The organism is Rothia uropygialis, assembly GCF_004137765.1.
In the GTDB taxonomy this organism is placed as follows: Bacteria; Actinomycetota; Actinomycetes; order Actinomycetales; family Micrococcaceae; genus Rothia.
In genome coordinates this window covers 1-57,671 of record NZ_NOIS01000002.1, presented here as the reverse complement: position 1 = coordinate 57,671, position 57,671 = coordinate 1, and the positions used below count along the sequence as shown (strand labels likewise).

The 57,671-nt window shown below is 63.8% G+C and carries 57 protein-coding genes (1 of these 57 running past the window's edge); 24 read left to right on the top strand and 33 right to left on the bottom strand.

Annotation, left to right across the window (positions count from 1 at the left end; genetic code table 11):
- The 5 genes from aceE to fabF form a co-directional block, all read left to right on the top strand.
- Positions 1-2,215: the 3' portion of a pyruvate dehydrogenase (acetyl-transferring), homodimeric type gene (aceE, locus tag EWV35_RS03855; protein WP_129658379.1), read on the top strand. It extends 527 nt beyond the left edge of the window; 2,215 of the gene's 2,742 nt are visible here — the last part of the coding sequence; its start codon lies off the left edge, out of view; the stop codon is at positions 2,213-2,215.
- A gap of 102 nt (positions 2,216-2,317) precedes the next feature.
- Positions 2,318-3,220 carry an ACP S-malonyltransferase gene (locus EWV35_RS03850; protein WP_129659482.1) on the top strand — a complete coding sequence of 301 codons (903 nt, stop codon included), beginning with the start codon at positions 2,318-2,320 and terminating at the stop codon, positions 3,218-3,220.
- 29 nt (positions 3,221-3,249) lie between these two features.
- Positions 3,250-4,278 carry a beta-ketoacyl-ACP synthase III gene (locus EWV35_RS03845; protein WP_129658377.1) on the top strand — a complete coding sequence of 343 codons (1,029 nt, stop codon included), beginning with the start codon at positions 3,250-3,252 and terminating at the stop codon, positions 4,276-4,278.
- 214 nt (positions 4,279-4,492) lie between these two features.
- Positions 4,493-4,735, top strand: coding sequence for an acyl carrier protein (locus EWV35_RS03840; RefSeq protein WP_129359792.1), 243 nt, complete (start codon positions 4,493-4,495; stop codon positions 4,733-4,735).
- A 134-nt stretch (positions 4,736-4,869) separates the two neighbouring features.
- On the top strand, positions 4,870-6,138 hold the full coding sequence (gene fabF, locus EWV35_RS03835; protein WP_129658375.1) for a beta-ketoacyl-ACP synthase II: 1,269 nt from the start codon (positions 4,870-4,872) through the stop codon (positions 6,136-6,138).
- A 158-nt stretch (positions 6,139-6,296) separates the two neighbouring features.
- Here fabF and EWV35_RS03830 read toward each other — a convergent pair whose 3' ends face one another.
- The 6 genes from EWV35_RS03830 to EWV35_RS03805 form a co-directional block, all read right to left on the bottom strand.
- Positions 6,297-6,803 (bottom strand): DUF3145 family protein, encoded by a 507-nt coding sequence (locus EWV35_RS03830; RefSeq protein ID WP_129658373.1) that lies wholly within the window; start codon positions 6,801-6,803, stop codon positions 6,297-6,299.
- A 178-nt stretch (positions 6,804-6,981) separates the two neighbouring features.
- Entirely contained in the window at positions 6,982-7,932 is a 951-nt protein-coding gene (locus EWV35_RS03825) for a tyrosine recombinase XerC (RefSeq protein ID WP_238654131.1), read from the bottom strand.
- On the bottom strand, positions 7,929-8,777 hold the full coding sequence (locus EWV35_RS03820; protein ID WP_165168321.1) for a uroporphyrinogen-III synthase: 849 nt from the start codon (positions 8,775-8,777) through the stop codon (positions 7,929-7,931). The genes EWV35_RS03825 and EWV35_RS03820 overlap by 4 nt, the downstream gene beginning before the upstream one ends.
- Before the next feature lie 104 nt (positions 8,778-8,881).
- Positions 8,882-10,051: a DNA-processing protein DprA gene (locus tag EWV35_RS03815; RefSeq protein ID WP_165168319.1), complete on the bottom strand. Its 1,170-nt coding sequence runs from the start codon at positions 10,049-10,051 to the stop codon at positions 8,882-8,884.
- A 162-nt stretch (positions 10,052-10,213) separates the two neighbouring features.
- The gene (locus tag EWV35_RS03810; RefSeq protein WP_129658367.1) at positions 10,214-11,749 is read right to left on the bottom strand and encodes a YifB family Mg chelatase-like AAA ATPase; all 1,536 of its coding nucleotides are present in this window, start codon (positions 11,747-11,749) and stop codon (positions 10,214-10,216) included.
- Positions 11,749-12,120 (bottom strand): YraN family protein, encoded by a 372-nt coding sequence (locus EWV35_RS03805; protein WP_129658365.1) that lies wholly within the window; start codon positions 12,118-12,120, stop codon positions 11,749-11,751. The genes EWV35_RS03810 and EWV35_RS03805 overlap by 1 nt, the downstream gene beginning before the upstream one ends.
- 975 nt (positions 12,121-13,095) lie before the next feature.
- Here EWV35_RS03805 and EWV35_RS03800 point away from each other — a divergent pair.
- Positions 13,096-13,842 carry an SDR family oxidoreductase gene (locus tag EWV35_RS03800; RefSeq protein ID WP_129658363.1) on the top strand — a complete coding sequence of 249 codons (747 nt, stop codon included), beginning with the start codon at positions 13,096-13,098 and terminating at the stop codon, positions 13,840-13,842.
- Between the two features lie 222 nt (positions 13,843-14,064).
- On the opposite strand, the gene EWV35_RS03795 is transcribed toward EWV35_RS03800, so the two are convergent.
- The 16 genes from EWV35_RS03795 to ftsY form a co-directional block, all read right to left on the bottom strand.
- On the bottom strand, positions 14,065-14,829 hold the full coding sequence (locus tag EWV35_RS03795; RefSeq protein ID WP_238654129.1) for a ribonuclease HII: 765 nt from the start codon (positions 14,827-14,829) through the stop codon (positions 14,065-14,067).
- Complete coding sequence (gene lepB, locus EWV35_RS03790) at positions 14,826-15,614, bottom strand: signal peptidase I (RefSeq protein WP_129658361.1); 789 nt, start codon at positions 15,612-15,614, stop codon at positions 14,826-14,828. The genes EWV35_RS03795 and lepB (EWV35_RS03790) overlap by 4 nt, the downstream gene beginning before the upstream one ends.
- Positions 15,615-15,673: 59 nt before the next feature.
- Positions 15,674-16,339, bottom strand: a complete 666-nt coding sequence (gene lepB / locus EWV35_RS03785) for a signal peptidase I (protein ID WP_394342430.1) — start codon at positions 16,337-16,339, stop codon at positions 15,674-15,676.
- 5 nt (positions 16,340-16,344) lie between these two features.
- Complete coding sequence (gene rplS, locus EWV35_RS03780) at positions 16,345-16,695, bottom strand: 50S ribosomal protein L19 (RefSeq protein WP_129359800.1); 351 nt, start codon at positions 16,693-16,695, stop codon at positions 16,345-16,347.
- Positions 16,696-16,934: 239 nt separating this feature from the next.
- Positions 16,935-17,759 carry a tRNA (guanosine(37)-N1)-methyltransferase TrmD gene (gene trmD / locus EWV35_RS03775; protein WP_129658359.1) on the bottom strand — a complete coding sequence of 275 codons (825 nt, stop codon included), beginning with the start codon at positions 17,757-17,759 and terminating at the stop codon, positions 16,935-16,937.
- Positions 17,756-18,334 carry a ribosome maturation factor RimM gene (gene rimM / locus EWV35_RS03770; protein WP_129658357.1) on the bottom strand — a complete coding sequence of 193 codons (579 nt, stop codon included), beginning with the start codon at positions 18,332-18,334 and terminating at the stop codon, positions 17,756-17,758. The genes trmD and rimM overlap by 4 nt, the downstream gene beginning before the upstream one ends.
- Positions 18,335-18,458: 124 nt before the next feature.
- Entirely contained in the window at positions 18,459-18,701 is a 243-nt protein-coding gene (locus tag EWV35_RS03765) for an RNA-binding protein (RefSeq protein WP_129359803.1), read from the bottom strand.
- A gap of 2 nt (positions 18,702-18,703) precedes the next feature.
- The gene (gene rpsP, locus EWV35_RS03760; RefSeq protein ID WP_129658355.1) at positions 18,704-19,141 is read right to left on the bottom strand and encodes a 30S ribosomal protein S16; all 438 of its coding nucleotides are present in this window, start codon (positions 19,139-19,141) and stop codon (positions 18,704-18,706) included.
- Positions 19,142-19,360: 219 nt separating this feature from the next.
- Positions 19,361-20,071: a response regulator transcription factor gene (locus tag EWV35_RS03755; RefSeq protein ID WP_129658353.1), complete on the bottom strand. Its 711-nt coding sequence runs from the start codon at positions 20,069-20,071 to the stop codon at positions 19,361-19,363.
- Positions 20,068-21,345 carry a sensor histidine kinase gene (locus EWV35_RS03750; RefSeq protein ID WP_165168317.1) on the bottom strand — a complete coding sequence of 426 codons (1,278 nt, stop codon included), beginning with the start codon at positions 21,343-21,345 and terminating at the stop codon, positions 20,068-20,070. The genes EWV35_RS03755 and EWV35_RS03750 overlap by 4 nt, the downstream gene beginning before the upstream one ends.
- Positions 21,346-21,512: 167 nt before the next feature.
- Positions 21,513-22,616 carry a hypothetical protein gene (locus EWV35_RS03745; protein ID WP_129658349.1) on the bottom strand — a complete coding sequence of 368 codons (1,104 nt, stop codon included), beginning with the start codon at positions 22,614-22,616 and terminating at the stop codon, positions 21,513-21,515.
- Between the two features lie 77 nt (positions 22,617-22,693).
- A complete protein-coding gene (locus EWV35_RS03740; RefSeq protein ID WP_129658347.1) occupies positions 22,694-23,185 on the bottom strand; it encodes an NUDIX domain-containing protein in 492 nt (163 codons plus the stop codon).
- Between the two features lie 10 nt (positions 23,186-23,195).
- Entirely contained in the window at positions 23,196-24,773 is a 1,578-nt protein-coding gene (ffh, locus tag EWV35_RS03735; RefSeq protein ID WP_129658345.1) for a signal recognition particle protein, read from the bottom strand.
- Positions 24,774-24,950: 177 nt separating this feature from the next.
- Entirely contained in the window at positions 24,951-25,289 is a 339-nt protein-coding gene (locus EWV35_RS03730) for a P-II family nitrogen regulator (RefSeq protein ID WP_129658343.1), read from the bottom strand.
- 59 nt (positions 25,290-25,348) lie between these two features.
- On the bottom strand, positions 25,349-26,548 hold the full coding sequence (locus tag EWV35_RS03725) for an ammonium transporter (protein WP_129659475.1): 1,200 nt from the start codon (positions 26,546-26,548) through the stop codon (positions 25,349-25,351).
- Between the two features lie 307 nt (positions 26,549-26,855).
- Complete coding sequence (ftsY, locus tag EWV35_RS03720; protein ID WP_129658341.1) at positions 26,856-27,959, bottom strand: signal recognition particle-docking protein FtsY; 1,104 nt, start codon at positions 27,957-27,959, stop codon at positions 26,856-26,858.
- Positions 27,960-28,053: 94 nt separating this feature from the next.
- Here ftsY and EWV35_RS03715 point away from each other — a divergent pair, with 94 nt between their 5' ends.
- Positions 28,054-29,349, top strand: a complete 1,296-nt coding sequence (locus EWV35_RS03715; protein ID WP_165168315.1) for an MFS transporter — start codon at positions 28,054-28,056, stop codon at positions 29,347-29,349.
- A gap of 24 nt (positions 29,350-29,373) precedes the next feature.
- On the opposite strand, the gene smc is transcribed toward EWV35_RS03715, so the two are convergent.
- Positions 29,374-32,985 carry a chromosome segregation protein SMC gene (smc, locus tag EWV35_RS03710; protein WP_129658337.1) on the bottom strand — a complete coding sequence of 1,204 codons (3,612 nt, stop codon included), beginning with the start codon at positions 32,983-32,985 and terminating at the stop codon, positions 29,374-29,376.
- A gap of 258 nt (positions 32,986-33,243) precedes the next feature.
- Here smc and EWV35_RS03705 point away from each other — a divergent pair, with 258 nt between their 5' ends.
- The 10 genes from EWV35_RS03705 (at position 33,244) to EWV35_RS03655 (ending at position 43,722) form a co-directional block, all read left to right on the top strand.
- Positions 33,244-34,275, top strand: coding sequence for a 3-oxoacyl-ACP synthase III (locus tag EWV35_RS03705; RefSeq protein WP_129658335.1), 1,032 nt, complete (start codon positions 33,244-33,246; stop codon positions 34,273-34,275).
- Positions 34,276-34,303: 28 nt separating this feature from the next.
- The gene (locus EWV35_RS03700; protein ID WP_129658333.1) at positions 34,304-37,111 is read left to right on the top strand and encodes an alpha/beta fold hydrolase; all 2,808 of its coding nucleotides are present in this window, start codon (positions 34,304-34,306) and stop codon (positions 37,109-37,111) included.
- A complete protein-coding gene (locus tag EWV35_RS03695; RefSeq protein WP_129658331.1) occupies positions 37,108-38,232 on the top strand; it encodes an NAD-dependent epimerase/dehydratase family protein in 1,125 nt (374 codons plus the stop codon). The genes EWV35_RS03700 and EWV35_RS03695 overlap by 4 nt, the downstream gene beginning before the upstream one ends.
- 832 nt (positions 38,233-39,064) lie before the next feature.
- Entirely contained in the window at positions 39,065-39,538 is a 474-nt protein-coding gene (locus tag EWV35_RS03685; protein WP_129658328.1) for a prevent-host-death protein, read from the top strand.
- A gap of 105 nt (positions 39,539-39,643) precedes the next feature.
- The gene (locus EWV35_RS13400) at positions 39,644-39,826 is read left to right on the top strand and encodes a hypothetical protein (RefSeq protein ID WP_238654127.1); all 183 of its coding nucleotides are present in this window, start codon (positions 39,644-39,646) and stop codon (positions 39,824-39,826) included.
- 48 nt (positions 39,827-39,874) lie between these two features.
- The gene (locus EWV35_RS03675; protein ID WP_165168313.1) at positions 39,875-40,711 is read left to right on the top strand and encodes an abortive infection family protein; all 837 of its coding nucleotides are present in this window, start codon (positions 39,875-39,877) and stop codon (positions 40,709-40,711) included.
- 52 nt (positions 40,712-40,763) lie between these two features.
- The gene (locus EWV35_RS03670; protein ID WP_193554075.1) at positions 40,764-41,372 is read left to right on the top strand and encodes a hypothetical protein; all 609 of its coding nucleotides are present in this window, start codon (positions 40,764-40,766) and stop codon (positions 41,370-41,372) included.
- A gap of 315 nt (positions 41,373-41,687) precedes the next feature.
- Positions 41,688-42,854, top strand: a complete 1,167-nt coding sequence (locus EWV35_RS03665; protein WP_202976027.1) for an MFS transporter — start codon at positions 41,688-41,690, stop codon at positions 42,852-42,854.
- Positions 42,855-42,980: 126 nt separating this feature from the next.
- Positions 42,981-43,301: a carboxymuconolactone decarboxylase family protein gene (locus EWV35_RS03660; protein WP_129658322.1), complete on the top strand. Its 321-nt coding sequence runs from the start codon at positions 42,981-42,983 to the stop codon at positions 43,299-43,301.
- A 13-nt stretch (positions 43,302-43,314) separates the two neighbouring features.
- Complete coding sequence (locus EWV35_RS03655; protein ID WP_129658320.1) at positions 43,315-43,722, top strand: cupin domain-containing protein; 408 nt, start codon at positions 43,315-43,317, stop codon at positions 43,720-43,722.
- 294 nt (positions 43,723-44,016) lie between these two features.
- Here the strand turns inward: EWV35_RS03655 and EWV35_RS13310 are convergent, their stop codons facing one another.
- Complete coding sequence (locus EWV35_RS13310; RefSeq protein ID WP_202976026.1) at positions 44,017-44,217, bottom strand: hypothetical protein; 201 nt, start codon at positions 44,215-44,217, stop codon at positions 44,017-44,019.
- A 3-nt stretch (positions 44,218-44,220) separates the two neighbouring features.
- Here EWV35_RS13310 and EWV35_RS13305 point away from each other — a divergent pair, with 3 nt between their 5' ends.
- The 4 genes from EWV35_RS13305 to EWV35_RS03635 all read left to right on the top strand — a co-directional run bounded on the left by EWV35_RS13305 (position 44,221) and on the right by EWV35_RS03635 (position 47,164).
- Complete coding sequence (locus tag EWV35_RS13305; RefSeq protein ID WP_202976025.1) at positions 44,221-44,871, top strand: alpha/beta hydrolase; 651 nt, start codon at positions 44,221-44,223, stop codon at positions 44,869-44,871.
- Positions 44,872-44,954: 83 nt separating this feature from the next.
- The gene (locus EWV35_RS03645; RefSeq protein WP_342210823.1) at positions 44,955-45,803 is read left to right on the top strand and encodes an oxidoreductase; all 849 of its coding nucleotides are present in this window, start codon (positions 44,955-44,957) and stop codon (positions 45,801-45,803) included.
- A gap of 184 nt (positions 45,804-45,987) precedes the next feature.
- Positions 45,988-46,416, top strand: a complete 429-nt coding sequence (locus tag EWV35_RS03640) for a hypothetical protein (RefSeq protein WP_129658318.1) — start codon at positions 45,988-45,990, stop codon at positions 46,414-46,416.
- A 181-nt stretch (positions 46,417-46,597) separates the two neighbouring features.
- Complete coding sequence (locus tag EWV35_RS03635) at positions 46,598-47,164, top strand: flavodoxin (protein ID WP_129658316.1); 567 nt, start codon at positions 46,598-46,600, stop codon at positions 47,162-47,164.
- Between the two features lie 31 nt (positions 47,165-47,195).
- On the opposite strand, the gene EWV35_RS03630 is transcribed toward EWV35_RS03635, so the two are convergent.
- The 9 genes from EWV35_RS03630 to EWV35_RS03595 all read right to left on the bottom strand — a co-directional run bounded on the left by EWV35_RS03630 (position 47,196) and on the right by EWV35_RS03595 (position 54,774).
- Positions 47,196-48,005 carry a ferredoxin reductase domain-containing protein gene (locus tag EWV35_RS03630; protein WP_202976024.1) on the bottom strand — a complete coding sequence of 270 codons (810 nt, stop codon included), beginning with the start codon at positions 48,003-48,005 and terminating at the stop codon, positions 47,196-47,198.
- On the bottom strand, positions 47,990-48,475 hold the full coding sequence (locus tag EWV35_RS13300) for a hypothetical protein (protein WP_202976023.1): 486 nt from the start codon (positions 48,473-48,475) through the stop codon (positions 47,990-47,992). Before EWV35_RS13300 ends, EWV35_RS03630 begins: the two co-directional genes overlap by 16 nt.
- A gap of 149 nt (positions 48,476-48,624) precedes the next feature.
- The gene (locus EWV35_RS03625; protein WP_129658314.1) at positions 48,625-49,413 is read right to left on the bottom strand and encodes an SDR family oxidoreductase; all 789 of its coding nucleotides are present in this window, start codon (positions 49,411-49,413) and stop codon (positions 48,625-48,627) included.
- 95 nt (positions 49,414-49,508) lie between these two features.
- Complete coding sequence (locus EWV35_RS03620) at positions 49,509-49,973, bottom strand: FMN-binding protein (protein ID WP_129658312.1); 465 nt, start codon at positions 49,971-49,973, stop codon at positions 49,509-49,511.
- Positions 49,974-50,007: 34 nt separating this feature from the next.
- Positions 50,008-50,919 carry an FAD:protein FMN transferase gene (locus EWV35_RS03615; protein ID WP_238654124.1) on the bottom strand — a complete coding sequence of 304 codons (912 nt, stop codon included), beginning with the start codon at positions 50,917-50,919 and terminating at the stop codon, positions 50,008-50,010.
- A 12-nt stretch (positions 50,920-50,931) separates the two neighbouring features.
- Positions 50,932-51,813: an aldo/keto reductase gene (locus tag EWV35_RS03610; RefSeq protein WP_129658311.1), complete on the bottom strand. Its 882-nt coding sequence runs from the start codon at positions 51,811-51,813 to the stop codon at positions 50,932-50,934.
- Positions 51,814-51,898: 85 nt separating this feature from the next.
- A complete protein-coding gene (locus EWV35_RS03605) occupies positions 51,899-52,756 on the bottom strand; it encodes a helix-turn-helix transcriptional regulator (RefSeq protein ID WP_129658308.1) in 858 nt (285 codons plus the stop codon).
- A gap of 77 nt (positions 52,757-52,833) precedes the next feature.
- Positions 52,834-53,712 carry a helix-turn-helix domain-containing protein gene (locus EWV35_RS03600; protein WP_129658306.1) on the bottom strand — a complete coding sequence of 293 codons (879 nt, stop codon included), beginning with the start codon at positions 53,710-53,712 and terminating at the stop codon, positions 52,834-52,836.
- A gap of 90 nt (positions 53,713-53,802) precedes the next feature.
- Positions 53,803-54,774, bottom strand: coding sequence for an aldo/keto reductase (locus EWV35_RS03595; RefSeq protein WP_129658304.1), 972 nt, complete (start codon positions 54,772-54,774; stop codon positions 53,803-53,805).
- A 130-nt stretch (positions 54,775-54,904) separates the two neighbouring features.
- On the opposite strand from EWV35_RS03595, the gene EWV35_RS03590 reads away from it, so the two are divergent.
- From EWV35_RS03590 to EWV35_RS03580, 3 genes are all read left to right on the top strand, one after another.
- Positions 54,905-56,320, top strand: a complete 1,416-nt coding sequence (locus EWV35_RS03590; RefSeq protein WP_129658302.1) for an MFS transporter — start codon at positions 54,905-54,907, stop codon at positions 56,318-56,320.
- Between the two features lie 133 nt (positions 56,321-56,453).
- Positions 56,454-57,002, top strand: a complete 549-nt coding sequence (locus EWV35_RS03585; RefSeq protein WP_129658300.1) for a flavodoxin — start codon at positions 56,454-56,456, stop codon at positions 57,000-57,002.
- Between the two features lie 142 nt (positions 57,003-57,144).
- Positions 57,145-57,671: SDR family oxidoreductase (locus tag EWV35_RS03580; protein ID WP_165168311.1), on the top strand; the 527-nt coding region annotated here is incomplete at its 3' end.

The following is a 57,671-nucleotide window of genomic DNA, read 5'->3' as shown; positions in this document are numbered from 1 at the left end:
GTTCCGACAGGAAAAGACCAAAGGCGAAAACGGCCTACCGTCCTACCCGCACCCCCGGTGCAAGGACGATTTCTGGCAGTTCCCAACCGTTTCGATGGGCTTGGGACCGCTCAACGCGATTCACCAGGCCCAGTTCAATAAGTACCTTGACAACCGCGGCATCAAGGACACCTCGCAGCAGCACGTCTGGGCTTTCCTGGGCGACGGCGAGATGGACGAGCCGGAGTCACGCGGCGCTCTTCAGCTCGCCGCCAATGACAAACTCGACAATCTGACCTTCGTCGTCAACTGCAACCTCCAGCGCCTCGACGGCCCGGTGCGCGGCAACGGCAAGATCGTTCAGGAACTCGAAGCCTTCTTCCGTGGCGCAGGCTGGCACGTCATCAAGGTCCTGTGGGGCCGCGAGTGGGACGAGCTGCTGGACAAGGACGAGAACGGTGAGCTCGTTCGCATCATGAACGAGACCTTGGACGGCGATTACCAGACCTACAAGGCCGAATCCGGTGGATTCATTCGCGAGCACTTCTTCGGCCGCTCCCCCGAGACCAAAGAGATGGTTTCGGACATGTCCGACGAAGACATCTGGGCGCTCAAGCGTGGCGCGCACGACTACCGCAAGGTGTACGCGGCCTACAAGCAGGCCATGGAAACCAAGGGGCGGCCGACCGTCATCCTCGCACAGGGCGTGAAAGGCTACGGCCTCGGAAGTCACTTCGAGGGACGCAACGCAACGCACCAGATGAAGAAGCTGACGCTCGAAGACCTCAAGGTCTTCCGTGACCGTCTGCGCATTCCGATCTCCGATGAGGAACTCGAAAAGGATCTCTACGGAGCCCCGTACTACCATCCGGGCAAGGACTCGCCCGAGATCAAGTACATGCTCGAGCGTCGCAAGGAGCTCGGCGGATTCATCCCGTACCGTGACGGCTCGCAGCGCGAGCTCGTCTTGCCTTCGGAGAAGGCCTACTCGGTCGCGAAGAAGGGCTCCGGAAAGCAGATGGCCGCCACAACCATGGCGTTCGTCCGCCTGCTCAAGGACCTCATGCGAGAGAAGGAATTCGGCAAGCACGTTGTGCCGATCATTCCCGATGAGGCCCGCACATTCGGCATGGATTCGTTCTTCCCGACATCCAAGATCTACAACCCGAACGGGCAGAACTACCTCTCCGTGGACCGCGAGTTGATGCTGGCCTACAAGGAATCCGCGCAGGGGCAGCTTCTTCACGTGGGCATCAACGAGGCCGGGGCAACCGCCGCATTCACTGCGGTCGGCTCTTCGTACTCGACCCACGGCATCCCCATGGTTCCGGTCTACATCTTCTACTCGATGTTCGGATTCCAACGCTCAGGCGACGCCTTCTGGGCCGCTGCCGACCAGCTCTCCCGCGGGTTCATCGTGGGCGCGACCGCTGGTCGCACGACCTTGACCGGCGAGGGACTGCAGCACATGGACGGGCACTCGCCCATTCTGGCCTCGACCAACCCGGCAGTCCGCCACTTCGATCCGGCGTATGGCTACGAGATCGCGCACATCGTCAAGCGCGGCCTCGAGCACATGTACGGTACCGGCGACGAAGACCACAACGTCATGTACTACCTGACGGTGTACAACGAGCCGATCGTTCAGCCTGCTGAGCCGGAGGACGTCGACGTCGAGGGCATCGTCAAGGGCATCTACTTGCTCAAGCCCGCCGAGGTCGACGGCCCCCGGGCCCAATTGCTCGCATCCGGCGTGGGTGTTCCGTGGGCGCTTGAGGCGCAGGAGATCCTCGCGAAGGACTGGAACGTTTCCGCCGATGTGTGGTCCGTGACGTCCTGGAACGAGTTGCGTCGTGATGGTCTTGCGGCCGAACGGGAATCGATGCTCAACCCGGACGCACCGGAACGTGTACCGTTCGTGACCCAACAGCTCGAAGGAGCTGTGGGCCCGATCGTCGCGTCGTCCGACTTCGTCTCCGAGGTTCCGGACCAGATTCGCCAGTTCGTTCCGAACGAATTTGCCAGCCTGGGGGCCGACGGTTTCGGGTTCTCCGACACCCGTGCCGGTGCCCGCCGCTTCTTCCACATCGATGCGCACTCGATGGTGGTCCGTGCCCTAGAGATGCTTGCACGACGTGGCGAGGTGGACGCGGACGCGCCCTCCAAGGCGATCGAAAAATACGATTTGTTGGACGTCAATGCGGGAACCAGCGGCAATGCCGGTGGCGACTCGTAGTCGATGAAATCGGCGCTGTGGCCGGCTCCTGTGATGGGATCCGGCCACAGCGTTTTTTACTATGACGTGACTGATTCGAAGGATTCTGGAAAGCTGGACATCGTGTTAGCAATACTTTGCCCTGGACAGGGCTCACAAAAACCGGGTTTTTTGGCCCCGTGGCTAGAGTTGGACGGCGTTTCCGAAAGGCTCTCGACCCTCGGAAACGCAGCGGGCCTCGATCTCATCCACTATGGCACCGAAGCTGACGAGGAGACCATCAAGGACACCGCGATCGCGCAACCGTTGATCGTTGCGGCGGGAATCGTCGTCGGCGAGCTTCTCGGGGAACGTATCGGTGAAAGGCGTGTTCTGTGGGCAGGCCACTCGGTCGGTGAAGTCACCGCCGCAGCGCTCTCCGGCGTCATGACGCCCGAGGACGCGATGCGTTTCATCAAGGTTCGCGGCGACGGAATGGCGAGGGCCTCCGCAGCCGAGCCTTCAGGAATGGCGGCTGTCCTGGGCGGCCAGGAAGAAGACGTCCGGGCGGCCATTGAGGAAGCCGGTCTGACCGCAGCCAATGCGAACGGCCCCGGCCAGATCGTGGCGGCCGGATCAGAAGACAAACTTCAGGCCTTTGCGGAGAACCCACCTGCAAAAACGCGCGTGATTCCGCTGAAGGTTGCCGGCGCGTTCCATACTTCCTACATGCGCCCGGCGGTCGGCGACCTGCAGGAGATCGCCCACGAGCTGCCGACGCACGAACCCGTCACGACCCTTCTGTCCAACAAGGACGGCAAACCGGTCACCTCGGGTGCGGCGGCCCTCCAGGGCTTGGTCGATCAAGTGACCCGCCCGGTCCGTTGGGACCTGTGCATGCAGACCATGCTCGACGAAGGAGTCGACCATATCCTCGAACTCGCTCCGGCCGGAACGCTCGTCGGTTTGGCCAAACGGGGCATGAAGGGGATTTCCGCTACTGCGCTCAACTCGCCCGACCAACTCGACGACGCCGTCACCGAGTAAAGCCAGCCCAGCGAGGAAAAGAGACCAGCGTGGTGACTCTCAAAACCAAACCCGTTCAGAAGTCGGCCAAGATCCTCGGCCTCGGTGCCGCCCGGCCGGACGTCGTCGTGACCAATGATGATGTGTGCCAGTGGATCGACTCTTCCGACGAATGGATCCGGTCACGGACCGGTATCAATACGCGGCGTCGGGCCGATGCCGACACGTCCGCCTTCGACCTCGCGGTCGAGGCCGCCAGGGAAGCCTTGGACAGCTCAGGCGTCACGGCGGAACAGATCGATGGCGTCATCGTCTCGACGGTCTCGCACCCTTACGCGACGCCCTCGATGGCCGCCAAACTTGCGGACGAAATCGGTGTCACTCCTGCCCCCGCATATGACATTTCGGCGGCCTGCGCCGGATATTGTTACGGAATCGCCCAAGCCGACTCGCTCGTCAGGGCGGGTACGGCCAGGAATGTGCTCGTCGTCGGCGTAGAGAAGCTCTCCGACTTCATCGACAATTCCGAGCGCTCCATTTCGTTCTTGTTGGGCGATGGCGCCGGCGCGGTCGTCATCGGCGCTTCCGATGAGCCAGGGATCGGCCCTACGGTGTGGGGCTCCGACGGATCCAAGTGGGAAACCATCAATATGACCCACTCCATGCTCGAGCTGCGCAATCGCGACTGGGTCAACAATCCGGTTGAAGAGGGCGAGAAGGTGTGGCCTACTCTGTACCAGGACGGTCCGACCGTATTCCGGTGGGCCGCGTGGGAGATGGCGAAGATTGCCCAACAGGCTCTCGACGAAGCAGGCCTCGAGGCCGAAGACCTGGGCGCTTTCATTCCGCACCAGGCGAATATGCGCATCATCGATCAGATGATCAAGACACTGAAATTGCCTGAGAACGTGGTGGTTGCTCGCGATATCGCGGATTCCGGCAATACCTCCGCGGCATCGATTCCTCTGGCCACCCACCGGCTGCTTCAGGAAAACCCAGAGTTGTCAGGACGTCCCGCGCTCCAGATCGGCTTCGGCGCCGGACTGGTCTATGCAGCGCAGGTCGTCATCCTCCCATAGCCCCCGAGCCGGAGCCACTGGCTGCGTCCCGGATCGATGAGACGTAAAACCCAGCACGTCAGGCAGAGATATCTACCGGCGCGTCGGGCCTCGAAACGATACAGTAAATAACGGATAAAGCCCGTGGACGCGGGACCCCGCGGCTCCGCGGAGCCGCATGCATCCCACGCGACGCGCGAACGTCGCGTGATCACGAATCAAAGGAGTACACACCATGGCTGACAAGAACGAGATCCTCTCCGGCCTGGCCGAGATCGTCAACGAAGAGACGGGCGTCGAGACCGCCGACGTTCAGCTCGAGAAGTCCTTCACCGAGGACCTGGACATCGATTCGATCTCGATGATGACCATCGTCGTCAACGCCGAAGAGAAATTCGGAGTGACCATTCCGGACGAAGAGGTCAAGAACTTGACCACTGTGGGCGACGCAGTCGATTTCATCGCCAACGCTTCCTAGAAGTTGTTGGGTACGGGCGCGGCGCCTCGGGTGCCGCGCCCTGGCTTCTCCCCAAGTGTTACCCCCGCCCACGGATAGGTCGTCCGGTGCGGACCATGCCCCGAATCCGCGGGCGGAGATAAGAAAGACGTGAGATGAGTCAGAAAGTAGTAGTCACTGGCCTTGGGGCGTTCAGTCCCATTGGCGGGACCGTATCCGAGACGTGGGAGAACGCCCTTCAGGGTGTCTCCGGCATCAAGGCCATCACCGAGGACTGGGTTTCGCAGTACGATCTGCCCGTTTACATCGCGGGTCGAGTCAGCCAGTCAGTTGAAGATTCCGAATTCATTTCCAAAGTCGAGTCCAAGCGCCTTGACCCATCGGGCCAGTTCGCTGTCATCGCCGCACGGCAGGCATGGCAGGACGCCAGTTTCAGCGCTTCGGACGCTGAAGAAGCCGAAGAGCTCGACCCCGAGCGACTCGCGGTCTCCTTCGGAACCGGAATCGGGGGCGTGTGGACCTTGCTGAACAGCTGGGACACTCTTCGGGAACGTGGTCCCCGGCGCATTCTGCCAATGACGGTCCCGATGCTGATGCCGAACGGATCCTCAGCAGCCATCGCACTGAATCACAAGGCGCGCGCGGCGGCACAGACCGTGGTTTCGGCATGTGCTTCCAGCACCGAGTCCTTGCACGTCGCGCTAGATCTTATTCGCAGCGGCAAGGCCGACGTCGTCATCTCGGGAGGTACCGAATCGGCGATCCACCCCATGACTTTGGCGTCCTTCGCGAAGATGCAGGCTTTGTCCAAGCGCAACGACGATCCCGAACGCGCATCGCGCCCCTACGACGTCGACCGTGACGGGTTCGTGATGGGCGAAGGGGCGGCCGCACTGATTCTGGAGTCGGAGGAACACGCCAAGGCCCGTGGTGCCCGCGTTTATGCCGAACTGGCAGGTACCGGTGTTTCCTCGGACGCCTATCACATCACCGCGAATGATCCCGAAGGTTCCGGAGCGGCGCGCAGTATCGACGAAGCGTTGAAGGCCGGAGAAATCGATCCGGAGGACGTGGTGCACGTCAACGCTCACGCGACGTCGACCCCGGTGGGCGATCCCGCCGAAGCGACCGCTCTGCATGTGGCATTGGGCTCTCACACGGACCACGTTGCGGTTTCCGCGACCAAATCCATGACGGGACACCTTCTGGGTGCTGCCGGAGCTCTCGAAGCGGTCATGACCGTTATGGCGCTGAAGGACCGGAAGGCGCCTGCAACCATCAACCTGGAGAACAAGGATCCCGAGATCGACCTGGATGTCGTGACGGACGCTCGTGACTTGCCGGCAGGAGAGATCGTGGCGTTGTCCACGTCATTCGGATTCGGCGGACACAACTCGGTTGCCGCATTCCGCACGGTGGACTGACCTAACGGCCCAACGCCGGCCCTAGGTGGGGCGGCGCTTTCAAATTAATACGACGACGCCCGGACAGGATCGCCTGTCCGGGCGTCGTCGTCCCTTGATGCGTTGCGGCGCGGGAAGTCTGAAGGTTGTGGAGCCGAGGGCTACCGTGAGACCGGGTCTCAGCCGACCCGGTGGAGGTATCTGACGTTCGAAGGCTCGGTCGCGCAGGCACGCAACGGTTCGAGTTCGGTATCCCATGCTTCACCGAGTGCCAACGAGAACTGGCGCAGGAGCGCTGTGGCGTCTCCGCGAGCGGCCTCGTAGGCATAGCGCACGCGATCTTCGGTGATGACGGTGTTCCCTGTTGAATCAATCATCGCGTAGAAGATACCGAGTTCCGGCGTGTAAGCCCACCGTCCTGCGTCGGCTCCGGGGCTGGCTTCTTCGAAGACTTCGAAGCGGATGTTCTTCAGGCGGCGAAGCGCCGAAGCGATCAGAGCGCCGGTGCCTTGAGGCCCCTCCCATTCGAGGGTCGTCCGGACCTGATCCACGGTAGCGGTCTGGTCACACCATTGAAGATCCGTTGACTGACCAGCCACGGATTCTAGCGCCCAACGAATATGAGGGCACAACGCTTTCGGGGCTGCATGTACGTGCAAAACCCCCTGAGTCGGAATCGTGCTCACGGTAGCTCCCCTGTAATCGACAGATACGTCTTCCCCTACGATCTGTCAGTGGTTCGCTCTGATGAGTCGTTCCTCAACGGTCACCATTGTGCCCGATCATGGTGCGGAGCACAAAGCCTCCTCGCAGATGAACGGTGAATTCCCAGGCTCGGTGTTCATGACGGCCAGTGGGCCTCATTTACGCCCGGGGGTGAGCCCTGCGGTAAGTCTTGGCGAGCCGGTCGACCGAGACATGGGTGTAGATCTGGGTTGTTGCAAGAGTTGAATGGCCCAACATTTCCTGTACTGCACGTATATCCGCGCCCCCGTCGACCATGTGAGTCGCCGCGGTGTGTCGGAAGACGTGTGCCCCCGACGCGCCGGTACTCGTGGCCCGTGCCAGGATCTCGTTCAAGTCCTCCCGAATCTGGCGTTGCCCCGCACGGGTTCCCCTCGTGCCTACGAACAGAGCGCTTTGAGCACCCTTGACCCATTGCGTCCGACCGGACTCCAACCAGGTCTCGACCGCTTTCATCGCGGGCAGCCCGAGGGGCACCGTTCGTTGTTTGTCGCCCTTGCCGACCACGGTGATTGTTCTGCGCTCCGCGTTGATACTCGAAAGGCCCAGTCCGCACAGTTCCGAAATTCGCAGACCCGCGCTGTAGAGCAATTCGACCACGGCGATCGTACGGAGGACATGAGGGTTTCCCGGGCTTTGCTTGAGATCATTTTCGAGAAGGGACAGGATTTCCTTCATGTCCTGCCCGCTGAGGACCTTGGGAAGGGATCTTCGGCCTTGGGGTGATTTGAGACGGGCCGCCGGGTTGTTCGTGACGATGCCTCGGCCTTCCGCCCAGGCGAAGAAGGAGCGAACGCTGGAGGCTTTTCGAGCCATGGTGCTTCGAGCTTCCTCACGTTGGTACCCCTCTGCGAGCCAGTTGCGAAGCTCCTCGAGCTCGATCTGCCCGAGCGAATCCGCACCGGCCTGTTGAACCGACAGGAACAGGTCTTTCAGATCCGATGAATAGGCCCGAACCGTTTCAGGACTGCGGGCTTTCTCGTACAAGAGGTAATTCTCGAATCCGCCCAAAGCTTGTGCGAATTCCTCTCCGAGCTCGCGTGTGCGCGGACTCGCTTCCCGTTTTTTCACGACGCTGTTTCCCCCAAAGAGGCCTCGGGGAAAGATTCTGCCCACATGGCGACACGCTTCAAGAGCGCTCCAAGTCGAAACCTTTGCGGGACGATCGCTGTCAGACCCGCATCCAGGAGCGGCTGTGCGGTGACCGATCCGACGGCGAAAAGGCCCGTCGTGCCGTCCGCCGAAAGGCGGCGCAAAGCCTCTCGCTCCTGAACAGAGACGTGGCGCATCCACGCCTCGGCTCCCCCTGCTGAGGTAAACAGCACGCCGACCCGTTCGCCCGTGGTCGCGTCGATGATGCTTCGGCGGAGGGCATCGGAATCTTCGGATTCCGTGTACTTGTACGTGACGACGGGCGTGACCTCGGCTCCCAGGGAGCGTACGACATCGTCGAGACCGTCGGCACCCATGCCGTGGTGCTGGACGACGGCCTTTGTTCCGGTGAGGTCCTCCCCCTCAAGATAACTCGCCACGTCCTCCGCCGTTTCCTTCTGGGATACCCACTCCACGTTCAGCCCCTCGGCGAGGATCGCTCCGTTGGCTTTGGCGCCCCGAGCCAAAAAACGTGCCCCACGCAGGGCGCCCAGGAGAGGCTCTTTGAGGCCGGTCTGATCTGCAGCGGCCAGCCACCCTCTCAACCCCACACCCGTGGTCACAATGACCAGATCGGGCGGGGACTCGATGATTCTCCGGGTAATTCCCGGTAGGTTCTGGTCTTCCAAGACGGGAGTGGTGATGATCGACGGGCAGTGAAAGACCTGAATGCCTTTACGGCTGAGGGAGGACTCGATGTCGTCGGCGCGTCGCTGCGCCGTGACGTGAATACGCACCGGCTGATCGCGGCTGCTTTCGGACATGTCGCCATTCTCCTCGCCAGTTGGTGGAATTGAACCCAGGGGGCTTGAACTACTGTACCCACCCGCTACGGGATCCATGACGTGGCCTTGTACCGACCGCACGCTCATAATTGAACCCGCGCGCATCTCCACAGCCCTCCCAGGTTCTCCGCCATCCCCTTACTCTCCAACTGTGCCAGGGCAGGTATGACGTCCCGAATGTCGAGGCCTGCTGCCGCGCATAGTCTTTCCGGCCGCAGGGGTTTCCCGATGGGCAACGCATCCCGAACCAATTGTTGTACTTGGGTCAGGTCGCAATGCGTGTCGCTCGCACCGGAGGCGACGAAAGCCGGCGCCTCAGCGCGAGGAGGACAAACCGGTGGCGCTCCCCCACCGCCTGCCGGAGACGAGGAAGCAGGTAACAATTGCCTGACATCCTCGGTTGTGGTCGCGATGCAGGCGGGCGTCTCTTTCAGCAACCGGTGGCATCCAGCCGATTGGGCACTGAAAACTGAGCCCGGAACGGTTGCGACGGTACGCCCCAAGTCCAAGGCATGATGAGCAGTATTGAGGGCTCCGGAACGCCATCTTGCCTCGACCACCAGGACCAGGGCCGACATGGCCGCTATCAATCGGTTGCGTTGCAGGAAGCGATGTCTCATCGGGCTGCAACCGGGATTGACCTCCGTCAGCACGAGGCCACTCACAGCTATGTCGCGCAAGAGACCTTCGTGCGCCCGCGGATAGGGCCGATCTATTCCGCAGGCCAGAAAAGCCACGGTACTGGGACGGTTGGTGGCCATCGTCATCGCGGCTTTGTGAGCCGCCGCGTCAATCCCGAATGCTGCCCCAGAAAGAATCCCGTATCCTTCCGCAGCGAGATCACCCGCGAGATGCGACGTGATGGAATTGCCGTACGGAGTGGAGTCGCGGCAGCCCACGAACGCGACGTTCGATTCGGCCGGACGGTTCAGCCCGGTCCGGTCACCGAGCCCCCACAGGCCTATGGGCTGCAGAGGACCGAGATTCCGCAGATCCTCCGGCCAGTCATCGTCTTCCGGGGTTGCCAGCCACGCGCCGTGCCTGTTCATGGTACGCTCCAACATCTCGGGATCTTCGAGCAGAGATCGGCTGGCCCAACGGCGTCTCGCATTGAGAAAATTGTTCCCCGTGACGGAGCTCATTCTTTCGGGTGAGCTCGCCTCGATCGAGGCGAGTTCCTCGTCCGTCAGTCCTCTCTTCTCTGCCACGACCTGGTAAGCATGATCGGCACCTAGGCTCTCGATCAGTGTCATGCCAGCCGAATCTTGCGGTTCGAAAATATGCATCAGCTGTATTCGCGCGTTCCGCGTTTGCCTGTCCTGATGTCGTGTTTTCGACCGTGCTGTATTCCCTTCTGCATGGCACCCAGGTGTCCGGTCATGCATGGTTCTTTTTTCCTCTCTCGAATACGCCGTTTAGAACTTCACCCCGGAACCGATCCGGAGCCCGATTGCCGCATCAATGTCCTGGATTCGTGGGGACCCCACGCCGGCCAGATCGGCGAGACTCCACGCGACACGCTGGATACGGTCGCATCCGCGAAGGGTTACGTCTCCTCGATCCAGCAAACGAGTCAGGGATCCTAAGACCTTCGGCGACAGTCTGAGCTGATGACGAAGATGCCTCCCGCGCAGTTGCGCGTTGGTTGAAATCCCGAGCGGTTCAAGTCGCTCACGGGCCGCTTGTCGAGCCCTGACAACCCGAGCAAGGACCTCCGCAGACCTCTCGGCCGGCCGACGGGCAGCGACATCCGCTGAGGACAATTTGGGGATCCTGATATGCATGTCGATCCGATCCGCAAAAGGTCCCGAAATCTTCGACAGATACGTTCGACGTTCCCGCGACGAACACGTGCACTGATCCGCCATCCCACTGGATCGGCCGCAGGGACACGGATTGGCTGCAACGACGAGTTGGAACTTCGCGGGATAATGAGCGCTCGCCCTGGCCCGATCTATCGTGACCCATCCGGATTCCAATGGTTGCCTCAGTGCATCGAGGACACCCCGCCTGAATTCAGGAGCTTCGTCGAGGAAGAGTACTCCGTGGTGAGCACGAGAAATCGCGCCAGGCTGAGGAATCCCGGTGCCACCGCCCACGATCGCCGCCGCCGTGGCAGTGTGGTGAGGAGCCTCCCACGGAGGATCCACGATCAGGTGATTCACGCGCGACTTCCGCGAACCAATCGAGTGCACGGCAGTGACTTCTTGCGAGGCCTCGGCGTCCAGCCGCGGGAGGATACCGGGCAACCGCTCTGCCAGCATGGTTTTTCCCGCACCCGGTGGGCCGACCATGGACACGTGGTGACCGCCGGCCGCGGCGATCTCCAGGGCCCAACGGCCCTCCTCCTGGCCGAGCACATCGGAAAGATCCGGGGTCACGCGGTCCTCCACGGCAGGTTCCCTTGGAATCCGTCGGGCGGGTGGTCGCACAAGTTTGGACGGTTCGGCCCCCGACCATTCCAAAACGTCAGCTAACGCTTCGAAACCGTGAACCCGGGCACCAGGAACGAGCTCCGCTTCCGCACGATTCTCCGATGCGACCACCACACGTGGATACCCCGCCGCTACCGCGGCGTTGACCGCGGGAAAAACCCCGGGCACGGGACGCAGAGAACCGTCCAATCCCAGCTCGGCCAAGAACACGTATTCCTCCGTCGGACGAGCGTACCCCGAGGCTTGGACTGTTGCCATCACGATGGCCAGATCAAATGCAGACCCGGTCTTCGGCAAGGTCGCAGGCGTCAGACTCACCGTGATTTTTCGAGGGACCAAAGGCAGACCGGAGTTCTTGGCAGCAGAACGGATACGTTCCCTGGACTCCATAAGCGCGGTATCGGGAAGGCCCAACAAGACAAATGCCGGCAAAGTCTGACCGATATCGGCCTCAACCTCAATCATGTGCCCACTCAGCCCTAACAGAGCCACCGAAAAGGTACGCGCAAACCCCATCAGATCACCCCTTCCCTGTGCTCCAAAGTGAAACACCGCGGGCCACCCACCACGGAAACAGCATCGACACGAAGACCACCCGGAGAGATCCCCGTTTCGCGAGCCCACAAACGTCCCAACAGGCAGAGCCTTTTGATCTTAACCGGACCAATGGCCTCGAGAGGATGGCCGAATTCCAGCGACGAACGCGTTTTAACCTCACAGATCACCAAACACCCACGATCCGACGCCACAATGTCCAATTCGCCCCGGACAGAAGTCTCACGCGGATCAGGACGCCAGTTCCTGTCCACAATTCTCCAACCACGAATTTCCAAGACGGCCGCAGCCAGGTCCTCGCCCCACCGACCGATATTCGCCCGTTCGTCCATGTCATACCCCCCACAGAAAGGATGCGACATCAAGACCTCGGCGGATCCTCAACTCGGGGCAGAATCACACAACTGTGGACAAGTCACACACATTCATGGCAGTCAGACTCCGGTGGACGATCCAACACGATCGCCACGAGACACCAATCGCGACTCGATCATTTGCGCTCGAGAAACATCAGCATCATCAACGGTGACTAGTTCAGCCGAATCGTTCGCACAGGACAGACAGTTTGTTCCGCCTCGCAAAAGTTGGTCAGACAACGTCCCCGACCATCACCGACCCACTATTCGAACTGGTCCAGTTGTTCAAGAAACGCATCGCGGTTCTTTGGAGAAAGACGTCACCCGACGAGTTCAACAAGCGTGGGTCGGTTGAGTTCCCAGCCCGCCTCGCCGAGGTGCGGAAGTTACGCCCCGGCTCATCCGGAATCCACCAAACCATCAACAGTCCCCTACGATCGTACGCAACGGCTCAAAAGGAATTTCCCGGCGCGTGACCCGAACACTTGCCCTTCCTGAGGGCGATCGAAGGTTCTTTCAGGAATTCAACGACCAATACAGCCCCATAACCGTTTAACCGTGATAGCCCGATCAAAGACCGTTGAGGCCATAGTCCGGGCTGTAGTCGCCGACTTTGTCATCGATGACCCAATCGACGCGAGCCGAGCATGCAGAAACTCGACGATTCGACCCTCGGCCGGCAAGATACCGTGGCCCGGTAGACCTCCATGGTGACCGAGATCCCGATGGTGGCCTGACATGATGCCGGCCTCGCTACCCACACGGGTCAAAGCCGCAATCATCTGGGCGCCTTGCCCACGGTTCATACTGTTCGTCGAGCGCGCCGGTGGCGAAAAAACTGAGACTCAATATAACAATCTGGTTATCTTGGGGTCATGATAGGCGTGGGCGACGTTTTTGTTGAGCGGTCGCAACCTAGCCGAAATTCTCCACTACCGAGGGGGCAACGCGATGAAAATCGTTGTAGCAGGGGCAACCGGCACGCTGGGCAACCGTGTTATGGATGAGGTCCTGACTATGGGACACGACCCGGAGCCCGTGAGCCGAAGCTCTGGCGTGGACCTCATGACAGGTCACGGGCTCGCGGACAAACTGCTCGGAGCTTCGGCCGTAATCGACGTGTCAGCGACCAGCAAAATTAGCACCAAGGCATCAATCAACTATTTCACGAACGCGACGCGCAATCTGATCGAAGCTGAACGCGCGGCCGGGGTGCCACACCACGTAGGGATCTCAATCATCGGTGCTGCCCAGGTCAACGCCAACTACTACGCGGGCAAAGCCGCTCAGGAAGAGTTGCTGCTGGCCGAGGCCAGAGGGTGGTCGTTGCTGCGCACGACACAATTTCACGAATTCGCGAAACAACTCGTCGGGCACAGCAAAGTCGGCCCCCTTCACCTCATCCCCACGATGCGGTCACAGCCGATAGCGGCCGACGAAGTCGCGACCGAGCTCGTCAAAATCGCCCTGGGCGATCCATGCGGGCTCGCTCCGGACCTCGCCGGTCCGCGTGAAGAGAATATGGCCGAGCTCGTGCGGCAATATCTCAAGGCAACCGGCCAGGCCCGACGCGTGATTCAAGTTCCGCTACCTGGGGCCTGGGGCCGCGGCATGCGCGATGGCACGTTGTTGCCACCTGCCGAAACGCGTCGCGGCCAACAAACGTTCGACGAGTGGCTCGCCCAGCAGAAAGATTAGTCTTTTCCGAGCTATTCAACACGTGCCGATTCAGGCCTCATTGATGACAACGCCGCGCCGGCCTATAGCACCCGATGCCGCTGCTAAACCGATCATGGGAAACGACCCACACGGTTGTCCCAGCTTTCCGCGAGAGGGGTCTGCACTAGGATGGCTCCGACAGCTTACCGCCCATCTCGATGGGCTCCACACGTGCTGACCGAGGTCTGGGAATCTCTCTCATCAACCCCGGCTGCCCCAGGCCGCCCGCAATTGCTCCGGCGTCACGCCCAAAGACCACGAGAGACGATGCAGCGCACACGGACCATGTGTGCCCAGGGCCGCACGATGAGACGAAGAACCATAACCTTTGTTCTCCTCCCAACCGTAGGCGGGATACTTCAGCGCCAGCGACTGCATCACCGAATCACGCTCGACCTTGGCGACCACACTCGCCGCGGCAATGCTCGCACACCGGTAATCACCCTTGACCTGCATTGTCACTGGCAATTCCTTCACGACGGCGCCGTCCATGCGCTCACTCACGGGATCCGGCTCCGTCAGTGACAGCAGATCCGCCACACGAGTCAACCAATCGTGTTTACCGTCCAGCAGTACGGCCGAAGAATTCATACGGTCATCGCCAACAGCGAGGGCCAAGTTGTTCATTGCGCGCAAACCCGCGAGCCGCAACGCCTGCGTCATACCGAGCGCGTCGACTTCCTCGGGTGAAGACGACCCGGTCTCAACATGGATCCACGACCTGATAGCAGGGAGCATCGCTTCACGCCGCGGGGCGCTGAGCGCCTTGCTGTCCGTCAGGCCCGGGACTTCGAGCACCGCATCGGCAGGGACCCACGAGGCACCAACGGTCACGGGGCCGGCCAGTGACCCGCGCCCGACCTCGTCCATCCCGATGACGCCGAGGTGCCCTTGACCGAACAGACGTCGTTCAACGCTGAGGTCGGCGCCCTCAGCGTCAGCGGTCGTCTTGTTCGCGGCCGTCACTGGCCACCGTGGCTCGCCTCGGAACTGGGGATGTCCTTGAAGACATCGTCCGGGGTGGACAGCCACGTCCAACGGCTCACGGGCCACGCGATCGTGAATGCTCGTCCCTCGATGTCCTTCTTCTTCACGAATTCATTGCCCTCTTGGATGTGGTAACGAGAGTCGGCCGAGGCATTACGGTGATCACCCATGACGAAGTACTCACCCTCCGGTACCGTTACATCGAACGGGAAATCCGAGGGTTGTGCTCCCGGATAGAGATACGATGACTCGTCAATGGGCTTTCCGTTGACCTCGACCTTGCCGTCGGAAGAGCAGCAGCTGACATGGTCACCGCCTTGCCCGATGACTCGCTTGATGAGGTAATTCTGTGACGAGTCCGGAAGCACCCCAACGAAGGACAGCGCTTCGCGCACAGGATTGGTGCTCGCAGGGTTCTGGTTCTCCGGGATCCAGTGCTGCGTGTCCTTGAAGACCACGATGTCGCCGCGTTTGGGGTCATTGAAGTAGTTTCCCGCGACGTTGACGAAAATTCTGTCATTGAGCTCCAACGTGTTTTCCATGGACCCCGAAGGGATGTAGAAACCGCGAATCAGGAACGTTTTGACGATGAAAGCGATGATCAGCGCATAGACGATGACCAGCAGAACTTCCTTGATCTTGGGCCACAGGCCCTGGGGCTCTTCTTTTCCCTTCCTGTCCCGTGCTGCAGGGGAGGAAGGTTGCACCGAGTCCGCGGATCCATCCGCGGGCTCACCGGATGCGGAATGCTGGCCAGGTGTCATAGAGGTGTCCTTCTCTCACTTGCTATGGTCTGGGTTTAGTCTACTGACCGCCCTGGGGCTCAGCGATCAATTTGGGATATCCGGTTCAAGGGCCAGATCACCGCCACGGGCCGCCCAATGATCTTGTCAGTCTTGATCAGACCGCCACCCGGGGCGGCAATCAAAGACCTGGAATCGTTGGAATCCGAGCGGTTGTCGCCCATGACCCACATCCTGCCATCAGGCACGACGACGTCGAATCTCGTCTCGGATGGTGCGTCGCCCTGCATAATGTAAGGCTCATCCTTGGCCTGCCCGTTGACGGTGATTCGGCCGTCGGCAGCGCAACAGTGCACGTGATCACCCGGTACACCGATCACTCTCTTGACGTACACGCCTTGACGAGTTCCGACACCCAGCCAAGAGCCGATTTCGCCAATAGTCTGCGTTAGCTTATTGTCGCCGGATTCGTAAGGAGCAAGAGATCCGGTTCCATCAAAGACAACGATGTCGCCGCGATGCGGATGATCGCTGCCTGGGCGCCATACTGCGACACGATCATGTTCCTGGAGGTTCGGCTCCATGGAAGCGGACGGAATGTAGAAGACCTCGAGAAGCAAGCCTCGGACGAGGACCGTTATCAGGACGGCTATGACCAGGGCCACCACGACCAAGCGCCGGCTCCCCCAGGGGAGCCGGCGCTTCGAGTCTGCGGCCGTAGCAACGGCCTGCGACGAGTTCGTCAAGAACCTTATGCGTTGTCGCGCTTCTCGCGGATACGCGCGGCCTTGCCGTGGCGGTCACGCATGTAGTAGAGCTTGGCGCGACGAACGTCACCGCGGCTCTGAACCTCGATCTTGTCGAAGATCGGGGAATGAACCGGGAACGTGCGCTCCACGCCTACACCGAAGGAGACCTTGCGAACGGTGAAGGTCTCGCGAACGCCCGCACCCTGTCGGCCAACCACGTAACCGCGGAAGACCTGGACACGGGAGCGATTGCCCTCGATGATGTTCACGTGAACGTCCACGGTGTCACCCGGGCCGAAGTCCGGGATGTCCGTGCGGAGGTTCTTCTGGTCAATGAAATCCAGAGTCTGCATGACGATATTCTCCTCAATCGATGCCGCAGGCCACCGACTGATTGATACGACGGAGGCTTCCGGGGTTGACCGAAAATGCTTCCGAAGTGATGTACCAGCCAAGACATGATTGGTGTCCTGGTGCCGTCTTCCGTCAGGTCGCTCTTCCCCCTGCGGCAGGGGCGTGCCCGGAGACGGCGCAATTTTATATTTTGCCACAGTCCAGAGGCGAGTTCCACAGACACAGTCCGTGGCCGCGGTTATTCCGTATCGCTCTCGTCACGTTCGACCGCCAAGGCCTCGAGAACCGCGCGGTCTTCCCGGTCCCACCCGGTGGCAGGCAAGGATTCGATCAGGTCCGGGCGCCGCCGTAGGGTCCGTTCCAGTTGCCAGTCCCGTCGCGCTCGAGCAATGGCCGCGTGATTTCCGGACAGAAGAACCTCTGGGACCTCCCGGTCACGCCACACGGCCGGCTTGGTGTAGACCGGATATTCCAAAAGACCGGCAGCGTGGGACTCTTCGACCAGGGATTCGGGATTGCCGATCACACCCGGAAGCAAACGCGCCGTGGCCTCGATCATGGCCATGACCGCGACCTCTCCCCCGTTGAGAACATAGTCCCCGAGGCTCACGGGCATGACTCGAAATCTCTCACCTGCCCACTCGAGAACGCGCTCATCGATACCTTCGTATCGACCGCACGCGAAGACTACGTGCTCTTCTCTCGCAAAGTCTTCGGCCATGCGCTGCGTAAAGACCGATCCGGCAGGAGAAGGGACCACCAGCAACGGGCGCGGATCCGTGCCGTCGCCCGAGACGGCATCGTCGGAAGCATCTGGAAACAGAGTCGACGCCTCCAGCACGGCTTCGAACGCCCGCGCCCATGGTTCGGCCTTCATGACCATGCCGGCACCACCACCATAAGGGGTGTCGTCCACCGTGCGGTGCCGATCCGTCGTGAACTCCCGGAGGTCGCGGACAGACAGGTGCAACAGACCGGAACGACGAGCCTTGCCGATAAGGGACAGCTCCAGAGGTTGCAGGTACTCGGGGAATATCGACAGAACATCGTAACGAGGATTCATTCGGATTCGCCTTCGGCCTCGTCGGGGCCCTCATCGGCGAGGTTCAGCTCAAGGAGACCGGGAGGAGGGCACACCACGACGAAGCCGTCCTCGAGATCCACTTCCGGCACGATTTCTTCGACGAACGGAATGAGCGCCTCGCTGCCGTCGTCGAGCTCGACGACCAGCAAATCCTGTGTGGGTCCCGTCGTCAAAGCGGAAACCTGGCCGATGCGGTTGGTCAGCTCGGTGACCTCCGGCGAGGGTACGGAATAAACATCCAGGCCCTTGAGCTCGTGTTCGTAATACCCCGCCGTATCTTCGGCTTCCTCGCTGTCCATCATGAGTTTGTGGTTGCGCAGGGTTTCCGCATCGTTCCGGGACCTGACCTCGTCGAATCCGAGAATCATGACGCTCTTGTTCCATCGGACGGAGTTGATCGTCAGGCGCCCACTCGGAGCCAAAGCGGTCGACGGCTCGATCTCGATTGCGGACCCTTTGACCAGGCGTGTCGAAGGATCGTCCGTGTACAGCTGCACCGTGACTTCCCCTTTGATCCCGTGAGGCTTACCGATTCTTGCGACCTGAACCTGCACCGCGTCTTTCTCCTTCCTGATGAGCAGCGAACGGCCCATGCCGTACACCGGAAATATAACAGGCCCGCTTCCACCACAGGGGCGGAAACGGGCCTGTTAGCGCGGCGAAATGCCGCAAAGCATGCTATCGACGCCGATCGGTATCGATCACGTCGACCCTAACCTGCTCACCGTCAGCCAGGGCACCGATCACGGTACGAACAGACTTGGCGGTTCGGCCACCACGTCCGATGACGCGTCCGAGATCTTCCGGATTGACCCGGACCTCGAGGGTTTGACCCCGTCGGCCCGAACGCGAACGAACTTCGACGTCTTCGGGATGATCAACGATCCCCTGCACGAGGTGCTCCAGAGCTTCGGAAAGCATAATTACTCAGCAGACTCTTCGCCGGTCTCGGCCTCATCGGCCTTTTTCGCGGAAGACTCAGAAGCCTCGGCCTTCTCTTCACTCTTGGGAGTGATGGCCTCGGGAATGACCACGGAATCCTTCTCCGGGACCTGGAACTCGGGCTTGGCCTCGACCGGCTTGACGGTCGATTCAGCGTTGCCCTCGCCCTTGAACTTGGCCCAGTCACCGGTCAATTTGAGCAGTGCCAGAACCTGTTCGGTCGGCTGAGCGCCGACGGACAGCCAGTACTGAGCACGCTCGGAATTGAGCTCAACCAGTGAAGGGTTCTCGGTCGGCTGGTAGATGCCGATCTCCTCGATTGCGCGGCCATCTCGCTTGGTGCGGGAATCGGCAACGACAATACGGTAGCGGGGATCGCGGATCTTACCCAGACGCTTCAGACGAATCTTTACAGCCACTTGTGTGGACTCTCCTGTATCTATACAAGGTCGGTTCCTGGTACGTCAGCTACCCGTGGGGCGGGGTTGTCAGTCAGGAACCTGCGGACCAAATGCTGCGCGGTGAGAGGGGCCGCGCACATCGAGTACCTGTCAAGTATGCCAGAGGCAACCACGCTTGACCAGCAGGAGGAATCCGGGACGGACGTCGGGTGCGTCACGCGATGGACGACCGGAGCTTCACGAAGGCTGGGCCAACCCCGTCCGGTAGGCAAAGATGACAGCCTGGACGCGATCTCTGCTACGGGTTTTCGCGAAAATCCGTGACACGTGAGTCTTGACGGTTGCCAACCCGAGGAAGAGATCGTCGGCAATCTCGGTGTTCGACTTCCCCTGGGCCATCAAGATCAGCACTTCCTTTTCTCGCTGCGAAAGGGCTTCGAACGCCAGAAGATCCTCCGGACACAGGGTTCGGCGCGCCGCCTCCTCCGCGGGAGGATCGTATCCAGCTCCGGAGCCCGAGGACTCGTCCACGATGCGTTGGATCAGGGGCAAGGTCACTTCCGGACTCAGCAGGGCCTGTCCGCCGGCCACGGCTTCTATCGCCGTCACCAACTCTTCCGCGCTTGCAGTCTTCAAGAGAAAACCGCTCGCCCCGGCCTCCAGGGCGCCAAAGAGGTAGTCCGAGCGATCGAAGGTCGTGAGCATGATGACCTTCCCGAGGCCCTCCTGGACTACATATCGGGTCGCCGTGAGCCCACTCATTCCTGGCATCTGGATATCCATGAGGACGACGTCTACGGGTTGCTCGCGCAATCGCTCCAACGCGGACTGCGCGTTGGCCGCTTCTCCCACCACCTCGATCCCCGGCTCGACGGACAGCACAAGAGAAAATCCCGAACGGACGACGGTTTGGTCGTCGACGAGGAATATTCGCAACGGTTGGATCATGCCGGTTCCTTTTCGGCGGACGGTTGAGCATTATGAAGTGGGACCGTGAACCGGGTCTTCCAGCCAGGCCATGGGGTCAGCGGACCGTAGACGGCTTTACCGCCCAGAACAGAGGCGCGTTCTTCCACCCCGCGCAGGCCCGAGCCCGTGCTGGGGGCCACGCCGCGGTCCTCGGGACGTACAGGGTTGCCACGATCGGCCACCTCGACCTCGAGCTCGTTGGCAGTCCACGACGCCCGTAACAGAACTTGGGCCTCGGTCGCATCGGAGTGCTTGAGCACGTTGGTCAGTGATTCCTGGACCATACGATAAACCCCGTGGTGAAGAACCGCCGAGAGATGCGGCCCCTGGCCGTCAAGGGATTTCCCGTCCTCAGCAGATACGGATAGCCGGACCCTCAACCCCATTGATTCGAAACTTTTCACGAGTTGAGGAAGATCCTGGATCGTCTTGCTCTCGCCGGACGCAGTTCCGAGGTACTCGTCGCGGTCGTCGGATTCGCGCAGCAATCTGAGCACGGTTTGCAGTTCCCCAATGCCCTCGCGCGTACTCGTCTCGATGGCTTCCAAAGAATCCCTCACGAGCTTCGACTGGGCCTCGTCGAGGCGCACCGTCGTGCCGTCGTGGCCGGCGGCAAGAATGCGACGCGTGCCTCCGGCTTGAAGTCCCACACCGGTGAAATGGTGTCCGATCGAGTCGTGGAGGTCACGGGCCAGGCGGATGCGTTCTTCCGCGACTGCATTCTGGGCGAGACGATGGGACTGGCTTCTGATGGTCCGTGCCTGGCCCTCCAGGCGATAACGCCGCAGCGCCGCCCGCCACGACGCACGGCCGACGGCCGCCGCACCACACACGTAAGCAAGGTTGATGGCGGTCGAGTAGACCGCATAGGCCAGAACGGGATCGAAGGGTCCCGCGGGTTCCGCGCCGTTTTCTCGCAGGTCATGGAGGATGTTCTCAGAGCCAACCCATGTCAGTATCAGCCACGAGGTGAAACTGACCGCCACGGCCAGATTGACGAGCCATACGGCACGCCGATGCCGAGACCAAGCCGTCGCGGTGTAGATCGCCGTGAAGTAACTGGCTTGGAAGACCACGGACACGGAAACGGTGGTCGCGATGTAGAACATGGGAACGAATACCGCGCTCGAGACGATGAGCGTGATCAGAGGAAAACGACGACGGAGGACCAGACACAACGGCGTAACCCCCGCGCCGATATAGGCGGTCGTGGTCGGGCGATCGTCTCCTATGCCTCCTCCGAAACTCTGCATGAGCGCAAGGGTCAAAACGCTTGCGCAAACAAGCAGGAGCGCGAGAATAACATCGTTGCGTTGTTGCGACGAGCTGGGCCGCGGTCGTTTCCAATCCGGGCTCCGGTCGTCATCGAGCCAGCGTCGAAGTGTCCAGACTTTCATGTTGGGCGGAGCCACCGCGGTGCCTACTTCTTGCGTCGAAGAATCCAGGCCCCGAGACCCACTCCCGCCGCGGTGGCGATGGCCCAGCCGCCGCGTTTGACGGAATTGCTCAGACGCAAGGCGACCTCCAGATCCGACTTCGGGTCCGAACTTTGGCCGGAGCCGTCGTCCGCCGGATCGAATTTCTCGTATCCGGGCTGATCGGACATGGATTTACGGCCGTCGATGATCTTGGCGGGCAAGTCGGACAGGCCCAGGAGCTGCAGGACAGATTCCGGAGCGTACCGCCCGTTGTCGTCGGCGGCGTACTTTTCGAGGCGTCGTGAGCCGACAGGATCGAGCCCGAAGGCTTCCGTCAGGTTGTCGACGGCTCGGGTCCGAGCCGCGTCGCGGACCTCGATCTCTTCCTGTCCCGCGATCTCCGACTGAAGTGCCCCAGCGGGCGAATCGGAGGGATAGGTGAAAACCGCCCCGCGGACCGGACCCCACGAAAGGGTGATGGGCTCTCCGCGGGTCGGGCAGAATGTCGCGGCCCGGTGCTCTCCGTCCGTGTCCAGGACGACCGCACGCCGAGGCAATTCGTCGACGAGGCTGAGCAGGTCTTCATAATATTCACAGGTCACGACGACCCAGCGCTCTCCTGATGAGGCAACCTCGAACCAGCCTTCAGGGCGTATCGAGCGGATGGCTTGCCGAAGAGTCCGCGACGATGCCTCGAACATTCCGACTGCGCTTGGCGTGTGGGTTATACCGTCGCCGGTCTGCCAGGACGCGTATTCCAGTCCCGGGAAGGCCAGGATCGTTTCCATGAACTCCCCCAATTCCCCGCCCAGACTCAGCTGACCGTGTTCATCTGCTCGGGCCACGTGAGTAATCTCCCCGCGAATATGAACAGGCACCATGAGTCGCAGGTTGTGATCGCCGGTCGTGTACAACGCGGGAACGGACTGTTCGCGAATGAGCTTCAGAATCCGCTCGCGCTCGGCATCTGCTCCGGCGCCGGTCACAACGACGCCGCCTTCCGGGGTCTCGGTCAGTCGTCGATGAAGATCCAAGCGCACGGGGACCCACTGCCAGGAGATTCCGTCCTGGTTCGGGGTCCGGTCAGTGCGATGGTCGTCGGTCACGTTGCGCCTGTCCTTACGTATCGTTGATGCTTTTCACGGTACCCGCGATTCCGGACCGGTGGCCCGAGAATCCGAGCTTAATTCCATTGGTTCGAGCTGAGTTCGATGACGGCCTCGGTTCCTCGAACCGAATGCGCTTGCCGCAGTCGTTCGGAGAAACCGCCGCTGAGATAGGAATCTAACGCGTTGAATTCAACGAACTTGTATTCCGTCAACTCTTCTTCTTGCAGTTCAATGGGTGCGTCGGAGGAGACGACGCCGCCATCATAGATGAAATATGCCGAATCTCCCCAGTCGCCCATGTTCAGACCGTGGAAGAGAAGAAGCATTCTGCCCCAGGGAAGTTCCAGGCCCACTTCCTCGAGAACTTCCCGGAAACATCCTTCCTGCGGAGATTCGCCTGCTTCAACCGTGCCCCCGGGCAAAGACCAGCCGTCTTTGTAATTCGGCTTGACGATCAGCAATCGATCCAACTCGTCCGTGATCAGTGCACCGGCGGCAAGGCGCCGACGCGGAAGCGAGGCGACGAACGCGCGGAAGTCTTCATCGGACAAGTACGTATCAGCCATATTTACAGGTCTACTTGTCCCCGAGGAATTTCTCAAAGCCCTTGGGCAAATTCATGGAGTCCATGTCGAAATCCTCTTGTTTCCCGAAACTCGAGCCGTTCTTCTGAGCAGGCTTCTGCGCCTGACCCTTGAGCTCTGCCTCGCGCTTGGCTGGGTTCCCCGAACGTCCCTTTTTCGCGTTCTTGCCCTTGACGGCCTTGCGGTTCTTCTTGGGGCCACCCGATCCGCCCATACCGGGCATACCACCCGGCATCCCGGGAACACCCTGGCCGGAAGCCATGCGCTTCATGAGTTTTTGGGCCTGAGAGAACCGTTCCATGAGCTGATTGACTTCGGAAACGGTCACGCCGGAACCGCGCGCAATACGGGCACGGCGGGAACCGTTGATGATCTTGGGCGCAACTCTTTCATGCGGAGTCATCGACCGGACGATGGCCTCGACCCGATCAATTTCGCGGTCGTCGAAATTCTCCAGCTGCTGACGCATCTGGGCAGCGCCCGGCATCATCATCAGCATCTTTTTCATCGATCCCATTTTGCGGATCTGCTGCATCTGGGACAGGAAGTCTTCGAACGTGAAGTCCTCACGATCCTGGAACTTCTTGGCCATTCTGTCGGCCTCGGCCTTGTCCCAACTGGCTTCCGCCTGTTCGATCAAGGTCAGCACGTCGCCCATGTCCAGGATGCGGCTGGCCATGCGATCCGGGTGGAACTGCTCGATGTCCCCGACGTTCTCGCCGGTCGAGGCGAACATGATGGGCTTGCCGGTCACTGAGGCAACCGACAGGGCAGCGCCGCCTCGAGCATCGCCGTCGAGCTTGGACAGCACCACACCGGTGAAGTCCACGCCCTCGTTGAAGGCGAGCGCGGTATTGACCGCGTCCTGTCCGATCATCGCGTCGATGACGAAAAGGACTTCATTCGGCACGATCGCGTCGCGAATGTCGCGCGCCTGCTTCATGAGTTCCTGGTCCACGCCGAGTCGGCCAGCGGTATCGACAATGACGACATCGTGCAGCTTGGCGCGCGCGGTCGTCACGCCGTCGCGGGCCACCTGGACCGGGTCCCCCGTGGGGTCGTCGAACTCGCTCGTGGTGCCGGGGTGCGGAGCAAAGACCGGGACGCCTGCGCGTTCGCCCACGACCTTGAGCTGCGTGACCGCGTTGGGGCGTTGGAGGTCGGAGGCAACGAGCATGGGCTTGTGACCTTGGGCGGTGAGCCATTTGCCGAGCTTTCCGGCGAAAGTGGTCTTGCCGGAGCCTTGGAGACCGGCCAGCATGATGATCGTCGGACCGGTCTTGGCCATGTTGATGCGACGGGTCTCGCCACCGAGAATACCCTGAAGCTCTTCGTTGACGATCTTGACGACCTGTTGAGCGGGGTTGAGAGCTTCCGAGACTTCGCTGCCGGTTGCTCGCTCCTTGATCGAGGCCGCGAATGCGCGCACCACCGGTACCGCGACGTCGGCATCAAGAAGGGCACGCCGGATTTCGCGGACGGTGGCATCGACGTCGGCTTCGGAGAGGCGGCCTTTGCCGCGCAGGTTCTTGAAGGTCGATGCTAGGCGGTCGGACAGAGAATTGAACACGTGAAGTGGTCTACTTTCGGTGCAGTCGTTTCGGTGCTGTGGTCTCCGGGAGCGGTGTCCGCGGGACACCGCCGGCCTCGGTTGGTCGGTCGGCTTACAAGACTAGCACCGGTCTCCTCGCCCCGCGGCATAGTTTCCACACCGCGAACTGTCCGTCCGCCTAGCCGCCGCAGTGTTTCAGATCGCTTGCTCCCCACGTTCTCCCGTGCGGACTCGAACGATCTCTTCGATGGATTGGATCCAGACTTTCCCGTCCCCCGCGGTCCCGGTATTGGCCGAGGACACGATGACCTCAACGACGTCGATGGCTTGCTGCTCCGTCGCCAGGATTTCCAGCCTGACCTTGGGCAAAAGATCCACGGTGTATTCGGCGCCGCGATAGACCTCGGTGTGGCCCTTTTGTCGGCCGTATCCTGCGGTTTCGGAGACGGTCATGCCGTGTATCCCGAATGCTTCGAGTGCTTCCTTGACGGATTCGTATTGCTCCGGGCGGACAGTTGCCGTGACGAGTTTCATGTGTGCCTTTCAGTAGATGCCCTGGCGGCATGAGATGGTGCTTCGGCAGCGACGGCTGGTCAGCCGCGAACCCCAATCTGCCCGGACGTTCCGGAAACAAAGGCGTATGCCGTCTCGGCGTGGGATGCCAGGTCAATGCCTTGAACTTCCTCTTCTTCACTGACCCGGAAGCCAATGGTCTTCTTCAGGACTATGGCGATCACGAAGGTCATGATCGCCGTGTAGGCGACGGTGATGACGGTAGCGACCACTTGGGCGATGAGTTGGTCTACACCGCCCCCGTAGAACCAACCCGCATTTCCGGTCGACGGTGTTGCAATGAACCCGAGGGAGACGGTGCCGATGATTCCGGCGACGAGGTGAACTCCTACGACGTCCAATGAGTCGTCGTAGCCGAAGCGGTACTTCAGCCCGACCGCCAGAGCGCATGCCATTCCCGCGATGAATCCGAGCACAATCGTCCAACCGGGATCGACATTCGCACATGCCGGAGTGATGGCCACGAGCCCGGCAACGATCCCGGATGCGGAACCGAGCGACGTCGCATGACCGTCCCTCAGACGCTCCACGAGCAGCCACCCGAGCATTGCGGCTGCGGGGCATACCAGGGTGTTGATCCATATCAATCCGGCCTGAGTGGAATCGGCCGCTGCGCCCGCGTTGAAACCGAACCACCCGAACCAGAGCAACGCCGCACCCAGCATGACGAAGGGCAGGTTATGCGGTCGCTGGTTGGGGTCCTTCCCGAATCCTCGGCGTACGCCAAGGATGAGGCACAGGACAAGGCCCGCGACGCCGGCGTTGATGTGAACCACCAGTCCCCCGGCGAAGTCGATCGCCTCACCCAGAACGGAACCGATCGCTCCGTCCGCGGTGAAGAGTCCGCCGTCGGCCCAGACCATGAAGGCCAAGGGCGCGTAGACGAGGGTGATCCAGAGAGGAACGAATACACACCAGGTTCCGAATTTTGCTCGGTCAGCGATCGCACCCGAGATGAGGGCGACCGTGATGATCGCGAAAGTCGCGGAGAATCCAGCGGCCATGAGTTCCCCGGAGTCCAGTGAGGCGCCGAGCCCGAAATCCGTGAACGGGTTGCCGACGATGCCCGGGATCATGTTCTTCCCGCTGGACATCGAGGCTCCCCACAGAACCCAGACGACACCCACCAGCCCGATGGAGATGAAGCTCATCATCATCATGTTGAGCGCTGCTTTGACCCGGGTCATGCCTCCGTAGAAGAACGCAAGGCCCGGCGTCATCAGCAGGACGAGTGCGGCGGCGATAACGGTCCACACGTCGTTTGCTGTCAATTGGTCCACGGCCGTTTCCCTTTCGCGAGTGGGATCCAGGATGCGGATCCTCGGCTGATTGGTACAAGAATCAGTGTCCACTCGTTGTGTTTCGGCTTCCTTCACGCCGAGTTTCGAAGGTGTAACGGCAGGGTCCCGGAGGTTTCCAGCTCATTTCATCGTGTTTCGCGCAGATGACGAAAGGCCCGGCCGATGCCGCACGTTTGCGGTTCCGCCGGGCCATCGCACCGTCACGAGGTGACGACGTGACTGTTTTTCAGTCGATGAGCGCTTCGACGAAGCCCTCAGGATCGAAGGGCGCCAAATCGTCCGGCCCCTCCCCGAGACCGACAAGTTTGACAGGCACACCAAGCTCGTTCTGGATCGCCACGACGATTCCGCCCTTGGCGGTACCGTCCAATTTGGTCAGTACGATCCCGGTGATATTCACGACCTCGGCGAAGACTTTCGCTTGGACCATCCCGTTCTGACCGGTCGTGGCGTCAATCACAAGCAGGACCTCGGTAACAGGCGACACCTTTTCGACGACGCGCTTGACCTTTCCGAGCTGGTCCATGAGCCCTGCCTTGTTCTGCAAGCGCCCCGCGGTATCGACCATCAGCGTATCGACGCCGCGCTTCTTGGCCTCGCTGGCCGATTCGAAGGCCACCGAGGCAGGGTCCGCGCCCTCGGTCTGCGAGCGGACGGTGTCGACGCCGACGCGTTTCCCCCAGGTCTCGAGCTGGTCTGCCGCGGCAGCACGGAACGTATCGGCTGCCCCGAGTAATAGGGTCTTCTCCTCGGCGACCATCACACGGGCGAGCTTGCCGACTGTCGTGGTTTTGCCGACGCCGTTGACGCCGACGACGAGGACCACGCCGGGGTTGTCCCCACTGCCGTCGAGGCCGAGCTCACGGTCCATGGTGGGGTCGACGATTTTAAGCAATTCCTCGCGCAACATGGTTTTGACGCGGGACGGATCATCCGTGCCTTCGATGCGGACACGGGTTTGCAGGGCTTCGACCAACCGCTGCGACGGTTCCGAGCCGAGATCGGCCATGAGGAGGGTTTCCTCGATTTCGTCCCAGACGTCCTGGTCGATTTTCTCACTCGACAACAAGGCGAGCAGGCCTTTGCCGAGCATCGAGTTGGATCGGGCCAGACGGGCGCGAAGCCTTTGGAGCCGTCCGGCGACCGGTGCGGGAGTCTCGTACTGCGGCCGGGCTTCTTCCTCGACGGGAGGTGCCGCGTCGTCCTTGTCCCGGGTTTCGGGGTAGCCGCCCCTGGGCGCCTTCGGGCCCTTGAGAAACACGAAAGCCAGGCCGCCGAGGACCACGACGCCGGCCAAAATGTACAGGATCAGGATCAGTGTGTCGTTCACGTTTCCAGCTTGCCACATGCCGCCGCATCCAGGCAGCGGCTTGTGGACGGTTTCCCGTTCGCCCGGAGATTCCGCTACGGGTAAGGTGCTTTCCGTGACTGCCGAACCTCCCGAAAGCGAACCCCATATTGATGGGCCCACCGGTGGCGAGAGCATCCGCGAAAGTGCCAGACGATCTTTGCCCCGCCCTCCGGTGCCTACCGACCTGAAGGTGTTGGTCGTCGCCGCGTTCGTGATCGCCGCTGGGTACGGGGTCGTGGCTCCCGTTCTGCCCCAATTTGCGACATCATTCGGTGTAGGAGCCGCAGCAGCCGGAGCCGTCATGTCGGCTTTCGCCCTCATGCGGGTCGCCTGGGCACCTGCCGCGGGGCCCATCATGTCCCGTATCGGTGAGCGCCGAACCTATCTGACAGGGCTGGCCGTCGTCGCATTGTCCTCTGCCGTCACCGCTTTCGCTCCGAACTATGCGATGTTGGTGATACTGAGAGGGCTCGGCGGCATCGGTTCAGTCATGTTCTCCGTCTCCGCGATGGGCCTGATCGCGCGACTCGCCCCTCCGACCATTCGAGCTAAGGTCTCGGGGTACTACGCGACCTCGTTCATGCTCGGAAGCATCATGGGTCCCGTCATCGGCAGCCTGACGGCCACGTGGGGTCTCAGGGCGCCCTTCATCATCTACGCCCTCGCGCTGTTTCTGGCCATCGTGGTCGCCGCGTGGAAACTACGCCCCGCGGAAGCCACCACGGACACCGGTTCCATCCTGCTGCCCATGAAATTCTCCGAAGCCCTGTCCATCGGCAGCTATCGCTCGCTGCTCCTCACAAGCTTCGCCCATGGCTGGGCCAATCTCGGTGCGCGAGTCGCCATCATTCCTCTGTTGGCGACCGGGCTGGCGGCTTCGGTGGGGGCACCGACCCAAGGCTTCGGATCCGGGGCGAGTATTGCCGGTATCGCATTGGGTATCTTCGCGGGAGGATCGGCGCTGGCCCAGATCGTCTTCGGCGGGCTATCCGACCGGTGGGGACGCAAGCCGCTGCTGGTCCTCGGCCTGTCCCTCTCGGCGGTTCTCACCGCGATCGTCGGTCTTTCTCAAGGGCCGTGGGTCTTTTGGATCCTGTGCCTCATGGCAGGGCTCAGCACCGGCTTGTACACCCCGTCCATGCAAGCGACCCTGACTGACGTCGTGGGATCGCGCCGATCGGGTGGAAACGTCATGTCCACGTATCAGGCGTGCGCCGACGTGGGGCAGATCATCGCACCCGTGATACTCGGCGCAGTCGTGGACCGAGTGGGCTTCGGGCCGGCTTTCGGAATCTCCGGTGCGCTTCTCGGAATCGCAGCGCTCGTCTTCTTCCTGACCCCGCGCACGTCATTCCCGAAATCCGGCTGAGAACCGCACCCCCGTCGGCGACGATCACCTCAAGTCGGCGAGTTTTTGCGAAATCACCTGGGTGATGCCGTCGCCGCGCATCGAGACGCCGTACAGGGCATCGGCGATCTCCATAGTTCGTTTCTGGTGGGTGATGATGATCAGCTGAGAACTGACCTGCAGCTCTTTGAGGATCGTCAGAAGCCGCCCCAGATTACGATCGTCCAGAGCCGCCTCGACCTCGTCCATCACATAGAACGGCGACGGCCGAGCCTTGAAGATCGCAACCAACATCGCTATTGCTGTCAACGAGCGCTCGCCGCCCGAGAGCAGAGACAACCTTTTGACCTTTTTGCCGGCCGGCTTGGCGTGAACCTCGATGCCCGTCGTCAGCATGTCGCTCGGATCGGTCAAGACTAGTTTTCCCTCGCCACCCGGGAAAAGCGTTGAGAAGACGCGGACGAACTGCTCCTGGGTGTCGTGGAAGGCCTGGGTGAAAACCTGCCTCACGTGATCGTCCACGTCCCGAATGATCTCTTCGAGATCCGCGCGCGAGGCTTTGAGGTCCTCGAGCTGCTGCACCAAGTACGTGTGGCGCTCCTCCAGGGCCGCGAATTCCTCGAGTGCCAGAGGGTTGACCTTGCCCAGCGCTTTGAGGTCATTACGAGCCTTGGTCAGGCGCTTTTCCTGAACTTCTCGGACAAAGGGTTCCTCCCCCTCCACCTCGCCTGCATCGTCCAGCACGGGAATCGGAAGGTGCGGTCCGTAATCCGAGACGAGCGTTTCCGCCGTGAGGCTCAGCTCGTCGAGAATCGTCTCCCTGAGAGACTCGAGTTTGGCCTCCCGGGTCGCTCGCTCGAGTTCTCCCGAATGCACCTTGGAGCGCGTCGAATCCAACTCGTCGCGGATCTTCTTCTCTTCTTCGCGCCCTTCGGCCAGGCGAGACTCGATTCCGGCCCTACGCGTCTGGACTCGTTCGCGCTCATCCTGGGAGACATTCAGGGAAGCTTCAATGCGTTCCCGCACGGTACCGATCATCGCCAGAACACGGCTCGTCGCCGCGTATTTTGCCTTCCTCTGCTTCTCCTGCCGTTCGACTTCGGCATGTGCGGCCCGTTCGGAAGCCACCGTGCGCAACGCGGCGTCGTACCTCTGCTTCAACTGGTCAATCTGCCCCTGAGCACCACGCAGGCCGAGCAGGGCCTCGGTCTCCCGCGATCTCGCTGCCTTGGCCTCGTCCGCGGCCTCATTGCGCATTTTCTCGGCCCGTTCCAGGGCCTGACCGCCATCGTGGTCCTGAAGTTCCAATGCGGCCGAGACAGCGCCCACGGCCTGTTTGAGGCGGTCGGCGACCTCCGGTTCCCTTGCTTTGAGCTCGTTCAACCGGCGAAGGGCCTGTTCGGCTTCCTCTTCGGTCGAGGAAACCAAGGTCCTCGCTCTCGACAGAGCGGCAGCGCTCGCAGTGGATTCCCGGCTGATGCGCGCGAATTCTTCGCGAGCAGCGCGCGCCTCATCGTGAACCCTACGGTGTTCTTCGGTGGCTTCACGATGTGCTCGCTCGGCAGACGCATACACGCGGCCGAGCTCGTCGACGCGCGCCTGCGCCGCTTCGATGCGCGCGGAGATCTCAAGCCCCGATGCGCCCTCGGCGCTTCCCCCGCGAGCTTGCTGCTCCTCGACCACGGTTCCGTCCGAAGCAACGATCCGCCAGGCTTCAGGGACAACGCCATGCTCCGCGTCATCGATAAACCGCTCACGCAGCTGTGCGGCCGACCTCGCGTCGGGGACAAGCGCACACCGGCGCAAGAGTGAGCGTGCCTCGTCCGCGAGTCGCCCCCCGGCAACGGCCCGAGGTGCCCAGGTCACGTCGACGACACCGTCGGACTTCAGCGTCCGGAGGTAATCCCCGAATGCCTCAAGACCTTTTGTCCCAACGTTGCCCACCTGGCTGGTTGCGCCCAGCATCAGGCTCACGACGCCGAGGTCGGCAGCGCGCGCTTCATCCAAGATGGTCCCGAAATCCTCTGTCTCCGTAAGGGCCAGCCCTTCGGCCACCGGACCCAGGGCGGTCGATACGGCCGCCGCGTATTCGGGATCCACCGCAAGCTGCTCGCGAACTCGCGTGGTCTGTTCACGGAACCTTTCGAGGATCGCCTCCGTAGCGTCCGCCGCCGGCATGGACTCTTTCAGGGCCTCTACGCGAGCCCGGGCGGCGTCGTGCTCGCGACGGACCGAATTCAGTTCCGCCGTCGCGGCGTCCAGGGTCGTTTGACTCCGTTCGGTCGCGGCGTGGGCGGCATCCGATGCTTCCGAGGCCTTCGAGGTGTCTTCCTCAGTGGGCCCGGAAACTTCGGTTTGTCTCTCCAAGTCGATGCGGTAATCCTCGAGGCGCTGACGAATCGCCTCGACTTCGCGTTCCTGTTCTTCGCGTCGAGCGGTCAGCGTCTCGTGTTCGGATCTCGCCGTAGCCATCTTGCCCCGAAGCGAAGCGATGTTCTCCCGTTGCTCGGCGGCCGCGGCGAGAAGGTTCGCATGGTGCTCTTCAGCAGTTCGAGCTTCTTCTTCCCGGTCCAGACGGAGTTTTCCGGATTCTTCATGCCTCGCGCGCGCTTCGTTCAGGGCCACATCCGCTGCCTCAAGGTCGGAGGCGATCCGATCCGCGTTCTCTTGGAGCCGCTCGGGGTCGCGCAGATGCGCACGCCCCACGGGCGTCGATTGGGTTCTCAACCGCTCCTGCGCGAGTTGGGTCAAAGAGTCGAAACGTTCCCGGAGCTGGGACAACGCGTACCAGGTATCTCGTGCCCGGGTCACCTCTGGGCTCACGAGCGAGGCTTCCGCCTCCAATCCGGCGATCCTCTGAGACACGTCCTCGTGCGCAGCCTCCCGGGCCTTGAGCTGCTCCTGGATCTTCTGGAGCTCATCCGCATCCGTGTCGAGCGCGGTGGAGGCCTGAACCCAGTCGTCCGCATAGATACGGGCCCTCGCATCGCGGACATCGTGCTGGATCCTCTGCGCTCGTCGCGCGACCTTGGCTTGCCGTCCCAGCGGGGTCAGTTGACGCCCTATTTCACCCGTCAGATCTTCGAGACGGGAAACGTTCGTTTCCATTGACGCGAGTTTGCGAAGAGTCTTCTCCTTGCGGCGTCGGTGTTTGAGAACGCCCGAGGCTTCTTCGATGAAACCTCGCCGTTCTTCCGGGGTAGCGTGAAGGATTCGGTCAAGCTGCCCTTGCCCCACGATGACGTGCATTTCCCTACCCAGACCCGAGTCCGAGAGCAGCTCCTGGATATCGAGAAGACGACAGGAGTTCCCGTTGATCGCGTACTCGGAGCCACCGGTGCGGAACAGCGTTCGCGAGATCGTGACTTCGGAATACTCAATGGGCAGAGCGCCATCGGCGTTGTCGATCGTCAGAGAGACATGGGCTCGACCGAGCGGGGCCCGACCGGAGGTACCGGCGAAGATGACATCTTCCATTTTTCCGCCGCGCAACGACTTCGCGCCCTGTTCCCCCATGACCCAGGACAGGGCGTCCACGACGTTTGATTTCCCCGAACCGTTCGGTCCGACGACTGCGGTGACGCCGGGCTCGAATTCGAAGGAAGTTGCTGATGCGAAAGATTTGAATCCCTTGACCGTCAACGTCTTGAGGTGCACGCCGCCTCTTTTCCTTCCGGGCTGTCCTTCTCGGCCTCGACTTGGGCCGGCCGCATATCCCGGCCACGACCGTCCACTCTATCGCGAGGTCCAAGGCCGTCGTTGGAATGGCGCCGAGGGTCCAAACAGACGGAGGAGATTTATGTCAAGGGTGAAATCGCCAGTCATCCGCAAAGCTGGTTGTAGAGTAGTACCTCGAGTGCCACTCACGTAGTTCTCGAATCAGACCCGTTCACTTCCGGATAAAGGCTCGTTTAATTGACCGCTAACTCGTCTATCCACCACCGTAATTCAGCACTTCTTTCAGTGACCAAGGTGGAGGCCGAAGAGGTTCTGCCCTCCTCATATTTCGACGAGCAGCTGGCCGGAACGTACAAACGGCTCAAAATGCCCAAGGGTCTCCTCGAACGCCTTGCCGGCATCAGCGAACGACGCGCCTGGTCGGAAGACAGCTCATTCGAGCACGGCGCCGCACAAGCCGGACGCGCAGCCCTGGAACAGGCCGGAATCACACCGGAACACATCGGTCTCTTCATCAATACTTCGGTGACTCGCGACAATTTCGAGCCGGCCGTAGCTGTCGGAATTCACCACGAGATCGGCCTCCCCCGGCATGCGCTGAACTTCGACATGACCAACGCGTGCCTCGGCTTCGTGAACGGTCTCACAGTTGCCTCCTCGATGATCGATGCAGGAGCCATAGAATACGCGTTGATTGTGTGCGGTGAGGACCCTTCTCCGTGGCACGAGACTGCCCTGAATATGCTCAATCGTGCCGATTCGACACGCGACGACGTTTTGGCTCAGTTCGCGACCCTGACCCTCGGTTCGGGTGCCGCGGCTGCCGTTGTAGGACGGGCGGACCGTCATCCGGAGGGCCACCAGATTCTTGGGTCCATCTCGCGCGCAGGCACCGAGCACAAGGACTTGTGCATAGGCGGCGAGGCCGGACAAGGCATGAGTACGGACGCCACAGGGCTTCTTAAATACGGTCTGGAGCTCGTGACCGATGCCTGGGACCGCGCCCACGAAGACGGCTGGGACTGGACCGACATGGATTCCTACATCACCCACCAGATCTCGACGTCCCATACCAACGCCATCATCGACGCCGTCGGTATCGATCGTGACCGTATCCCTGTGACGTTCCCCTACTGGGGCAATGTCGCGGCAGCCGCCCTGCCGATGACGTTGGCCCTCGAGGCCGAACGTTTGAAGCCTGGCCAACGCGTCCTCTGCATGGGCGTCGGGTCCGGATTGAACACCGCCCTCATGGAAATCGCCTGGTAGCAACCGCCAACGCACAGAAGAGGTACTCATGGCCGCCGCGAATCGGACATCTCGCCCCACGCCACAGCCCGGGCCGATCCCTTTGAAGCGCTGGCCTGGAGTGGCCAGGGACGCGAGCAGAACGTTGCGTGTCGAATCGAGCGCTGCCGTGGATTCGGGAACGTACCGGACCTGGCACTTCCTCGACAACGCTCCCGAACTCGAACGGGCCGGCCTCGAACCCGTAGGCACCGTGCTCTGCGTCCACGGGAATCCGACCTGGTCCTATCTTTGGCGCGACGTCGTCGCGGCCGGCTCCGACGCCGGTAGTCGCCCGTGGCGCGTTGTCGCGATCGACCACCTGGACATGGGCTACTCGGATAGGACCGGGACGGAACGAAGTCTTCAAGACCGCATACGGGACCTGGGCGACTTCACCCGGGCCCTGGGCATCGACGAGAACCCCGGTCCCGAGGGCGTCGTGACGCTGAGCCACGATTGGGGCGGCCTCATTTCCCAAGGCTGGGGCGTCGAGCATCCCGAGCTGCATCGGGGCCGGATTTTCACCAACACGGCTCTCTACCAGCCAGAGGGCGAAAGGATCCCCGGCGCACTGCGCCTCGCACTGCATCCGGCCGTACACAGCCGCGGAACCCAGTCCACGACCGCTTTCTTGGACGTGACACTCTCACTGCACCGCGGCGAATGGGATCCAGAGACCAAGAAGGCATACCGGTCTCCGTATCAGTCGGCCGAGGATCGCGACGGCATCCGAAACTTTGTCGCGGACATCCCGTTGGACCCGCAGCATCGCGCCTACCCGGAGATGCAACGAATCGCCCGTGCCGTAGCCGATGACGACCTTCCGTGCCTAGTGCTGTGGGGCCCCGCCGATCCCGTGTTCAAACAGCGCTACCTGGACGACATCCTTTCCCGGAACCCCGAAGCGACATTGCATCGCTTCGACAAAGCCGGTCACCTGGTCGCTGAAGACGAGGACATTGCGTCCGTCCTGTTCGCTTGGCTCGATGAAGCTTTGCTGGGGGCGCCCAAAGTGGTCGAACGCCATCGGGTCGTCCGAGAGAAGGACCGAAAGTCCTCTCCCCTGGCACTGGACTACAGGCCCATGATTTCCGAGTTGGACGAAAGGCGCGCCGACGATTCTCCGGCCGTCGTGGACATGGGTCCCGTCAACCATGGAGCGAGGCCCAAGGCCACGGGCAAACACGCCACGGCTGCATTGGCAACCATACGAAGGCAACTTTCCTGGCGTGAACTCGCCGAGAAGGTCGACCATACGGCGGAAGTCCTCCGGGATCTCGGCGTTCAAGCCGGAACCCGCGTTAACCTCATGGTTCCGCCAGGCTCCCGGCTCACGACGTTGATCTATGCGTGCCTCAAAATAGGCGCGGTCATCGTCGTCGCCGACACCGGCCTGGGCATGAAGGGTCTGACCCGGGCGGTGCGGGGCGCATCCCCGGAGTTCCTGGTGGGCATCCCACAGGCAATGCTTGCGGCCAAGGCTGCGGGGTGGCCTGGTCGCCGCATTCTGGCCGGGACTGCTCATTCATCGACCCTTAAACTGCTCGGCGCCGAGGCGGGCATCGACTCTCATTTTGTCCGTGAGCCTCAACCCACGACGCCGTGGAACGCGCCTCAGCCGGACAACGTCGCGGCAATTCTCTACACGTCGGGGTCCACCGGCCCCGCCAAGGGAGTGGCCTATACACACCGGCAGCTGTCCTCGATGCGGGATGCCATCCAGAACACGTACAGTCTCTCGGAAGGGGCGGGTCTCGTTGCCGGTTTTGCTCCGTTCGCGCTCCTCGGGCCGGCACTGGGCGCAACATCGGTCACGCCCGACATGGACGTGACCCAGCCCAAGACCTTGACGGCCAAGGCACTGGCTCAGGCGGTCGAAGCAATCGAAGCCACCGTGGTTTTCGCGAGCCCGGCGGCCCTCATGAATGTCGTGGCGACGCGGGAGGACATGAGCGGCGACGAGCGCGAGGCCATGCGGCGAGTGGGCCGCCTGCTCTCGGCCGGGGCCCCGATTACGATCCCGCTGCTGGAGTCCATGGCGGAGATCTGCCCCAACGCCAAGCTGCATACCCCGTACGGCATGACCGAGTGTCTGCCGCTGACGGACATAAACCTGGACCAGATTCGCGAGGCCGAGAAGGACTCGGATCCGCAAGACGGCGTCGAAGGCGCGGGATCCGGTGTTTGCGTCGGGACCCCGGTATACGGCGCACGTGTACAGGTCGTTCCGCTCGACGAACAGGGCAACCCGACCGGCGAGCCCACGCACGCTCAGAATGTTACCGGCGAGATCATCGCCGCGGCTCCGCACGCCAAGGACCACTACGATCGCTTGTGGTGGACGGAACGGGCGTCGGACACCATCCCTGGCTGGCACCGGACCGGCGACGTCGGGCATTTCGACGCGAGCGGGCGCCTCTGGGTCGAAGGGCGCCTCACTCACCTTCTGTCGACGGAGGAGGGACTCTTGACCCCGGTTGCGGGCGAGACGGCGGCCGAAAAGATATCGGGCGTGCGTCGCGCCGCCGTCGTCGGAGTCGGGCCCTGGGGGGCTCAGGTTCCGGTGGTCGTGGTCGAGAGAGAATCCGCGGCGGCCCGGGGAGGCTCCCGGTCGGTCAAGGACGGCCCGGCTCCCCGTGCATTGGCACGCGCGGTCCGCGCCTCTGTGGAGTCCGCTACCGGCGTTCGTGTCGCCGCTGTCCTGCAGGTTCGCGAACATCCGACGGATATTCGGCATAACTCCAAAATCGACCGGCCACGCTTGGCCACGTGGGCATCTTCGGTGCTCTCCGGGGGAAAAGTGAGGAAACCATGAACCAGAATGCACGTTGGAACGCGCCCGACCCGCGATACCGTCGGGACATTCTGCCGGACAGCTCATTGCGGGCTTCCAAGGAACGAACCGTCGTCGTCACGGGCGCAAGCGGACTGCTGGGCTCACGCGTGGCCATCAAGCTCATCGAACGCGGTTACACCGTCCGGTGTTTTCAGCGACGGGATGCGGCGGCCGTGCGTGAATCCCTGCAGGAAAAGGGCCTCGAAAGGTTCGACCAGCATCGCGGGTCCATCACCAATGCGGACCACGTCGCCCGGGCCCTGGACGGTGCCGACGCCGTGATTCACCTCGCCGCCAAGGTTTCCGTCACAGGCCCTTGGGAAGAATACGTCGAGACCAATGTGACGGGCACCCGACTTCTTCTGGAAGCTGCACGCTCGGCTGGGATCCAAAAATTCGTCTACATTTCCTCGCCTTCTGTCTCCCACGCAGGTTCGGCTTTCATGGGTCAAGGCAACGAACCGGCCGATCCAGGGAATGCCCGCGGCAATTACGCCCGTTCTAAGGCTTACGCGGAGAAGCTTGCCCTAGATTACGATGCGGAAGACTTCCTTGTGGGTGTGGTCCGCCCGCACTTGGTCTGGGGACCCGGCGACACCCAACTCGTCGAGCGCGTGATCGAACGCGCCGCCCGCGGAGGCATCCCTCTTCTGGACGCGGGTGCCGCCCTGATCGATTCGACCTACGTCGACAACGCAGCCGAAGCTATTGTTCGCGATTACAAACGGCTCAAATCGGTGCATGGCAAACCCTTGGTCGTGAGCAACGGCGAGCCGAGAACTGTGGGTGAACTCATGACCATGATGTGCGAGGCCGCAGGTGTCCAACCGCCGCAACGCACGGTACCGGCGTCCCTGGCCAAACTCGCCGGCGGGGTCGTGGAGAAGATTTGGCAGAAGCGCCCCGGTCACGACGAACCGCCCATGACTCGTTTCCTGGCGGAGCAGCTGTCGACCTCACACTGGTTCGACCAGCGCGAAACCCACGAATTGCTCGACTGGCGACCCGAAGTCTCCATCGACGAGGGCATGGAATGCCTCCGCCGGTATTACCGTCCCCGCAATAGCGAGAACACCGCTTCTTTGCGTCCGCTCGTCTGAGCCTCGGGCACGAGACGGAGCTTTGTCAGGCTCTTTTGAAGCCTCGAGGGGTCCGCTGGCATGTGGGGCACCGGTAGGAGGACCGGTTCATGAAAGCCTCTCGGACAATCACGGTCTCGGTCCCCTCGGCAGCGCACCGCAGGCAAGGTTTGCCCTGGCGTCCGTATACGTTGAGACCCCGTTCGAAGTGGCCCGACTCGACAAGTTTGTGACGTTTGTGTGTAGTCAGTCGAGTCATGAGTCGACTGGCTATCCATTTAGGATTCGACTCGCAGTCGGAGTCCGCCTGCGACTCACGCGTTGAACATCAGGTTACAAAACATGAATCTAAGCGTCTATGACCGTCCTTGAGACCACCACTCGAGAGGACACTTGCTGGGCCTCGTCTAGGCCAGAGCGCCACGGCCCCTGGGCTTCTTCCGCTTCGCCTCGCGCTCGAGAAGGCGCGGTAGGGAGAACTCGCGGGCGGCGACCTCCTGTCCGGCCGTCAGTGGCGGTGCCGACGCACGGACTATACAGACATATTCCGTCTGAGCAGTCCATCCGAATACATCGTTCAGGTCAGAGACTCGATTCAACGCCTTGATGCAAGATGGTCCGGTTCCCGCATCCGCGCATCCTCTTGCCTGCCCCGGGTGCACGGTGAAGAACCTGGTAATGCGCCACGCTGCGATACTCGCAGTGATAAGGGCAAACAAGGCGATCACCACATTCACATCGCCTTCACAGCGGCGCACCGATCAACCTCAATCATCGCAGAACATGGAGTAGGAAAGACGCCGTGATGCGGGTACTCCTACACCTCCGAAAACGTTCCGAAAATGATGAAGGCATGAAGATCGCAGTTGGCCTCCTGGCCGCCATCCGGCGCTCCTCGGAGCTGAGCAAGCACTCAGCAGAGGTCTTCGCCCATGCCGAGAACCACCCCGTCACAGTGACCCGCTGCGACGGCGAGTCCCTGCTGCTCATGTCTCAGCGCGAGGCCGAGCTCCTGGGCATCGCCTCCACGCTCATCTCGGTGACCCTCGAGGACGGCCCCCTGACCGAGCGCATGGCCTGCCGCTACCCATGGCAGTACGCGCTGAGGGCCCAGGACCGGGAAGAGTGCGCCCGGGATCTCATCCACGCTGCACGAGTAACATTCTCCACCCAGCAGCCGCACCTGATGATCGCCCAATTCACCAGCTGGCGCGAGACTGCCACCGCGATCGCCGCGGGCCTGGGATCGCAGCGGGTCGAGTGGCTCAACGACAACGACTCTGTTAGTACCGCCGATCGTCCGACGCCGCTGACCAGATCCGGATAGCCCTTGGTCCCCCGACCGGTGAAGAGGTCGGAGTATGAGCTCAAGCACGCTACGAAGCACTCCGAGAACGGCTGGAGCGACCTCGTGGCCACCATCGGGGATCACATGAGCGATACTTGGGTCCTCCCGACCCGCACTCCCCTGACGACGACTCCGACTACCTACCCTCTCGAGGGATCTCTGGGTGTGAACACCCGGGACGGCCTGGCCTTTCAGCGCTGGCAGCACCAGCCCACCGCGACGAGCGCTGCACACCTCTGGTTCTACGTCGACGACGGTGTCGATTAACTCGGGTAAGTATACACAGCACACTCTCACGAGACCGAGTTGCCCGGCTTGGGAATCCTTTACCCCGCGAGTTATGCGACTGCTCGCCGACGCGCTGACCGGCACGCCGCTGCGCGAGATCAACGCGCTCTTCGACGACCGGGGCGTCGCGCTCGCTCCGCCGCAGGCGCGCGAGAACGACGAGAGAGTTCGGCGCGAGCGAATGCGCCGGTACCTCGGGACCCTGGACCCAGGCAACGCCGCCGCGCCCAGCGGCTGACCGCCGTCTTCAGCGACACACTCCAGAAGATCATCCGGGACACCTCAGCCGGCTGGGGCAACAATGACGCCCTGCACGACAAATGGGTCCGGATCCTGGCCGAGGACGGCTTCGACGTCGAGGAGACCACCGGCACCGTGCGCATCGGCCGGGCCGGGGCTCGGCTGACCGAGCAGGCGCTCAACGCCCTCCCCGATCCGCAGTCCATTCAAGATCACCTGCACCGTCTCGCCGACAGCGTCGACCCGGACCCTCGGCTCGCCGTGAGCACCGCCAAGGCCCTGATCGAGTCGACTGCCAAGTGCGTGCTCACTGCCCGAGAGCTGACCTACACACGCGCCGCCAAAGTGCCCGCCCTGGTCAACGCCGCCCAGGACTCGCTCGGCCTCACCCCGAAGTCAGTCAGTGACGAGGACCGCGCGCTCTGCCAGGCTCTGCAGTCGTTGATCACGCTCACTCAGAGCGTGACCGAGCTCAGGAACAGCGTCGGCATCGACCACGGAGCCGAGGAGGTGCCCAGATGGGTGCGTTCGCGGCATGCCCGCCTGGTCGTCGGCGCGGCCCAGGTCTGGTGCCAGCTCATGCTCGAGACGCGCGCCGATCCGGGTGCGCCCTGGCGGCGATAGAACCGCCACTTTTCCATCACTGGCACCGTCACGTGAATGGGAGAATCACTTCATGTCTGGATTCTCCCCGCCGGACGGCTTCTACGCCAGAACGTACGTTCCCGACATCAGCGTCGTCCCGCTCGGCGAGCGTCCTCGACCACGTAACCGCCGTCGGGGACGAAGCGGAGACGACCTACCTCGAGGTCAAGAGCTCGCTCGACATGAGCAGCAAGGCAGCCGCGACCGGTTTGTTGCCAAACCGCACTTGACCGTCACCTTTCACGGCTGCGAGTTGCTCCATCACCTCGAGCCGGACGACGCGGACTTCGAGAAGACGGTCGAGCCAGTGGTGCGAAGGCAGCCTCTACCCGGGCCATCCTTTGATCCGTCCGCGTTGCGCTTTTTTCCGCGAGGCTACCCGGTCGCGTGGGAGAACCGCGGCGAGGACGCCGAGGTTGCCCTCACCCAGGAGTCGTTCCGTCCGAACGTGCCGTGGACGAGCGACCAGGATGACTTCGTGATCGTCGCCAGGGACCCCGGAGCCAGTTCGGTGGAGGTCTCCTGGGTCCTCACTGAGGACGGCAACGACGACGGCGTCACCGGCGAGTTCCGAGTCCCGACTGACGAGCTCGTGGACGCCGCCGAGCTGTTCAAGGTGGTGTTCTTCAAGGAGCGTTGAGGACGCCCGCCGCGTGGCGCTCGTGCTCCTGCCCCGGAGAGACAGGCTTTCGGTACTGCAGTCCCCGAATTATCGGGGCCCTCGTGTCCTGAGAACGAGATGTCCGCGAGAGGCAATGATTGCGAAGAGGTGCACTACTAGTTCCTCCCGCGCCAACGTTCTGGTTCCTAGATTCGAACCGTGCAGTCAAGCAGAGAGAACACACCCCGGCCCCATTGGGCGCAGCAGCCGCCCTCACCCCGAGCGCCACGAGGTCGGAGGCGCATCCTTCCGGATCTCCCCCGCCCAGCGGCCTTCATCGCCGCGTCGGCGGCGTTGATCGGGATCTTCTTCTCCTCGGGGATCCCGATCCCGCTGTACAACACGTTCCGCGTCGAAGACGGGATCACCGACAGCGACTTGGCGCTGACGACGGTCGCCTACCTGGGTGTGACCGCGCTCTCCCTGCTGGTCTTCGGGCGGGTATCGAATCACTTCGGCCGGCGGCCGGTCGTGATCGCGGCGGTTCTCTTCGCCGTCGCGGGCTGCTTGGTGCTGTCGCAGGTGCACTCGCTACCGGTACTCATCCTCGGTCGTGTGTTGCAGGGGCTGGCGTGTGGCACGGCGTCGACGGCGGCTGGGGCGATGGTGATCGACCTTGCCCCGAGGACCCGGGTGCAGTGGCTTCCTGCGGTGATCACAAGCAGCGCGCCTCCGTTCGCGATCCCGCTAGGGGCCCTGGTCTCGGGGTCGCTCGTCGACCTCGGCCCGAGCCCGCGGCTGCTCGGATTCACGCTGACAGCCGCGCTGCTTCTGCTCCTGGGTGTCGCAGTGTTGCTCTGCCCCGAGACGGTCGCTCGGCGGCCAGGTCTGATGCGCTCGCTCGTCCCGCGCGTGCACGTCCCGGCCGGCGCGCGAAGGGCACTGCTGGCCACGGGGTTCGCGCTGCTGGCCACGTGGTCGTTCTCCGGGTTCTACCAGGCTTTCGCGCCGGGGCTGACGGCAGACTACCTCGGCACGAGAGACGCGCTGATGATCGCGGTGGTGTTTTCCTCGATCGTAGTGCTCAGCCCGCTCGGTGGCAGCCTCGCGGGAAGGCTTCGCCCGGCGTCGGCCATGCGCCTCGGGCTGATCGTGTTCGTGACCGCGGTTGCGCTGATCATCATCGCGCTGCACGAGGCGGCCATCGTGCCGTTCCTACTCTGCAGTGCCTGCGCGGGCATTGCCCAGGGCGCATCGAACAGCGGAGGGATGCGCGTCGTGTTCGCCCACGTCGCACCGCAGGAGCGGGCGGGGACGCTCGCCACGCTCTACCTCATCTCCTATGGCGGCGCGGCGCTTCCAGGACTCGTGGCCGGCCAGCTCTCCACTGCCTTGACACTGCCCAATGTCGGGACCTGCTACGCGGTTCTGGTCGCCGCTGCGGCGACTGCGGCCCTGGTCATCAGCTACGGGCGGCGTCAGGAGGCGGCTCTGGGCGTCGAGGGCCGGATCGGCAAATGACCCAGGGTAGCCAGGTATCCGCTCTGTTGGATGTAATGACGGTTCCTCCCTCATTCATGCCCGTGGCCGTAGCGTCGATCTCGAGGGGACGATCCCGGTCCCGCATCGAACCTCAGGAGGCATCACATGACGGAGCAGAAGAGCCGAGCGCAGCAACTGGTGGGCGACGTCGCCCCGAAGCTGGCGGAGCTGACCGACGAGGTCTTGTTCGGCGACGTGTGGGCCCGCCCCGGGCTGTCGCCGCGGGACCGGAGCCTGATCACTGTGGCCGCGCTGACCGCGCTCGGGCGGGACGCCCAGCTCAAATCGCATCTCAACCTCGCGCTGGACAACGGCGTGACCGAGGACGAGCTCGCCGAGGTCGCAACCCATCTCGCGTTTTACGCCGGCTGGCCCGCCGGGATGACCGCGGCGACGACGCTGAAGCAGGTGCTCGATGCCCGCTGAGGACACGGGCCCGATGAGGCTACTGCCGTCAGCTGCGGCGTCGAAGTCCCCCGCGGAACGCTTCATCGGCAACGTCTGGGTCAACGCCATCACCGGCGGCTCGGGCCCCGGCACGGCCACGCTGGCGGCGGTGCGGTTCTCCCCCAGCGCACGGTCAGCCTGGCGCTGCCACGAGAACGGACAGACGCTGCGCGTGACCGAAGGGACCGGCATCGTCCAGTCCCGGGACGGGCAGACGATCGTCATTCGCCCCGGCGACACTGTCGAGACGCCGCCGGGCGTGTGGCACTGGCACGGCGCGCTGCCGGACTCCTTCATGTCCCACCTCGCCGTCTCTGTCGCCGGCAGCGAGGTCGAATGGGGCGAGCACGTCAGCGACGACGACTACGCCGCGACCACGGCCGAGCAGACCCGGCGATGACCGAGGACAGCGCCGCCCGCGGAGCCGCTGGCGGTCACCGCGCAGGGCGACTTCGCCATCGAATGACCACGAGATCGCCGAGAAGAGCCTCGACTGAAGTATGAAGGAGAATGCAATGAGCGATGTCGACATCATGAACGACGCGGGTCCCGTGCACGACTGGCGGGACAACCCGTTCGGCCTGGTCTACAAGTACCCGATCACCGAGAACGTGCCGGGCAAGGTGGGCATCCATCCGGTCACCTACCTGCTGCACGGGCTGAAGATCGCCGCGAACGTATACACCCCGCCCGGCTACGACCCGGCAGGCTCGTACCCAGCGATCCCGTCGCGCACCCCAACGGCGATACCAAGGAACAGGTCGCCGGCCGGTACGCGCAGCGCCTCGCCGAACAGGGCTACATCACCATCGCCGCCGACGCCGCCTACCAAGATCACAGCGAAGGGGCACCCCGCAACACGGACAAGCCGTACTTCCGCACCGACGACATCCACGGCATGGCTGATTTCCTGGCCAGCTTTCCCGGATTCCCCGGCGTGGACGCGAACCGGATCGCTGCCCTCGGCATCTGCGGAGGCAGCGGAGACACCCTCAATGCGGTCAAGTCCGAGAAGCGGTTCAAGAGCGTGGCGACCGTGAGCATGTTCAACTTCGGCCTCGTGCGCCGTCGCGGCCTGCAGGACTCCCTGGTCGACATCATCCAGGACCGGCTGCGCCAGGCCTCGCAGGCAAGCACTGACGGGGCCATCGGCGAGACGACCGTCACCTACGCTGGCGACGCCGACCTCACCGATGAGCAGATCGCCGCCCAGCCATTTCCGCTCTACCGGCAGGGCTACGTCTACTACTGGAAGACCCACGCCTGCCCCGGATCGAGCTTCAAGTACACGATGGCGAGTCTGTTTGATCTGATGCGCTTCGACGCCACCGACCAGCTCGAGCTGATCGACGTGCCGCTGCTGATGATCGCCGGCAGCACCGCTGACACCCGCTACATGAGTGACAACGCGCTGGAGAAGGCTACCGGAACCGACGACAAGGAGTTGTTCCTCCTCGACGGCGCGCAGCACGTCCAGACCTACTGGGTAGACCAGTCCGTCGACCAAGCGATCGAGAAGCTAACGGAGTTCTACGCCCGCACGGTCTGACGGCCCAACGCACGAGAAGAGGGAACCCGCGAGCGGCCTGCGCGCGAGGTCCTTCACCCGGGCGAAACATCGACGAAGGAGGAATGACCATGACGACCTGGTTCATCACGGGAGCATCGAGCGGCCTCGGCGCGGCGCTCGCACGGGCGGTCCTCGCCCACGGCGACAGCGCCGCGATCACCGCGCGGAGCACGAACAGTCTGCAGGGACTGATCGAGGCCCACCCGGACAGAGCATTGGCGCTGCCACTAGACGTTACTGCCCACGACCAGATGACCGCCGCTGTCGACGCCGCCACGGCCCGATTCGGCCATATCGACGTACTGGTCAACAATGCCGGTCACGGGTTCCGGTCCGCGGTCGAGGAGGCCTCCGAGGACGAGGCGGACGAGGTCTTCGCGACGAACTTCTTCGGCCCGGTCGCGCTGATCAAGCAGGTGCTTCCCGAGATGCGCCGGCGAAGGTCGGGCACGATTGTGAACGTGTCCTCGATCGGCGCACCGGTCTCCAACCCTGGCTCCGGCTACTACACCGCGGCGAAAGCCGCTCTGGAAGGGATGTCCGATGCGCTGCGCCGAGAGGTCACACCCCTGGGCATACGGGTGATGGTGGTCGAGCCCGGCGCGTTCCGCACCGACTTCGGCGGACGCTCCCTAGCCCAGTCCCACGCCGTCATCAACGACTACGCCGACACGGCCGGTAAGCGGCGCAAGGAGAATGACCGCACCCACGGCACCCAGCCGGGCGACCCAGACCGAGCCGCGCAGGTGCTCCGCGCCACGGTCAGCGACGAGGGCCTCCCGTTCCGGCTGCTACTGGGGACCGACGCCGTCCGGATCGTCCGCGGCGAGTACCAGGACCGCATCGACGAGGTCGACGCGTGGGAGCACGTCAGCACCACCACCGACTTCCCCGCCGGAAACGACGAATGACCATGCGCAGAAGACGTCCGTGCTGAGAGGGTGGCCCGGTCACGTGGACGGGTCCCCCTCGAAGGGGCGCGGTCTCTTGCGGGGACCCCCCGCGCAGGGCATCGCATCCCAGGGTGGTGGTTGTCGTCCAGGTGTGTAATGACAATTACTTCTTCGGAGTCAGGAAGGTCCATATCGTGGAAGCATGCGAAGCCCTGTCCTGAGCCGAGCCGCCCTGGCGACCGCCGCCCTCGTGGCGCTCGCGCCACTGACCGACTGCGCCGGCACCGAGCCAGCTCCCGCGCCGTCTGGGCAGACGTCGACGCGAACCGCGCCCTCGGCGGACTACGAGGACGGCACCTACAAAGCCATGGGCGAGTACGGCGGCGAGCCGTCTTACCTCGACGTCACCATCACGCTGGAAGACAACGCCATCACCGAGGTGACGGTCGAGCCCCAGGACGAAAACGAGACCTCCCGCGGCTACCAGGAGCGCTTCACCGCTGCCGTGCCAGCTGCCGTGGTCGGCAAGGGCCTGGACGAGGCCGAGGTCGGCAAGCTCGCCGACGCGAGCACCTGCCCCGACGGCTTCAACGACGCCCTCGCCCAGATCCGCGGTCAGGCCAAGGCCTGAGACCTGACCTGTCCATCCGCCACCGGCGAGAGAGAAACCCGACGATGACGAAGCCCCACACCCGACGAGTGTTCCTGTCCCTGGCGGCGGCCTCGACCGCGACCGCCGGCCTGGCCGGCTGCTCCCTGCTCGGGGTCCAGTGCGACGAGGGGGGGGTCAGGCCGCCGCCCCGCAGGAGGAGATGCCCACCGCCGACGGCGCGCGCACCCTGGCCGCCTACTTCTCCGTTCCCGAGACCGATGACCCCGAGGGCATGACCACCGACGAGGAGAACAGCGGCCACGTCGTCGGCGGAAAGGTCTACGGCAACACCCAGTACGTCGCGATGCTGATGGCCGACCGACTCGGTGCGAACCAGTTCCGCATCGAGACCGCCGAAAAGCTCCCTCTGGACCACCAGACGCTCATCGACCGCGCCGTCAGCTGGCAGGACTCCGACGCCCGCCCCGATCTGAAGGCGAAAATCGAGAACCTCGACGACTACGACACCGTCATCGTCGGCTACCCGATCTGGGAGTACGACATGCCGATGCCGCTCTACACGTTCTTCGAGGACCACGACTTCGCCGGGAAGAACGTCTACGTCTACACCACCCACGACGTCAGCGGCCTGTCCGGGACGCTGGAAAAGGTCACCGAGATGCTGCCGGACGCGACGGTCAGCCAGGACGCATTCGACATCTCCCGCAACGACATGGACGACTCCGAGGCCCGGGTCGGCGAGTGGCTCGACGGGCTCGGGGTCTGACCCTCCTCGGGCCGAGGCTAGGCTCCTCCTGCTACATCAGCCGTTCCTGGTGGATCCGGCGGCGGGTGACGCCCATGCGGCGCAGGAGGCGCTGGTAGGCCAGGACGGCGGGGCTGGAGCCGACGATGAAGAACGCGCCCGTGCGCAGCTCCTCGTTGGTGAGCTCCTGCTCGAGGTCCGCGCGGCGGAACCTGCCGACGCTGGTGGTGACCTGCATCTTCCCGCCCGACGCCGCCCGGTACTGGTCGAGGAGGTCGCGGTAGTAGAGGTCGTCGGGAGTGCGCACCGACCACAGCAGATGGATCCTCCGCCTCGGGTGGTGGGCGGCGGCGAGGCTGAGCAGCGGCGCGACGCCGGCCCCCATCCCGATCAGGACGAGGGGTGCATCAGCCGCGTGGGCGGCCACCGCCGCGTCGAAGCGGCCGAACGGTCCCTCCAGCCGAGCCCGGGTTCCCGCGGCGACGTCGCCGAGCCGGGTGGTCCAGTCGCCGTGCTGGCGGATCGTGAAGGTGAGCGTGCCCTGGTCGTCGTCGGTGACGGAGAACGGGTGCCGCTCCCGACTGACCGCAGAGGTCCCCTGTAGGCTGAGGAAGAAGAAGTCTCCCGCCCGCCCGGAGGGATTCTCGCGGTCGAGCTCGATCGGGACCATCCGGGGCGACGCGCCGTGGGCCTCGTTGGCGACAACGGTGCCTTGCAGGAAAGCTCCCGGCGCGACCCATTTCTTCCAAACGTAGACGGCGAGGACGGCGACCGTGTAGAGGTCGAAGAGGATCATGAATCCCGCGAACTGGTTCATCCGCGTCAGAACGTGCACGTGCAGCCAGATCAGCAGCGCCACCACGATGTTGAGCCGGTGCAGCCAGATTGACAGTTGGTGCCGGAACACGATCCGCTCGAGGACCGCCTGGCCTGTAGCAGGAGCCGGGACCGGTCGACGAGCCAGCCGCTGAGGAAAAACACTGCCAGGCACAGGGTCGCGATCGACAGGTAGAGACCCCAGTCGCCGAGCATGTGCGCCAGCCCGTTGCTGGTGTACGAGTTCTGGTGGTGGATGAACGCCAACACCAGCGCGCCGAGGCCGAGGACGCCGTGCAGCCGGTACACCTGGGGCAGGCCCACGGGCCGATCCAGCCAGCGGGGCCGGACGCTGAGCAGGATCGCCAGCAACCACCAGGAGTCGGCGATCAGCGCGAACTGCACCAGCTGCATCAGATTCACCGGCTCGGTCACGACGGCCTCGTAGACCAGCATCAGCGGCATCGGGAAGATCACGGCGACCGCCCACAGGGCGATGATCCGCAGGGCGTTCACGACGCCTGCCAGACGTCGACAATGATCAACGCTGCCATTACCAGTACGGCGATGGCGATTAGCGCGGACAGCTTGAGCTTGGTGCTCACGGTCCTCCTCGGGGGTCGTCGGATCGATCGGCGGCCCCGAAGGGGACGAACGGGGTGGGGTCAGAAGCGGCCGCGAACCGTGTCGAGGTCGGCCAGGAAGTCCTGGGGCTCAGCGTCCAGGGGCAGGTTGTCCCGATCCAGTGGGCCGTCCAGCTCGACGTCGGGCTGCAGTCCGGCGAACAGCGGATCGAGGTCCGCCTGCGCCTCGCCCTTCTCGGCGACGAGCTCGAAGGTCTTGCGGTCGGCGGCGTCGGAGTTCAAGGATGCGATGAGGGCCTGGGCGATCTGGGCGCGGGAGACCACGCCGTCGGAGGCGTTCCCGGCCCAGTGGGTGTCGCCCTGCCGCATGACCAGGTGCTGCTCGTCGGGCTCGTTGTAGTCGAACCAGCCGGGGCGCACGATCGTGTAGGGATGGCCGCTGGCGCGCACCAGACGCTCCGCCCGTCGCTTCCAGTCGTGGCCTGTCGTGGGCTTCGTAACCCCGAGCGCCGTCATCATCGCGATCCGCGCCGGGGCCTTCAGCGCTTCCAGCATGGCCTTGACGGGTCGGTAGTTGGCCTGCTCAGCGTCAGCGTCGCTGTAGGTGCCCTGGGTGAACACGATGGCGCTCACGCGGTCGAGGGCGTGGGCGAGGACGTCAGGGTCGGGCGGGTCGCCGACGACGACGCGTGTGCCTTCGGGAAACAAGGAGTCCTGGTCCGCGCGGCGCACCAGGGCACGGGTCTCGTGGCCCGCCTCGAGCGCCTGGGCGACGGCGTGGCGTCCGATGCTGCCGCTGGCCCCGATGATGAGGACCGCGCCGTTCGAGTCGATCGAGGTTGTTGTGTCTGCGTCTGCTTCGTGAACCATGCCTACGACGCTATGCGGGCCCGACGGGGTGGAGAAGGAACTGCTGGTACACCCATAGCCGGTTGCCGTCCGGGGCATCCTCGGTGACTCCGGTGCTACTGCTCGGATGCCTGTTCGCGGATCTTGGTCATGGCGTCGTTGAAGCCGTCGCCACAGCTGCTGGAGCCGGCGAGCTTGCCGACCTCCACGTCGTCGACGCTCTTGCCGACGACTTCGTCGGGAAGCGCCGCGGCGAACTTCTCCTGGTAGCCGCGGGAGGTGGCGTTGTTGTCCGGCATCAGCTCGGAGTCCACATCGGTGATGAGGCCGTCGTCGAGGGTGACGGTGAAGGTCATGTACGAGGGCGCGCCGCCGTAGAAGCCCTTCGCCGTGTAGGTCCCGTCCTCGTACTCGATGCCGTCAGTGCTCGGTGCGTCAGAGGAGGGGCTGTTGCTCGACGACGGTGGTGAGGATGCGTCGGCGCTGTCGTTCTCGCCGCTGCTGCATCCCGTCAGCGGCAACAGTGCGGCGAAAGTCGCTGCGGCCCCGACGGCCGCGCGGGTCAGGACATGGCTCTTCATGGTTCGTCTCCTCGGGTCGGAAGGGTTGGGCGGGTCAGAGGAACAGTTCTCCGGGGAAGTCGTCGGACCACTGGACGCGGCCGTCGGCGAGCATCCGCACCCAGGAGAAGTCGAACGAGGACAGTGCGTCGGGATCGGCGACGAACAGAGCCGTCGCCAGCCCGTCGGCCGTCGCCGCATCGGCGGCCCTGGTCCAGGTCGCGACGACGTCGGTCACCGGCTTGCCGGTGCGTCCGTCGAGGACGTGGTGCAGGTCCTCGCCCCAGGCGCGGCGGGTGGTGGCCGAGGCGCCCAGCGCGCCGTCGTGCAGCGGGCAGGTGCCGATCACGCGGCCGGGCAGGGTGGGGTGCTCCAGCCCGACAGCGACCGGTTCGGGGCCGCGGTGCCGCAGGTCGCCGCTGCCGTCGACCACGAAGACGTCGATGCCTGCCTCCAGGAGCAGCTGGGCGATGAGGTCGACGAGGTGTCCCTTGCCGGCCGCTCCGACGTCGATCACCAGTGGACGGGCGGTGACGATCTCGGTCCCGTCGCGTCGGACGTCACGTGCCCAGGAGTTCGGGACCCTGGCGGCCAGGCCTGCATGGTCAGGGGTCAGAGTGTAGGTGGCGTCGTAGCCGAGCAGCTCCAGGTCGCGCCCGACCAGCGGATCTACTGCCCCGTCGGTCGCCGCGGCGAGACGGTCGTACAGGTCGAGCAGCGCCGCGTCGCGGTCGGGGAAGGCGAACCGTCCCCCGCCCGGCGCGTGCGCGATCTCGGTGACCAGCGAGTCCGGGCGGAACCGGGACCACGCCCGGTCGAAGTCCTCGCACAGGTCGGCGATCTCGGCCCGCAGCCGGTCGGGCAGCGTGAGCTTGGTGTCGATCTGCCAGTCGGTGCCGATCGCCGCGAAGCGATGCACGGCACCGGGGGTGGTCGTATCGCTCGTCGGCATCGCCGCGTCCGGCACGGAGCCGATTGCTCAGGCTTCGGGGATGTCGCGGCCGAATGCTTCCACCGTGACGGATGCCGGGTCCGGGCCGCCGCGCTCCCCGGTGTCGAGGGCGTCGATCTTCGCGAGCTCGTCGGCGGTGAGCTCGAAGCCGAAGACGTCGAAGTTCGCAGCGATGCGCTCGGGCTTGACCGACTTCGGGATCGCCGAGCGGCCCTCCTGCAGATGCCAGCGCAGCATCACCTGCGCCGGGGTCCTGCCGTGAGCCTGGGCGATCTCGCCGATGACCGGGTCGTTGAACGTCGAGCGGCTGGAGTCGCCGCGGTAGCTGGTGATCCCGCCAATCGGCGACCACGCCTGGGTGACGATGCCGTGCTCAGCATTCGCCTTCTGCACGTCGGGCTGGGAGAAGTACGGGTGGCCCTCGACCTGGTTCACCGCCGGGACGACGTCGGTCTTCTCCAGCAGATCAGCCAGCACGTCCGGCATGAAGTTGCTGACGCCGATCGCGCGGACCTTCCCATCGGCCAGGAGCTTCTCCAGCGCCATGTACGCGCCGACGGTCTTATCGAAATCGGCAGTCAGCGGCTGATGCAGCATGAGCAGGTCGATCTGCTCGACGCCGAGCTTGCCGGCAGACTTCTCGAAGGCGTGCAGGGCCTCCTCGTAGCCGTAGTCGGAGATCCACAGCTTGGTCTGGACGAAGACCTCGGATCGGTCGATGCCCGAGGCCCGGATGCCTTCTCCGACCTCGCGCTCGTTGAAGTACGACGCGGCGGTGTCGATCAGCCGGTAGCCGACGCGCAGCGCCTCGGCGACGGAGGCGACGGTCTCCTCGGGCGGTGTCTGGAAGACGCCGAAGCCCAGTGCGGGCATCTCGACGCCGTTGTTCAGTGCGATATTCGTTGTCATGACCTCCACGCTAGATCCGCCGGCGGCGGTGAGGGAGGAACTGTCAGTTCACCTCTCCCCCTCGCTCGCCGTCTCAGGGGGTGTGCTAATCGGTGTCGGCGGGGCCTGAGGCGGCGAGGTTGCCCAGCAACTGGAGCCGCTCGTGGGTGGAACTGCCGGGCTCCGCGGTGTGGGCAAACAGGAACCAGTCGGGGTCGGCGGGCATGTCGAGGGCCTCGTAGTCCAGCTCGAGGTCACCCACGAGGGGGTGGTGGATGCGCTTGACGCCGAGGCGGGGGAAGCGGACGCCGTGCCTGCCCCACCGGGTGCAGAACTCCTCGCTGCGGGTCACCAGCTCCCCGACCAGATCGGTCAGCGCCTTGTCGCGCGGGCACTGCCCGGCATAGCTGCGCAGCGTCGCGACGACCTCGTCGGCCACCCGGTCCCAGTCGGGGAAGAACTCCTCCGCGGCCGGGTTGAAGAAGACGAACCGCGCCGTGTTCGACCCATTCGCCGCATCGTCGATGATTGGCGCGTACAGGGCGCGGCCGAGCGGGTTCGTCGCGACGATCGTGCTCCGGCGGTCGCGGATCCACGCCGGCGCACCGGTGATCGCGTCCAGCAGCCGCTGCAGGCTCGGCCGGACCGACGGGTCCGCGGAGCGCCTGCGCCGTGGCGGACGAGTGCTCGCGGCCCGGGCGAGGTCGTGCAGGTGCGCGGCCTCGGCCTCGTCCAGCCACAGGACATCGGCCAGGGCGTCCAGCACCTCCGGTGAGACGCCGGAGAGGTCCCCGCGCTCCATCCGGGCGTAGTACTCCACGCTCACCCGAGTCAGGGCGGCCACTTCCTCGCGGCGCAGGCCCGGCACCCGGCGGCGTCCGCCGCCGATCAGGCCGACCTGCTCCGGCGCGATGCGATCCCTGCGGCCGCGCAGGAACTCTGCGACCTCGGCTCGATGATCCATGCGTGCCAGCGTAGGGTCGGGCACGTCGGCAAGGGAGGTACTGGCAGTTGGTGGATCGACTCTGCGGCGGTCGCGGGTCAGCGCCGGGCGCTGTCGTTGCGGACGAGATGGTCGGGGATCGCGACGCTGCCTAGCAGCTTCAGCCGCTCCTCGGTCGGCGATCCCGGCTCGGCGGTGAAGGCGAACATGAACCAGTCGGGGTTCGCGGGGAACTCCATCGCCTCGTAGGACAGTTCGAGGTCACCCACGAGCGGGTGGTGGATGCGCTTGAGCCCAGCGCGGTGGTGGCGCACGTCGTGCTTGGACCAGCGGTGCCGGAAGGCGTCGGACCGGGTGACGAGCTCGCCGATCAGGCCGGTGAGCTTCTTGTCGTGGGGATTCTGCCCAGCATAGGTGCGCAGGGTGGCGACCATGTCATCGGCGTTGGCCTCCCAGTCGGGGAAGAACACCCTGGACGCGGGGCTGAGGAACGTGAACCGGGCGGTGTTGCCCTGAGTGGAGGCGTCCTCGAGCATCGGCGCGTACAGCGCCCGGCCCAGCGGGTTGGCGGCCACGAAGTCCAGACGCCGGTCCCGCACCCACATCGGCGCGCCGGTCACCGCGTCCAGGAATCGCTGCAGCTGCGGCTTCACCCGCTGCTCGACCGGCGTGCTGCGCCGACTCCGCGGCGGCGTCGGGCCCGCGGCCCTGGCGAGGTCGGCCAGATGGTCAGTCTCGGCCTCGTCCAGCTGCAACGCCCGGGCCAAGGCGTCGAGGACCTCCAGGGACACGCCCCGCAGGTCGCCGCGCTCCATCCGCGCGTAGTACTCCACGCTCACGCCGGTGAGCATGGCCAACTCCTCCCGACGCAGGCCGGGGACCCGGCGGCGTCCGCCGCCGATGATGCCCGCCTGCTCGGGTGTGATCCGGTCCCTGCGGGTGCGCAGGAAGTCGGTCACCTCCTCCTGATGATCCATCCTTCAACGATAAACCCGGACAGCGGGGCGAGGGAGGAACTGCCAGTCCACCCCTCGCCCCGCCGTCAGCTGTACCGAGAAAGACCCGTCTCAGGCGTGGGTTTCGTGGCCGCTGCCGCGCGCTCCCGCCACGCTCAGCTGCGCCGAGCGATCGTCGATCTCGGCGACCTCTTCCGCGGTCAGGACCACATCCGCGGCGGCGCTGTTCTCCGCGACCCGCTCGGGGCGGCGACTGCCGGGGATCGGCACGATGCCGGGCCCCTTGGCCAGCAGCCAGGCGAGGGCGACCTGCCCCGGCGTGACGTTCTTCCGGGCGGCGACCTCGACGACCAGGTCGGCCACCGGCTGGTTCGCGGCCAGCGCCTCCGGAGTGAACCGCGGGAACCGGGAGCGGATGTCCTTCTCCGCGAACGACTCTCCATGGGAGACCGTGCCGGTCAGGAAGCCCTGCCCCAGCGGCGACCAGGGCACCAGCCCGATGCCCAGCTCGACGCAGGCGGGCAGCACCTCGGCCTCGACATCGCGGGCCCAGATCGAGTACTCGTTCTGCACCGCGGCCACCGGCAGCACGGCGTGCGCGCGACGGATCGTCGCAGCACTCGCCTCCGACAGACCGAAGTGGACAATCTTGCCCTCGGCCACGAGGTCCTTGACGGTGCCCGCGACGTCCTCGATCGGCACCTGCGGGTCGACCCGGTGCTGGTAGTACACGTCGATGCGGTCAGTGCGCAGACGCTGCAGCGACCCCTCGACGGCGCGGCGGATGTTCTCCGGCCGGCTGTCCAGGCCCGTGCGCGCCGTGCCCTCGTAGCCGAAGCCGAACTTGGTGGCGACCACGACCTGGTCGCGGATCGGCTCCAGCGCCTCGCCCACGAGGGTCTCGTTGGCAAACGGACCGTAGGCCTCGGCGGTATCGAAGAACGTCACCCCCTGCTCGTGGGCCCCGCGGATCAGGGATACCCCGTGGGCGGTGTCGACGGGCTCGCCGTAGTTCGCGCTGAGGCCCATGCAGCCCAGGCCGATCGCCGAGACCTCCAGCGGGCCGAGAGAACGCTTCTCCATGCGGTGTCCTTCCTTCTGCTTCAGGTGGAGCCCATCACGCTAGTGCGGTCGCCGCTGCGAAGGGAGGAACTGCCAGTACACCCAAGAGCAGACCCTCCCGCCCGCGTGTGAGCCGCGGTCAGATGGATGCATGGCCAAAACCGCAACACCTACAGCAGCCGCCCCGAGCACGGGGCTGCGCACCGGCGTGATCCTCGCGATTGTGCTCGTCTCCTACTTCATGATCGTGCTCGACAACTCGATCATCTTCACCGGGCTCCCGCAGATCCAGGCCAGCCTGGACCTGTCGCCGGGCGGTCTGGCCTGGGCGCAGAACGCCTACACCCTCGTCTTCGGCGGGCTGCTCCTTCTCGGCGCGCGGATGGGCGACATCATCGGCCGTCGCCGCGTGTTCATCATCGGCCTCGTACTCTTCGGCGTCGCCTCGTTCCTCGTCGGCACCGCGCAGACCGAGGGGTGGATCATCGCCGCCCGCGCCTTCCAAGGCATCGGCGCGGCGATCGTCGCGCCCTCGTCGCTCGCGCTCATCACCGCGATCTTCCCCGCCGGTCCTGAACGCACCCGCGCCACCGCCGCCTACGGCACCACCGCCGGCCTAGGCGCGAGCCTCGGCCTCGTCGTCGGCGGCGCATTAGCCTCGTGGGTGTCGTGGCGGGCCGGATTCTTCATCAACGTGCCCATCGCCGCCATCATGATCGCCCTCGCCCTGAAGCACCTCCCCGCGTTCGAGACGATCAAGGGCCGCTTCGACCTGCTCGGCGCGCTTACCTCCACCCTCGGCATGGGAGCCCTTGTCTACGGCATCATCAACGCCGGCGAACACAGCTGGGCCGACCCGCCGACCGTCTGGCCAATCGTGATCGGGGCCCTCATGCTCGCCGTGTTCGTAGTCAACGAGTGGAGGGCCAAGCAGCCGATCATGCCGCTGCGCCTCTTCGCCTCCGCCGAGAGATCGGGCGCGGCGATCGCGCGGCTGCTGTTCGCCGGGACGATGATCGCGTTTTTCTTCTTCACCACCCAGTTCTTCCAGGGCGTCTACGGGTGGGCCCCGCTGCAGGCCGGCCTCGGGTTCCTGCCCATGAGCCTGGTCCAGTTCGGCTCATCCCTGCTCGTCTCCCGCCTCACCCGCCGCTTCGGCAACGCACCCCTCGTCGTGGCCGGTCTCGCGCTCGTCCTGGCCGGCATGGCCTGGATCAGCCGAATCACCTCCGAGGTGCCCTTCGTCCTCGGCGCGGTCGGGCCGCTGATCCTGCTCGGCCTCGGCCAGGGCCTGGCCTTCGGCCCCCTCACCTCCGCAGGGGTCGCCGGGGCTCGTACCGAGGACGCCGGAGCGGCGTCCGGGCTCGTGAACACCGCCCACCAGCTCGGCTCCACCCTGGGCGTCGCCGTCCTCACCGCCGCCGCGGCCGGAGCGGCCACTCTTCAACAGCGCGTCGTCGACTCCTACACCGGTGGCGCGGTCATGCTCGCCGTCGCCGTCCTCGCCGCCCTGGCCCTGATAGTCCCCGCCGAGATTCGCAGCAGGAAGCCTCAGCGCACACCGTGACCGAGACGACCCGAAGAGCCCTCATCGGAGCCGCTGGTCTGGGGGGGGGCGATCGGGGTCCTTGCCGCCTGCACCGCACCCAACACTCAGCAGAGTCCCACCGCCACGCCAACGCCGAAAGGAACCCCCGGACTTGACACCCGCCCGAGAACCGACCACCGGATCGCAGACGCTGCTCGTCTACTTCTCCCGCCCCGGCGAGAACTATTGGGAGGGCGGACGGCGCGACCTCGACGTCGGCAACACGAAGGTAATCGCGCAGAACATCCGGGACCGGATCGACTGCGACGCCTTCGAGATCCTCGCCGCCGATCCCTACCCCGCCGCCTACGACCCCACCGTCGCCCGCAACGTACGTGAGCAGGACGCCGACGCGCGCCCGGCGATCGACGGCGAACTACCCGACTTGACCGGCTACAGCACGGTCCTGCTGGGCAGCCCAGTCTGGAACAGCCGCACCCCGATGATCATGTCCACCTTCATCGAGGCCGTCGACCTGGCGGAAAAGCGCGTCCTGCCGTTCGTCACGTACGCCGTGTCCGGTATGGCCGGAATCGACCAGGACTACCGCGACGCCCTGCCCGCCAGCAACGTCGCCAACGGCCTGGCCATCCGCGGTGAGGAAGCATCCGACGCAGCCGACGCCGTCGACGCTTGGGTGCGTAGCAACGGCCTGCTGTAGGACCTCTTCCCCGGAAAGGGGGAACTGTCAGTGCCTTCCTCCACACGCACACCACTGGTGCTATGGATGAAGACAGGGCAGGCCGTACAACGGCAGTCAGCACTGCCGGGCATCAATCAACGAGTAAAAGGAAACATTCACCATGAACGACACGTCCAGCACCAGCCGCGTCGCGGTCATCACCGGCGCATCCTCCGGCATCGGAGCCGCCACCGCCCGGGCCCTCGCCACCGGCGGGTACCAGGTCGCCCTCCTCGCGCGTCGGGCCGACCGCATCGAGGCCCTCGCCGCCGAACTCGGAGGCGGCTCCATCGCCATCCAGGCCGACGTCACCGACCGCGACTCCCTCCTGACAGCCGCTCAGCGCGTGCAGGACGAACTGGGAGGTGCCGACGTCCTGGTCAACAACGCCGGGACCATGCTGCTCGGGCCCTTCTCATCCGCCCAGCACGCCGACTACCGGGCAATGGTCGAGGCCAACCTGCTGGGCGCGATCACAGCCACCGAGGTCTTCCTCGACCAGCTCAAGGACGGTGGCGGCGACCTGATCAACATCTCCTCCGTCGCCGGACGCACCGCCCGCGCCACCAATGGCGTCTACGCCGCCACCAAATGGGGCGTCAACGGCTGGTCAGAATCCCTGCGCCAGGAGCTGCTGCCCGACATCCG

Excerpts from the sequence above, each read along its gene's own strand:
- EWV35_RS03840 (WP_129359792.1), top strand. The coding sequence starts at position 4,493 with ATGGCTGACAAGAACGAGATCCTCTCCGGCCTGGCCGAGATCGTCAAC.
- fabF (WP_129658375.1), top strand. The coding sequence starts at position 4,870 with ATGAGTCAGAAAGTAGTAGTCACTGGCCTTGGGGCGTTCAGTCCCATT.
- EWV35_RS03820 (WP_165168321.1), bottom strand. The coding sequence starts at position 8,777 with ATGTCCGAAAGCAGCCGCGATCAGCCGGTGCGTATTCACGTCACGGCG.
- EWV35_RS03815 (WP_165168319.1), bottom strand. The coding sequence starts at position 10,051 with ATGACACTGATCGAGAGCCTAGGTGCCGATCATGCTTACCAGGTCGTG.
- EWV35_RS03810 (WP_129658367.1), bottom strand. The coding sequence starts at position 11,749 with ATGGGGTTTGCGCGTACCTTTTCGGTGGCTCTGTTAGGGCTGAGTGGG.
- EWV35_RS03805 (WP_129658365.1), bottom strand. The coding sequence starts at position 12,120 with ATGGACGAACGGGCGAATATCGGTCGGTGGGGCGAGGACCTGGCTGCG.
- EWV35_RS03800 (WP_129658363.1), top strand. The coding sequence starts at position 13,096 with ATGAAAATCGTTGTAGCAGGGGCAACCGGCACGCTGGGCAACCGTGTT.
- lepB (WP_129658361.1), bottom strand. The coding sequence starts at position 15,614 with ATGACACCTGGCCAGCATTCCGCATCCGGTGAGCCCGCGGATGGATCC.
- rplS (WP_129359800.1), bottom strand. The coding sequence starts at position 16,695 with ATGCAGACTCTGGATTTCATTGACCAGAAGAACCTCCGCACGGACATC.
- trmD (WP_129658359.1), bottom strand. The coding sequence starts at position 17,759 with ATGAATCCTCGTTACGATGTTCTGTCGATATTCCCCGAGTACCTGCAA.
- EWV35_RS03765 (WP_129359803.1), bottom strand. The coding sequence starts at position 18,701 with ATGCTTTCCGAAGCTCTGGAGCACCTCGTGCAGGGGATCGTTGATCAT.
- EWV35_RS03755 (WP_129658353.1), bottom strand. The coding sequence starts at position 20,071 with ATGATCCAACCGTTGCGAATATTCCTCGTCGACGACCAAACCGTCGTC.
- EWV35_RS03750 (WP_165168317.1), bottom strand. The coding sequence starts at position 21,345 with ATGCAGAGTTTCGGAGGAGGCATAGGAGACGATCGCCCGACCACGACC.
- EWV35_RS03740 (WP_129658347.1), bottom strand. The coding sequence starts at position 23,185 with ATGGCTGATACGTACTTGTCCGATGAAGACTTCCGCGCGTTCGTCGCC.
- EWV35_RS03730 (WP_129658343.1), bottom strand. The coding sequence starts at position 25,289 with ATGAAACTCGTCACGGCAACTGTCCGCCCGGAGCAATACGAATCCGTC.
- EWV35_RS03725 (WP_129659475.1), bottom strand. The coding sequence starts at position 26,548 with ATGACGCCGGGCCTTGCGTTCTTCTACGGAGGCATGACCCGGGTCAAA.
- EWV35_RS03700 (WP_129658333.1), top strand. The coding sequence starts at position 34,304 with ATGGCCGCCGCGAATCGGACATCTCGCCCCACGCCACAGCCCGGGCCG.
- EWV35_RS03695 (WP_129658331.1), top strand. The coding sequence starts at position 37,108 with ATGAACCAGAATGCACGTTGGAACGCGCCCGACCCGCGATACCGTCGG.
- EWV35_RS03685 (WP_129658328.1), top strand. The coding sequence starts at position 39,065 with ATGAAGATCGCAGTTGGCCTCCTGGCCGCCATCCGGCGCTCCTCGGAG.
- EWV35_RS13400 (WP_238654127.1), top strand. The coding sequence starts at position 39,644 with ATGAGCGATACTTGGGTCCTCCCGACCCGCACTCCCCTGACGACGACT.
- EWV35_RS03670 (WP_193554075.1), top strand. The coding sequence starts at position 40,764 with ATGTCTGGATTCTCCCCGCCGGACGGCTTCTACGCCAGAACGTACGTT.
- EWV35_RS03660 (WP_129658322.1), top strand. The coding sequence starts at position 42,981 with ATGACGGAGCAGAAGAGCCGAGCGCAGCAACTGGTGGGCGACGTCGCC.
- EWV35_RS03655 (WP_129658320.1), top strand. The coding sequence starts at position 43,315 with ATGAGGCTACTGCCGTCAGCTGCGGCGTCGAAGTCCCCCGCGGAACGC.
- EWV35_RS13305 (WP_202976025.1), top strand. The coding sequence starts at position 44,221 with ATGGCTGATTTCCTGGCCAGCTTTCCCGGATTCCCCGGCGTGGACGCG.
- EWV35_RS03645 (WP_342210823.1), top strand. The coding sequence starts at position 44,955 with ATGACCATGACGACCTGGTTCATCACGGGAGCATCGAGCGGCCTCGGC.
- EWV35_RS03640 (WP_129658318.1), top strand. The coding sequence starts at position 45,988 with ATGCGAAGCCCTGTCCTGAGCCGAGCCGCCCTGGCGACCGCCGCCCTC.
- EWV35_RS03635 (WP_129658316.1), top strand. The coding sequence starts at position 46,598 with ATGCCCACCGCCGACGGCGCGCGCACCCTGGCCGCCTACTTCTCCGTT.
- EWV35_RS03625 (WP_129658314.1), bottom strand. The coding sequence starts at position 49,413 with ATGGTTCACGAAGCAGACGCAGACACAACAACCTCGATCGACTCGAAC.
- EWV35_RS03620 (WP_129658312.1), bottom strand. The coding sequence starts at position 49,973 with ATGAAGAGCCATGTCCTGACCCGCGCGGCCGTCGGGGCCGCAGCGACT.
- EWV35_RS03610 (WP_129658311.1), bottom strand. The coding sequence starts at position 51,813 with ATGACAACGAATATCGCACTGAACAACGGCGTCGAGATGCCCGCACTG.
- EWV35_RS03605 (WP_129658308.1), bottom strand. The coding sequence starts at position 52,756 with ATGGATCATCGAGCCGAGGTCGCAGAGTTCCTGCGCGGCCGCAGGGAT.
- EWV35_RS03600 (WP_129658306.1), bottom strand. The coding sequence starts at position 53,712 with ATGGATCATCAGGAGGAGGTGACCGACTTCCTGCGCACCCGCAGGGAC.
- EWV35_RS03595 (WP_129658304.1), bottom strand. The coding sequence starts at position 54,774 with ATGGAGAAGCGTTCTCTCGGCCCGCTGGAGGTCTCGGCGATCGGCCTG.
- EWV35_RS03590 (WP_129658302.1), top strand. The coding sequence starts at position 54,905 with ATGGCCAAAACCGCAACACCTACAGCAGCCGCCCCGAGCACGGGGCTG.